A 52,707-nucleotide genomic window follows, 5' to 3' on the forward strand; every position below is an offset into this window, starting at 1 on the left:
CGATCTGTAGGAGCGAGGCTTGCCCGCGAAGAGGCCGGTACAGACAACAGAGATGTTGAGGTGAAACATGTACAACTGGATCGACGCCCTCGCCGACCTGCAAAACCGCGGTGAACCCTGCGTGTTGGTGACCATCATCGAAGAGCTCGGCTCGACCCCGCGCAATGCCGGCTCGAAGATGGTCATCAGTGCCCAGCAGGCCTTCGACACCATCGGCGGCGGGCACCTGGAATACAAGGCCATGCAGATCGCCCGCGAAATGCTCGCCAGCGGCAAACAGGACACCCACCTGGAGCGTTTCAGCCTCGGCGCCAGCCTGGGTCAGTGCTGCGGTGGCGCCACGGTGCTGCTGTTCGAACCGATGGGCCAGGTCCAGGCGCAGATCGCCGTGTTTGGCGCAGGTCACGTCGGCCGCGCGCTGGTGCCGCTGCTGGCGAGCCTGCCCTGCCGGGTGCGCTGGATCGATTCGCGTGAAGATGAGTTCCCCGAACAGATCCCCCATGGCGTGCGCAAGATCGTCAGCGAAGAACCGGTGGACGAAATCGACGACCTGCCCGCCGGCAGCTACTGCATCGTCATGACCCACAACCACCAGCTCGATCTGGAGCTGACCGCCGCGATCCTCAAGCGCAACGACTTCGCCTACTTCGGCCTGATCGGTTCGAAGACCAAGCGGGTGAAGTTCGAACACCGCCTGCGCGACCGCGGTTTCGACAGCGGCGTGGTGCAACGCATGCGCTGCCCGATGGGCATCGGCGAAGTCAAAGGCAAATTGCCTGTGGAAATCGCCATCTCCATCGCCGGCGAAATCATCGCCACCTACAACGCGAATTTCGGCCAGCAAACCTCCAGCGCCGAGCCGATTGCCAAGCTGCTGCCGGTATCGCGCCGCAGCCAGGCCACACAATTGAAAGCCTCAAATTGATAAGCCTCATAAATAGAGAACGATCATGCCCTTGACTCGCAAAGCCTACCGCGCCGCCATTTTGCACAGCATCGCCGACCCCGCCGAAGTGGGCATCGAAGCCTCCTATGAGTATTTCGAGGACGGCCTGCTGGTGGTCGATAACGGCAAAATCAGCGCCCTCGGCCACGCCAGCGAACTGCTGCCGACTCTGCCGGCGGACATCGAGATCACTCACTATCAGGACTCGCTGATCACCCCGGGCTTCATCGACACCCACATCCACCTGCCGCAGACCGGCATGGTCGGCGCCTACGGCGAGCAGTTGCTGGACTGGCTCAACACCTACACCTTCCCGTGCGAAAGCCAGTTCGCCGACAAAGCCCACGCCGATGACGTCGCGGACATTTTCATCAAGGAACTGCTGCGCAACGGCACCACCACCGCGCTGGTATTCGGCAGCGTGCACCCGCAATCGGTGAACTCGTTCTTCGAGGCCGCCGAGCAGCTGGATCTGCGCATGATCGCCGGCAAGGTGATGATGGACCGCAACGCCCCGGACTACCTGACCGACACCGCCGAATCCAGTTACCTGGAAAGCAAGGCGCTGATCGAGCGCTGGCACGGCAAGGGCCGCTTGCACTACGCGGTCACCCCGCGCTTCGCCCCGACCAGCACCCCGGAACAACTGACCCTCGCCGGCCAGTTGCTCACCGAATATCCGGATCTGTACATGCAGACCCACATCAGCGAGAACCTCAAGGAAATCGAGTGGGTCAAGGAGCTGTTCCCGGAGCGCAAGGGCTACCTGGATGTCTACGATCACTACCAACTGCTGGGCGAGCGCTCGGTGTTCGCTCACGGCGTGCACCTGTGCGACGACGAGTGCGCGCGTTTGGCGGAAACCGGCTCGGCGATCTCGTTCTGCCCGACTTCGAACTTCTTCCTCGGCAGCGGCCTGTTCAACCTGCCGATGGCCGAGAAGCACAAGCTGAATGTCGGCCTGGGCACGGACGTCGGCGGCGGCACCAGCTTCTCGCTGCTGCAGACCCTCAACGAGGCGTACAAGGTCATGCAGCTGCAAGGCGCGCGCCTGAGCCCGTTCAAGTCGCTGTACCTGGCCACCCTCGGCGGCGCCCGCGCGCTGCGCCTGGAAGACAAGATCGGCAACCTGCAACCGGGCACCGACGCCGACTTCCTGGTGCTGGACTACAACGCCACGCCTCTGCTCGGCTATCGCCTGAAGCAGGCGAACAATATTGCCGAGACCTTGTTCGTGTTGATGACCCTGGGGGATGACCGGACGGTGCTGCAGACCTATGCGGCGGGGAATCTGGTGCATCAGCGATAGGCTTTTTCGCGCCTTGATCGTTCCCATGCTCTGCGTGGGAACGATCTGAAAACAAAAATCCCCCGGTACTTTTCAGTCCGGGGGATTTTTTGTGTCTCTCAGGCCGTCATCGCGGGCAAGCCCGCTCCCACAAATATAGAGGTGCTCACACTTTTGGTTTACAACACAAATCCTTGTGGGAGCGGGCTTGCCCGCGATTGGCGCGACTCGGTTTCCGATCAGATCTTGGCCGGCGACCGCCCAGGCTTCTTGGTCTGCAACAAATGCGAGAACACCGCATGCAAATCATCCGACGCACTTTCCTCGTCGAGGTTGAGCTTGCTGTCGATGTGATCCATGTGATGCATCATCAGGTCCACCGCCAGCTCACCGTTGCGCGCTTCGATCGCGTCGATCAGCTGGGTGTGCTCGTCGTAGGAGCAGTGGGAACGGTTGCCGCTTTCATACTGGGCAATAATCAGCGAAGTCTGGGACACCAGGCTGCGCTGGAAGCTGATCAACGGCGCGTTTTTCGCCGCTTCCGCCAGTTTCAGGTGGAATTCACCCGACAGACGGATGCCGGCGCCGCGATCGCCACGGGAGAAGCTGTCGCGTTCGTCGTTGACCATCTGCCGTAATTCAGCGATCTGCTCGGCAGTTGCATGCAGAACCGCAAGCTCAGTGATCGCCCGCTCCACCAGACGCCGGGCCATGAACACCTGGCGCGCCTCTTCCACACTCGGGCTTGCCACCACGGCGCCACGGTTGGGCCGCAGCAACACCACACTTTCATGGGCCAGACGCGACAGCGCGCGGCGAATGATAGTGCGACTGACCCCGAAAATCTCCCCCAGCGCTTCTTCGCTCAACTTTGTGCCGGGCGCCAGACGCTGTTCGAGGATGGCCTCGAAGATATGCGCGTAGACAATATCGTCCTGGGTACCGCTGCGCCCGGCTTTGCCTGCGCGCGGTTGTTTCTTGAGGGGCTGCAACTGTTCGTTCATGGGCACTCGAGTCGGGAGAACTGCGGCGAATTGACGGTGACTGTAATACGGCACAGTGGGTCGCTGGCAAGTATCGCGTAAAAAGTACCGCGATTGTACACAATGGTTAGTGGCGACACGACTGTATGGCTGTTTGTAGCCTTCGCTGTATGGCAACACCTTCTTACGTTTGAGTTTAGGCTTAAACCCACAAAACCGTTGCGTCACCCCGCTCCCTGTAGGAGCCAGCTTGCTCGCGATGGTCGTCAACGATAACGCTGGATGCCTGATGCCCAGCGGTGCCTGGGCGTCCATCGCGAGCAAGCTGGCTCCTACAGGAGAAAATTGCGGAGCCACGGATATCTTCAGCAGAAACAGGACCACCGCCGTCATGAACGACGCCACGCACACGCAATTGCGCCCCCTGGCCGATACCTCTCCATCGGCCATCGTCGCCGGTTTCATCGCGATGATGACCGGCTACACCAGCTCCCTGGTCCTGATGTTCCAGGCCGGACAGGCGGCGGGGCTGACCAGCGGGCAGATTTCGTCGTGGATCTGGGCGATTTCCATCGGCATGGCGGTGTGTTCGATCGGTCTGTCGTTGCGCTATCGCACGCCGATCACCATCGCCTGGTCGACCCCCGGCGCGGCGCTGCTGATCACCAGCCTGGGTGGCGTCAGTTATGGCGAAGCGATTGGCGCCTATATAACGTGCGCGATCCTGGTGACCATCTGCGGCCTGACCGGCAGCTTCGAACGCCTGGTGAAAAAGATCCCCGCCTCCCTGGCCGCCGCGCTGCTGGCCGGGATTCTGTTCAAGATCGGCAGCGAAATCTTCGTCGCCGCGCAACATCGCACCGCGCTGGTGCTGGGCATGTTCTTCACCTATCTGGTGGTCAAGCGCCTGTCGCCGCGCTATGCGGTGCTGGCCGCGCTATTGATCGGCACCGCGCTGTCGGGGCTCATGGGACTGCTGGACTTCAGCGCCTTCCGCCTGGAAGTGGCGACACCGGTCTGGACCACCCCGCACTTCTCCCTCGCCGCGACCATCAGCATCGGCATTCCGCTGTTCGTGGTGGCGATGACCTCGCAAAACATGCCCGGCATCGCCGTGCTGCGCGCCGACGGCTATCACGTGCCTGCCTCGCCGCTGATCACCACCACCGGCATCGCCTCGCTGCTGCTGGCGCCCTTTGGCTCCCACGGCATCAACCTGGCCGCCATCAGCGCGGCGATCTGCACCGGCCCGCACGCCCATGAAGATCGCAACAAGCGCTACACGGCGGCGGTCTGGTGTGGGATTTTCTACGGCATCGCCGGGGTATTCGGCGCGACCCTGGCGGCGCTGTTCGCCGCCCTGCCCAAGGAACTGGTGCTGTCGATCGCCGCCCTGGCGTTGTTCGGCTCGATCATCAACGGCCTGAGCATCGCCATGAGCGAGGTGAAAGAGCGTGAAGCGGCGCTGATCACCTTCATGGTCACGGCGTCGGGGCTGACGCTGTTCTCCATCGGCTCGGCGTTCTGGGGGATTGTCGCGGGCGTCGTGACCTTGATGATCCTGAACTGGTGCAACGCTTAGGCCCTCTCACCGTCCCTGTGTGATCTCAAACCAGACGCAACCCGGTCATGCCCAGCATGATCGCCAGCGACACCAACGACCCCACGCCCGCGCCCACCCACCAGAGGGTGTTGGCAACCGTTGGTTTGACGCCATGCGCCAGCAACACCACCCGCAACCCCGAGAACAGGTGCGCCAGTACGAACAACACCCCCAGCGCATAGTGCGGCAGCAGCCGGATGTTCCACGGATCAGCAATCAGGCCGGTCGGCAACCCGGCGGCGAATGCCCAGTCCGTGGGGATGCCTAGGTAGGTTCGGGCAAAGATGAACACCGAGTTCATGTGACCGAGAATAAACACGGACATGAACACCCCCGACGCCAGCTGGAAAACCCGATAGCGATCCAGGGTGGTCTCGCTTCCGGTCCAGACCAGGCGCAAGCCGCTGACAATCTGGAACAGCATCACCATCACCAGGATTGGCTCGATGAAAGACGCCCGATAAACCGTGCGCCCGATGTCCATGACCGCCCCGTGCGCCTGCGGGCTGACGAGGCCGAACAGGTGATTGGTGATGTGAAACAGCACGTACAGCGCAGCGATCGCACCACACACCCCATGCGCCACCCGCAGCGGCGCTGACAGACTCGCCCGTAACGGCGCCTGCGATACCCCCTTTCGAATCGCCACGTACCCCAACAGCAGCCACACCGGTGTCCAGATCCAGGTATCGGGAATCGGGCTGCCCGCCATGTAGGAAACCACGCCGAAAAACACGTAAGTCGTCGGCGCCGTCATGGCGATGAAGGCAAACCGTCGCGCCCGCGACGCATCTGCAGCGCCCGCCCGAAGCGGATGGCCCGCTTGCAGCAGACAGATCAACGGCACTGCAAAGGCCACCACCAGCATCAAGGTCGCCATGGCCGTCGAGCCTGCAAACACCGGCTGATCGGCCGCGCCCGGAGTCACCGCCCAGTGGAAGGCATCCAGCACCCAGGGGTACAGCGCTGCACAAACCGCCGTCAGCCAGATGACGCGCCGGGCCTCCGTTGATTGCACGCCAGCGCCGACAGGCACCGACTCGTCCTGCGTGAGTGTGTTGAGCATTCGGGCTCTCCAGTCGGGATGGTAAACAGTGTCAAAGCGCAGACACGTTATCCTCTTCATGCCCTATGCTATAGATCCAAAAATGCTTGAATTGATTGGGACATAGGAATGCGAAAAATCGAATCCGAAAAAGCGGGCGGTCCTCCGTTGTTCCGGCAAATCTATTGGCGCTTTCGCGATTCGATTGCAGAAGGACGCCTGAAACCCGGTGATCGCGTGCCTTCCATCCGGGCGCTGGCCTCGGACCTGAATCTGGCTCGTGGCACCGTCGAGGCCGCGTATCAGCTATTGATCAACGAGGGTTATTTTGTCTCGCGCGGGCCTGCCGGAACCGTGGTGTCACCGCGGATCAAACCCGCTCCGCTCAAACCCCGGGCGGCCCCCGCCTCACGCCCGCAAGCGCCCTTGATTCATATGGGCGAACCGCCGCTGCCGTTGCAGATGGGACTGCCGGCGCTGGATGCGTTCCCCGGCCCGCTGTGGAATCGCCTGGCTCACCACACGCTGCGCCACTCGCAGCTGGACGGTCTGATTTACCCGGACGCCCGCGGTCATCGCGCACTGCGCGAAGCGGTGGCGGGCTACCTGAGCGTGTCCCGTGGCATCGCCTGCTCACCCGAGCAGATTTTCATTGTCGCCGGCTACCGCGCCTGTCTGGATCTGATCTGCCGCAGCCTGCTGAACCCGGGCGATGGCTGCTGGGTCGAGGACCCCGGGTATTTCGCCGCCAGTCATTTCCTGCGGGAAGCGGGTGCGAACCTCGTGCCAGTGCCCGTCGACGCGGAAGGCATCGATGTGCAAAGCGCCCTCCAACAGGCACCGGACGCCCGCTTTGCCGTGGTGACACCCACTCACCAGAGCCCGCTCTGCGTCCCCATGTCCATGCCGCGCCGCCAGGCCCTGCTGGATTGGGCCAACCGGCAGAACAGCTGGATCATCGAGGATGACTACGACAGCGAATACCGCTATCAGGGCCGTACGCTGCCCGCGCTGAAAAGCCTCGATGGCGGCAATCGGGTGCTGTATTGCGGCACCTTCAGCAAGGTGTTGGTGCCGGCCCTGCGCCTGGCTTATGTGGTGGTATCGGAAGACCTCGTGGCGCGGTTCACCCAAATCGCCGACATGATGCACAGCCACTGCCCTCAACTGTGGCAAGTCACCACCGCCAGGTTCATTGAGCAAGGCCACTTCCCCCGCCATCTGAAAAGAATGCGTGACCTCTATTCGTCCCGCCGGGGCTTGCTGGCCGACGCCCTGCACGCGGTCCTTGGGGATCAATGCTCGGTCGATCGCCAGGTAGGCGGGATGCATCTGATCCTGCGGCTGGCGCCAGGCATGGATGACCGCGCCATCGCACTGCGCGCCCGGGAGGCCGGCCTGAGCATCCAGGCGTTATCGAACTGGTACGCCTCGACACCGGCCGCGCAGGGCCTGCTCCTGGGCTTCACCAACGTGAAAGACCAGGCCCATGCCCTGGAACTGGCGCGACGCCTGGAAAAGGTCATGCAGGGCCTGACTTAAGCGCGCAGATCAGGCGTCCAGCCAAGCATGCGCCGCGCCTTTTCAGTGCTGACCTGCGAGTTGTCTTCGGCGATGTTGAACACGCCATTAGCGTGCAACCGCAGCGCCAGCAACGCGGCCCAGGCCGCCGCCTCGACATGCAAAGGGCTGTTCCCCGACGGCTGATCGGTGCCGGTACCCGGACCATACAGCTGACCGTAGCGAAGCAAGGTGCCTTCCACTGACGGCGTGTTCAACACCCGATGTTCCAGCGCCGCCACGCCACCCACGCTGATCGCGCGCAGGCCCTGCGCCTGCAGATCCAGCGCGGCCTCTTCTTCGTAAGGCATGGGGCCCTCGGCATACGCCCACGCAATACTCTGGGCGACAACGCGCGCACAGCCCGATGCCCGCGCGGCCGCCATCAGATTGGCCGTGCCCTGATCACGCAATCGTGCGTTGCGAGCGATCGCCTCCGCCATCTGCGTGGGGTCGAGCCCCCGTGGCAGATCCGTGAGTTGATGCACGACACAGTCGGGCTTGATCCGCAGCAATTGCGCCTCGAGCGCCTGGGCATCGAAAACATCGACAACCACGGGGCTCACGCCAAGGGAACGCAACCTTTGGGCCTGCTCCTCACGGCGCGTGCTGCCGTACACGCGGTAACCCGCCTGAACCAGCAACTTGACCAGGACACTGCCGATAACCCCGGTAGCGCCTGCAACGAAAATGCTTTCAGCCATGAGCGGTTTCCTCCAACGGGAAAAACACCGGCTCCGCACTCAGTTGCCGACGGGCTTGCAGCAAGGCCGCGCTGACCGCACCCGGCCCCGTCGCCATGCCCTGAAGGTAGACGAAACGCAAATCATGCAAACCGATGGTGTTCAACACGCAGCGCAGAAACGAGCTGATGAATTCGGGCTGATTGGCTTGCGGGCCGCGATGAATTCCACCGGAGCTGATCAACAAGTAAGTCGGTCGATCCGCGAGCAAGCCGATTTTCCCGTTAGGTCCGCGACCGAACGTTCGCCGTGCGCGAACCACATTGTCGACCCACAGCTTGAGGGCGGCCGGCACAGTGAAGTTGTGAATGGGCGTCGCGATAAACAGCACATCACTGCGTTCCAGCTCGACGATCAGGCGCTCGGATTGGGCGAAGGCCGGATCATCGTTTTCCCGACCGCCCAGCAAGGCCTCACAGTAGGCATCGCTGACCGGCAGCAAAGGATCAGCCATCAGGTCGCGTACGGTGAGATTCAGCTCCGGACGTCTGCTGCGCAGGCTTTCGATCATGTCCATGGCCAGGCGGAAGCCAGCAGAGCCCGATCCATTCGGGCTGCTGTTGATCATGAGTAACTCTTTCACTGCCCTGCTCCCGTCATTCCGACAATGGCTGAACGAAATGCATGCCCTTGGCCAGCATTCCCTCGCGGAAATAAAAACGCTGGGCCAGCGGCATGTGCAGACCGGTGTCGAGCACCAGGTGCGCGCAATCGCGACTGATCGCTTCGGCCCGCACGGCATCGAGCAGACTCGCGCCCAAGCCCAGATGACGCGCTGCGGTGTCGACCACCAGGTCGTCAACGTAAATGAAGCGGCCATAAAGCAGGTTCTCGCTCTCACGAAAACCGATCAGCCCTACGTACGTTCCGTCTTGCCGGGCCGCCAGCAACTGGTAGCCCTGCTTGAGTTGCCGTGCAATCTGCTCGGCGAACAACGCAGGAGACACCAATGCCGGGCGCAGCTGTTTCATCAGTTCGAAGCACGCTTCGAGCTCCGACGGAGTGGTTAACGCGTGCAAATCCACTTGGGGGGCCATGATCAACCTCGGGTGAGAAAGTCGAATCAATGTAGAGGCAGGATGACTTAGCGGGTAGATCCAAAAATGCGATAAATCGGTAGGACATTCAGACCCGACAGCCACCGTTTTTTATGCGCTTCGCACATCGAATTAATGCGCAGACATCACTGTAATTTGCGCCACCCGCAGCACATTCTTGGCCCGCAGGCGTTCCCTTAGAACAATAAGAATCAAAGCCCTGAGGCCTCTAATGAAGAAGCGTTCATTGTTGGGACTGTTCGTATTTTCCGTATCCGCAAGCTCTCTGCCCGTTCAGGCAGAAGATGTGCAAGCCAAAGATGAGCCTGAAGGATTTATCGAAGGCTCATCCGCCAAAGTGCTCGCACGCAACATGTACTTCAACCGCAACTCGCTGTCCCACTATCCCGATGCAATAGGATGGGGTCAGGGTTTCCTGATGGACTATCAGTCCGGGTTCACCCAGGGCGTTATTGGCTTCGGCATCGACGCCAGTGCCTACACCGCCTACAAGCTCGATGGTGGACGCGGCACTCAGGGCACGGGCATGTTTCCCGTCGGGGGAGACGGGGAAAGAAGTGAGTCATCGACACTTAACGGTTCTGTAAAAGCCAAATGGTCGAACACTGTTTTGAAGTTTGGCGACTTGCGTCCTTACAACCCGGTATTCGCCACGCCCGACTTGAGATTGATGCCGATGACCACTCGGGGCTTTCAACTCCTGAGCGATGACATCGAAACAGTCAGCCTCGATATCGGCCATTTCTATTCTTCCCGGGGTTACACGACCACCAATCACGACGAGGGCTTCAAGGCCGGTTACGCCGGAGTCGACGCCGGGGACGTGGACTACGCCGGTTTGACCTGGCAGCCGATCGAGGAAGGCAGCCTCGGCTTTTATGCATCCCGCGCGGAAGACCTGTGGCGCCAGTACTATGTAAACGCGAACTACACCTTCCCGTTGGAAGCGGAGCAGACACTGGGTTTCGATTTCAACCTTTACCGCTCGCTCGACACCGGTCAGGCCAATGCCGGCACGATCAATGTCACGGCCTGGTCGCTCGCGACCACTTATGGCAATGGCCCGCACAGCTACACCCTGTCCTATCAGAAAATTCATGGCAGCCAACCGTTCGACTATCTGATGTCGTCCGACGGGACTTACATGGACTCCATCTACCTGGCCAACTCCTCGCAATACGGCGACTTCAACGGCCCCGGCGAACAGTCCATCGGACTGGGTTATGCCTATGACTTCGGCAGCACCGGTTACTTGCACACGACACTCAGCCTTCGCTACGTCTACGGCTTCGATATCGATAACGAGAAAGTTGATCCCGAAGGCTTGTACGCCTACTTCGCCCACGCCGATAAACAGATCGAACGGGATATCGACCTTAAAACAGTGGTGGAAAGTGGCGCCCTGAAGAACCTCTCTGTACGCGTCCGTTATGCCGACCAGTCCTTTACCGGCGACAGCGTGAAGCAACTTCGAATCATCACCGAATACCCCTTCGATCTTTTCTGATCTGTCTCATCACAATAAAAAAAAGAGGTCTCCCATGAAGAACTTGCGGATCAAGTGTATTGCGCTGGCTATCACTTTCTATTCCCTGGCGTTATCTGCGCACGCCGACACTGTTTATGTGCATGCCGGGCATCTGGTGGATGTGGAGAAAGGCAAAGTGCTGAGCGATCAACGCATCAAGATCGACGGTGATCGCATCGTCGCCATCGAGCCCTGGAGCGCACCACCGTCCAACAGCACGGTGATCGACTGGTCGACCAAAACCGTGCTGCCGGGCCTGATCGACATGCACACGCACATTTCCGACTGGGACATGACCAACAATGTCGCCGAACCGCTGCTGCACTCCCCTCAGGATGTCGCGCTGATGGGCGCCAAACACGCCTATCAGACCCTGCGCGCAGGCTTCACCACCGTGCATGACCTGGGCACCTATCGCGCCTTCACCGACGTCGCCCTGCGCGATGCGATCAACGCCAACCGGGTTTTGGGGCCGCGGATGAACGTGGTCGGCGCCTACATCACCGTGGCCGGCGGCGGTGGCGAGGTCACCGGATTTGCCCCCGGCGTGGAGATCCCGGCGGACATGCGCGTGGGGGTTTACCGCGACGCCAACGACGCCAAGTTGAAGACCCGTTACCTGTTCCAGCACGGCGTGGACACCATCAAGATGATGGGCACCGGCTCGGTACTGGCCGAAGGCACCGAGCCCGGCCAGATGGAGATGACCGAGGACGAAATGCGCGCCGTGGTGCAGGAAGCCAAGGTCCACAAAAGCTACGCCACGGTGCATGCCCATGGCGCCGAAGGGATCAAGGCGGCGATCCGCGCGGGTGTGAAATCGGTCGAGCATGCGTCGTTGCTGGATGATGAAGGCATCAAGATGGCCAAGGACAACGGCACCTATCTGGTGATGGACATCTATAACGGCGACTACATCGATGAAGTCGGTCGCGAGGAAAAATGGCCGGAGAGTTACCTGCGCAAGAATGCCGAAACCACCGATGTGCAGCGCCAGGCCTTTCGCAAGGCGGTCAAGGCCGGGGTGAAGATCGCTTATGGCACCGACGCCGGCGTTTATCCCATCGGTACCAACGCCAAACAGTTCGCCTACATGGTCAAATTCGGCATGACGCCGATGCAGGCGATCCAGTCCGCCACGGTGGTTGCCGCCGACCTGCTCAACTGGCAGCAGGATGTCGGTGCCGTCAGCGTCGGGCGCTATGCCGACATGATAGCGGTGGACGGCGATCCGCTTGCCGACATCAGCGTTCTGGAGAAATTGCCCGTGGTCATGAAAGGCGGAAGCATTGTGCCGGCCGATATCCTGCCCGGCCTCTGAAAGGCGCAATGAAACCGGCGGTCCGCACGTAGTATTAATTGAACAACTCGACCGGCAAGGAACTTGCTTAGCTGGTAAGATGCGCGGCGTTATTACTCACGAGGATTGTTTCATGGCCACTAACCGTTCCCAGCGTCTGCGCAAAAAGCTTTGTGTAGACGAGTTCCAGGAATTGGGTTTCGAATTGAACCTGGACTTCAAGGAAGATCTGGCTGACGAGGCAATCGACGCATTCCTCGACGCGTTCCTGAAAGAAGCCATGGAAGCCAACGGTCTGGGCTATGTTGGCGGCGACGACTTCGGTCTGGTTTGCCTGCAGAAGCGCGGTTCGGTCTCCGAAGAGCAGCGCGCTGCCGTTGAAGCCTGGCTCAAGGGCCGCAGCGAACTGACCGAAGTCACCGTCAGCCCGCTGATCGACGTCTGGTACCCGGAAAAGCCGATCAATCCGGTAGCTTGATGTTCAAAAGGGCCATCCATTGTGATGGCCCTTTTTCTTTATGGCCCGCAACACGATTTGAAAAAATAGCGGATTAGCAGACCAAGGCCGCAACACCTTGGGGCATAATGCCGACACTTTTGTCACCGCTGAGGGCTTTCATTTTCACGCCCTCGTCAATTTCCCCTCGACTGCAGGGTCTTATTTCACATGATCAAATCGTTGCGTCCATTGCTGCTGGCCAGCTTCCTTTTGCCGCTGGCCCTCCCCGCTTCCGCTGAAACGATCAACACCTCCCTGACGCCCAACGTCGAAAAAGCCCTGAAGGCCAGCAAGTTGCAGGACAACGCCCTGTCGCTGGTGATGATCCCGCTCAACGGCCCCGGCACCCCGACCATCTTCAATGCCGACGTGTCGGTCAACCCCGCCTCGACCATGAAGCTGGTGACCACTTACGCGGCGCTGGAAATGCTCGGCCCCAACCACCAGTGGAAAACCGAGTTCTACACTGACGGCACACTGAGCGGCGGCATTCTCAACGGCAACCTCTACCTCAAGGGTGGCGGCGATCCGAAGCTGAACATGGAAAAGCTCTGGCTGTTGATGCGCGACCTGCGCGCCAATGGCGTGACCCAGGTCACCGGTGATCTGGTGCTGGACAAGAACTTCTTCGTGCAGCCGCAACTGCCCGAGTTCAATGACGACGGCAATGACGAGAACAAGCCGTTCCTGGTCAAGCCTGACGCCCTGCTGGTCAATCTCAAGGCCCTGCGCTTCGTGGCCCGCAACGACGGCGGGCGCGTGCTGATTTCGGTGGAACCGCCGATTGCCAGCATTCGTATCGAGAATCAGGTCAAGGCGCTTCCTTCCAAGCAATGCACCGGCGGCGTGCGCTACAACCCGGTGCCTCAGGCCGACGGCAGCGTGACGGTCACCGTCGGCGGCCAGTTGGGCGACGGCTGCAGCTCGCAGACGTACCTGTCGCTGCTCGACCACGCGACCTACACCGCCGGCGCCGTGCGGGCGATCTGGAAAGAACTGGGTGGCAGCATCCAGGGCCGTGACGTGCTGGCGCCAACGCCAAAAGACGCCAAGGTACTGGCCCGGGCGTTCTCGCCGGATCTGGCGGAAATCATTCGCGACATCAACAAATACAGTAACAACACCATGGCCCAGCAGCTGTTCCTGAGCCTGGGACAACGCTTCCGCACCGATGCCGACGGCGACGACGCCAAGGCCGCCCAGCGCGTGGTTCGTCAGTGGCTGGCGAAAAAAGGCATCACCGCACCGCACCTGGTCATGGAGAACGGCTCCGGCCTGTCCCGCTCCGAACGCGTCAGCGCCCGGGAAATGGCCTCGATGCTGCAGGCCGCCTGGCGCAGCCCGTATGCGGCCGAGTACATCAGCTCGATGCCCATCGCCGGCACCGACGGCACCATGCGCAAACGCCTGAAAACCACCGCGATGCGCGGCGAAGCCCACGTCAAGACCGGCACCCTGAACACCGTACGCGCCATCGCCGGCTACAGCCGCGACGTCAACGGCAACACCTGGGCCGTGGTCGCCATCCTCAACGACAAAGCCCCCTTCGGCGCCTCGTCGGTACTCGATCAGGTACTGCTTGACCTGTACCGCCAGCCGAAAGTGGCGCAGACGGCTTCGGTGCTGTAACCGCTTTAAAGGTCAACTCCCGATCCAATGTGGGAGCGGGCTTGCTCGCGAAGGCATAGTGTCAGCCGACATCAATATCGACTGACCCACCGCTTTCGCGAGCAAGCCCGCTCCCACAGGTTCATCTGGTGTACACAAACCCCACAAACAACCACAAACCCTGTAGGAGCAGGGCTTGCCCGCGAAGAGGCCGGCACATTCAATAGAGATGTTGGCTGACCGAATGCCATCGCGAGCAGGCTCGCTCCCACAGATTGATTGAAGTTATGTGCAGACCCTCGGGATCAGTTCATCTCCCCCTGCACCCGATCCCTGCCCTCCTGCTTGGCCACATACACCCCCGAGTCCGCCCGCAGCAACAGTGCATCCGCGCCTTCGCCGAGGCGCCAGCTGGCGATGCCGAAACTGGCGGTGACGACGCCGACCTCATCGATCGGCGCGCTGCGCAGGCTTTGCCACAGTTCCAGGGCCAGGGTGTGGGCCTGTTCGCCGCCGATGTCCGGGCAGAGCACCATGAACTCCTCACCACCGAGGCGGCAGAACACATCGGTGCGGCGCAGCCGGTGGCCGATGCGTTCGCAGACGGCCTGCAACACCCGGTCGCCCACGGCATGACCGTACTGATCGTTGATGCGCTTGAAGTGGTCGATGTCGAGCATGATCACCGACAACTCGCCGCCCCCGCGCTCCACCCGGGCCATCTCGGTGGTCAGACGTTCCTGGAAATAGCGGCGGTTATGAATACCGGTCAGCGAATCGGTGACCGACAACGCGCGCAATTCTTCCTCCACCCGCTTCATGTCGGAAATGTCCGAAATATAGCCGTGCCACAACACCCCGCCGCCCGGCAGCTCTTCCGGCGTCGCCTCGCCACGTACCCAGCGCAACCCTCGCTGCGGCAGCTGCACGCGGTACTCCTCGCGCCACGGGCTCAGGTTGTCCGCCGAGGCGCGGATCGAGGCGCGCACCCGCGTCGTGTCCTGTGGATGAATACGGGTGAAGATCGCCTCGGCGTTGAGCAGCAGCACATCCGGCTCCAGCTCGTAGATTTCGCGGATGCCATCGCTGGCGTAGATCACACTGAAGCGCCCGTCGAACTCCATCTTGAACTGGTAGATCCCGCCGGGCACATGGGCGCTGAGCTTTTTCAACAACACATCCCGCGCCGCCAGCGCCTCATGTACCCGCTTGCGCTCGGTGATGTCGATGCACACCGCCAGATGCCCGACCCACAAACCCTGCTCGTCGAGCACCGGCGTGGCCAGCATGTTGACGATCAAATGACTGCCGTCACTGCGCACCAGCGTCCACTCACGGGTCTCGTGCCGGCCTTCGACGCTGGACTCGACCAGCATCGCCTGACAGGTCGGCACCGGCTTGCCGAAACGCGCGCTCAACTCCGCGGAACGAGCCGTCAGCTCCCGGGGCAGATGCAGGTTTTCCAGGGTCATGCGGCCCACCACCTCGGCAGCGGTATAGCCGAGCATCTGTTCGGCACCGGCATTGAAGGTGCTGATCACTCCACGCAGGTCCGTGGCGATGATCGCCACCTGGGTCGCGGCATTCAGCACCCCGCGCAGCTGACCGTGGGTGCCGCGCAGCTCCTGTTCCCGGGCGCGCAATTCTTCGGTCCGCTGGTCGACCATCTTCAACGCACGCTGACGCTGGCTCACCAGCACGTAGAGCAAGGCGCTGAGCAATACACTGATCAAGCCGCCGAGCACCACGATCGCGGTCACCGACGAATGGTTGGCCTGGAGAAAGGCTTCGCTGGGCTGAATGTCGACCTGATATTCGTGATCGGCCAGGCGCAACAGGCGGCTCGCGGCCAAGTCGCTGACGGCGGGAGGGTTCGCTGATTCGAACAGGACTTCGTGCTGGTCGTCGATGGACAGGTCGAGGATGCGCACCGACAGATAATCGCGCCCCGCTTCCGGCAAACCGTCGGACAGCAACTGACGCATGCTGATCACCGCCATCACATAACCGAAGGGCTTGTCGGTTGCGGCTTTCGGCTCATCGCGCTGCGTGACCGGTGCCACCAGCAGCACACCCCGCGCATAGGCCGGTTCGATACTGACCAGATGCATCGGCTGCGACACCGCCATACGCCCATGCGCATCGGCACGCTCCAGCGTCGCCCGGCGCAAAGGCTGCGCCAGCAAGTCGTAACCCAGGGGCGCGCCGAGTTTGCTCAGGGTCTGGCTGTACAGCACCACCACGTATTCATCCCGCCCGCCAGCCAATTGCAGCTGACCCTCGGTATTGAGTTCACGCAAGTTAAAGTCCGTCAGCCCCTCGTCCCGCGCCCGTTGCTCGAACGCAGCCCGCTGCTCGCCACTGACCCGTTCGGCGAACGAATAGGCCTGGGTGCGGTGCAATAGAGGTTGGGTGTAGCCGTTGAATTCGGCTCGGGAAACCGTATCGGAATTGGCGAAGAAGCGGCGCAGGCCGTCGAGGCGCTGCTCCTGATCTTCGAAACGTTCTTCGATACGGCTGTAACGCTCGCTGGCCAGCAGCTGGAAACGTTGGCGCAATTGAGACTTGAACAGGTCAAGCGTCGACCACGCCAGAATACCGGTAAGCACACCGCCGAGCAGCAATACCAGCAGCGCGACCAGCCAGGCCGAGACATCTTCGCTGATAAAACCCAGGATCTTTGGGCGCACGGCGTGCAACGACATAAACACAACTCAGAACGCCAGGTGCGGGAAAGCCCTTTGGCCCTGAATTGAGTTATAGCTATTAGCCACTAATTTGACCAGTACCCGAAGAATCCAAGAGCCTATAAAAATCAAGGCTCTGTGGATCCAATCACAACAAGCGTCAACGGGCCGTGATTTTCCAGGCGCGGTGGATCTTCGAATTGCGGGCAAAATCCGGATCAATGGTCTGTGCGGTGATCTCTTCGACCGCATAGCGCTCGGCGAGATTGGCCTCCAGTTCGAACTTGCGGAAGTTGTTGGAGAAGTACAGAACACCGCCGGCCGCCAGGCGCGCCATGGCCAGATCGATCAGTTGCACCTGATCGCGCTGCACGTCGAACACGCCTTCCATGCGCTTGGAGTTGGAGAAGGTCGGCGGGTCGATGAAGATCATGTCGTACTCGTCCCGGGCGTTTTCCAGCCAGGCCATCACATCGCCCTGCTCCAGACGGTTCTTGTCCGAGAAACCGTTGAGCGACAGATTGCGCCGCGCCCAGTCCAGATAGGTTTTCGACAGATCGACGCTGGTGGTGCTGCGCGCACCGCCCTTGGCCGCGTGCACACTGGCGGTGGCGGTGTAGCAGAACAGATTGAGGAAGCGCTTGCCGGCGGCCTCTTTCTGAATCCGCATGCGCATCGGACGGTGGTCGAGGAACAGGCCGGTGTCGAGGTAGTCGGTGAGGTTGACCAGCAGCTTCACGCCGCCTTCATTGACCTCCACGAACTTGCCCTGGGCCGCCTGACGCTCGTACTGCTTGATGCCGCTCTGGCGCTCGCGACGCTTGACCACCACGCGGCTCTTGTCGATGTTCAGCGCCTGGGGAATCGCCGCCAGGGCATCGAACATGCGCGCCGAGGCTTTTTCCGGGTCGATGGATTTCGGCGCGGCGTACTCCTGGACATGGACCCAATCGTGATACAGGTCGATGGCCATGGAGTATTCCGGCATATCGGCATCGTAGACACGGTAGCAATCGACGCCATCACGCTTGGCCCACTTGCCCAGGGCCTTGAGGTTCTTCAACAGGCGGTTGGCGAACATCTGCCCGCCTTCGCTCAGGCGCGGCTGCTCGACCACAGGCGCTGGGGCCGGTTTGATCGGGTTGCCATTCTTGTTGAACTTGCGCTCTTGCGGCTCGTTCGGCAGTTGGTCGTACTCGGCCTGTTCACGCTCGGCCTGACGCTGCTCCGGGGTTTTGCGTTCACCGGTGACGAACTGGCTCGGCTGCACCTTGATCAGCAACAGCTTGCACGGCAAGGCGCCGTTCCAGAACGAATACTGTTTGTGGCTGCGGATGCCCATGCGCTTGCCCAAGTCCGGGGCGCCGGTGAACACCGCCGCTTCCCAGTTCAGGCAGGCCTGACGCAGACGTTCGCCGAGGTTCTGATAGAGGTAGAGCAGGCTCGCCTCTTCACCCAGGCGCTCGCCGTAAGGCGGGTTGCAGATCACCAGGCCTTTCTGGTTCTGGTCCGGACGCGGCTCGAAGGTCGCGACTTCGCCTTGGTAGATCTTGATCCACTCGCTCAGACCGGCACGCTCGACGTTATTGCGGCCCGGCTGAATCAGCCGCGGGTCGGCTTCATAACCACGAATCCACAGCGGCGGCTTGGCCAGACCGGCCGCCGCGCGTTCGACCGCCTCTTCATGCAGCTTTTTCCACAGCGCCGGCACATGACCCAGCCAGGCGGTGAAGCCCCACTGTTCACGACGCAGGTTCGGCGCAATATCGGCGGCGATCATTGCCGCTTCGACGAGGAAGGTACCCACACCGCACATCGGGTCCGCCAGCGCGCCGCCTTCGGCCGCGATACGTGGCCAGCCGGAACGGATCAGGATCGCCGCCGCGAGGTTTTCCTTCAGCGGCGCGGCGCCTTGCTGCAGGCGATAACCGCGCTGGTGCAGGCTGTGGCCGGAAAGATCGAGGGAAAGAATGGCTTCGCCGCGGTCCAGGCGCAGGTGCACGCGCAGGTCCGGATTGAGTTTGTCGATGGACGGACGATCGCCCTGCGGGGTGCGCAGTTTGTCGACGATGGCATCCTTGACCTTCAGCGCGCCGAAGTGGGTGTTGTCGATGCCCGAGCCGTGGCCGCTGAATTCGACGGCCAGGGTGCCGTCATTGAGCATGTGATCCTGCCAGTCGATGTCGTGCACGCCGTGATAGAGGTCCTCGGCGTTTTTCATCGGGAACCGCTTGAGCACCAGCAGCACCCGGTTGGCCAGACGCGACCACAGGCACAGGCGATAGGCGGCTTCCATGGTGGCCATGCCGCGCACGGCAGAGGTGTGCTCACGTGCATCCTCAAGGCCAAGCCCGGCGGCTTCCTCGATGAGCAGGCCTTCAAGGCCTTTTGGACAGGTGAGGAAGAGTTCGAAACGATCGGACATGAGGATACAGAGCCTTTGGCTAGTGAACCGGCAACGCATTGCCGGCCCGGTTTTCAATCAGGCGCTTTTCTCGAAGAGCGCCCGCGTGGCACGAAGGTGTGCCTCTCCACCCTGACTGCTCGGATTCAGAAGAGCTTAGATGCCAGAACAGATAAAAAAGTTGATGCAATAAAATGTCATAAGTCGACCCTTCGTCGAAAAATGTCGCGTTACAACGCGAGACATTCTCAGCAAAGGATTAACCCCTTCATCCTGCGGGGCGCCGATCATACAGGGCTTTGATCAATAAATACGCTACGAATATCGTGTTACTTATGGCCTTACCATCTTTATGGTTACGTTCTTATGACAAAACGATCATTCCCTCGATGTGACGCATTGGTTAGAAATCAATACAGGTTGGCGCCGCCATGACGCCAACACTTTGGCTCGCCACGCCGGCAGCGGGCCCCAAATGGCAGAGTCTTTCTGCCTGACCTCGATAGAGGTCGACGCGATGAAAACAGTCAACAAGTGAGGGCAACACCCTATGAGAAGACTTAAGCGTGATCCTTTGGAACGAGCATTTTTGCGCGGCTATCAATATGGGGTTGGTGGTAAATCCCGTGAGCTTTGCCCATTTACTCTACCGTCGGTACGCCAAGCCTGGATCAACGGCTGGCGAGAAGGACGCGGCGACAACTGGGACGGTATGACCGGCACTGCGGGAATCCACAGACTCAACGAACTTCACGCTGTCGGCTAACACAGGGTATTCATTCCGACACGACAATCTGAGCAATTGACGAATTAACCACGCACGTCCCATCCGGACGGCGGGCTGCGGCCCAGGGGCTCCTTTTGAGGGGCCCTTTTTTATGCCTGCAATTTGGTAATCATTCCACCCTCTGTAGGAGCGAGCTTGCTCGCGATGGTCGTCAACGATCACGCTGGATACCTGACACCCAGCGGTGATTTTGAGTCCATCGCGAGCAAGCTCGCTCCTACAGGGGGAGACGTGGGTTAGCGCAGCGCAGCAATCGCATCCACGGACTCGCGAATCAACGCCGGGCCCTTGTAGATGAACCCGGAATAGATCTGCACCAGGCTCGCACCCGCGGTGATTTTCTCCGCTGCGTGCTTGCCTTCGGTGATACCACCCGCAGCGATGATCGGCAGGCGACCGCCCAGCTCCGAGGCCAGCACTTTCACGGTGTGGGTGCTCTTCTCGCGCACCGGAGCGCCCGACAGGCCGCCCGCCTCGTCACCGTGCTCCATGCCTTCGACACCCACGCGGCTCAGAGTGGTGTTGGTGGCGATGACCGCGTCCATACCGGTTTCGATCAGGGCTTGCGCGACCTGCACGGTTTCTTCGTCGGTCATGTCCGGGGCGATCTTGATCGCCAGGGGCACGTGCTTGCCGTGACGCAGCGCCAGTTCGGCGCGGCGGGTGGCCAGGTCCGCGAGCAATTGCTTGAGCGAGTCACCGAATTGCAGGCTGCGCAGGCCCGGAGTGTTCGGCGAGCTGACGTTGACGGTCACATAGCTGGCATGGGCGTAGACCTTGTCCAGGCAGATCAGGTAATCATCCACCGCACGCTCGACCGGGGTGTCGAAGTTCTTGCCGATGTTGATGCCCAGCACGCCCTTGTACTTGGCCGCCGCGACGCGGGCCAGCAGGTGATCCACGCCAAGGTTGTTGAAGCCCATGCGGTTGATGATCCCTTCGGCTTCCGGCAGGCGGAACAGCCGTGGCTTGGGGTTTCCCGGCTGCGGACGCGGGGTGATGGTGCCGATTTCGACAAAACCGAAACCCAGCTGGGCAAAGCCGTCGATGGCCGCGCCGTTCTTGTCCAGACCGGCCGCCAGCCCCACCGGGTTGGGGAAATCCAGGCCCATGACCGTCACCGGGCTCTTCGCCGGTGCCTTGCACAGCAAACCGTTGAGCCCCAGACGCCCGCCCGCGCCGATCAGGTCCAGGGACAGATCGTGGGAGGTTTCCGGGGAAAGTTTGAACAACAGCTGACGGGCTAGGGTGTACATGGGCGGCTTGGACTCAGGGCGGCAAAAAGTGCCGGCGATTATAGCCGGCACGGGGCGCACAGGCGACTGCTTTGCCTGGGTTCATTCAGGCAGTGCAGGAGCGGGCTGGGGTCGACTGAGGGTTCCGAGGACCAGCGGCAGGTAAACCATCACCGCCAGCACCAGAATGGCGAAGCTCAGGTAAAACCTTTTATCTTCCACGCCGGCCTCATCAAGGGACGTCATCAATGCCCCCAGTGACAATGTGAACACATGACCCGCCGAGAGCCGGAGACCCGCAATGCCGAAGAACGAATTCAACAAATGTGTGAGCGTTGGTCGCCGTGCACCGGCACGCACCTCTAACGCGACACGCTCCTGCATGGATTCAGGGTCGGGAAAAGACGACGGATTAAACAAACGGCATTCCCTGCAAAGCATGAAAACAATGTCATCCAGTACCAGACCAGAAGTATCCAGTCCCGCTCGCATCAGATCCGGAAGCAAACGGTAGCCTTCGTCATGGCTCGGTGGAATAAACTGCCCTGCCAACGGCAGCAGGGACTGCACTACTCCATACATGATCGCCGTAGCCCCGGTACCCGAAGCTGTGACCGGCCCTGCGTTGTCCCGCATGGGAAAACAGGTGTTCAGAAAGTCTCTGATGAGGGTGTAAAGCGTTACACCGGCCATCGCCGGAAACAACCCGGGCGCTTTGCAGGACCGCGCCGTCATGTACGCAGCCAAAAGAAGAGCCAGCATGCAGCCCCGCCCAAAACGCGATGCAAAGGTCCCCGCCTCGTTGCACTCATCTCGAATAGCCCCTATCAAGATTGATGCGGCCCCGATCGTTGCCGTGGCCGCCACGGACCAGGCTTCGGGTGAGTCGGCGTCCATGGCTTCCTTGATGCGCAAAGTCGCGAAATGTTGCGCCAGTTTGCTGATCATAATAATCAGTCCCCCGCGCCCTACGATATTGGCCAGGTTGATCGCAGGTCCTTTGGCTGCATCGAACCACTCCAGCCCCACTTGAAGTAAGGCGCTCATGCGGCTTGTCGGAGTTTGCTCGGCATTTGCACAGCGCTGCATCGCCAATCTAAAGAGCTCTGAATGAACCGCCCCTTCAGGCAGTCTCCCTTCAATCACAAAAATTTCGCCGGCCCGCAGCACATCTGTATCGGTTTGTCCCAGGCTCTGCGAGATCGTCGTCAATTCATGGCTAATGGCACGATCCATGAGCTCAAAGCCCGCTGCGACTTCCCTCGGCGTACCCAGATCACTCGCCTGAAAACCAGACAAAGTCAGCGCAGAAAGATCAACACGATTGACCTCTGCCGCCGAGGAGACATCGGTCAGCTCGATGTCCTGCCCAGCGGACCTGGCGGCCGATGATCCTGTCCCTACCGTCACCATTCACTCTTCTCCCAAGCATCATCACCCATTGGCTGAAACACCTCGCGCATGAACCCCTTCACAAAAAGATCCACGCTGAATGCCAGCGCGTTCGCGGCGCTGACTTCCATGTAAATCGGCGAGTCCTGCAGTTTTTCGTCCTTCAAGCGCACCAGTACCTGCAACGTCACCGCCAGCAATGCCTTGGCCGATGGGTACGCCCGGGACTCTCCATCGGCGCCGCGCAGCGTTCGCAGATACTCATGAATCGCCTTCCCGCCCTGCCCTTCCATGGCCAGCAACTGTTGATACAAACGCTCGAACTCAGGGTCCGGTCGCAGGTTTGCTGACAACCGTGACTCCAAGGATTCGACCGTCGAGGTCTCGCTCTTGAACGCGTTGCTACCGCTCACCGATTCAATCTTCATCAGGCACCCCCGCAAAACTTGCACACAGGTCCGTCAGAGCCCGTTTCGACTTGCGATCCAGCGAGCGCGCCGAGGCCGGCAGGTTGTTCGACGCACGCCAGCAACCGCGGCTCCAGCCTCTGTCGAGCCGCCGCGATATCGAACTCCAGCAACTGATCACCAAGGCGCAGCAGATAACGCTCCTGGGCTTGAAAATCGAACACCAACTCGCCGGGCCAGAGCCTGTGCAACCGCTCGCGCAATTCATGGCTGCGTGAGCGCCAGTGCGCCGGCAGCAACAGGTACAGCACCGCGCTCGCGTCATGGGCTTGTTCTGCCAGCCAGCGTTCGAGCATGTCGTCCAGCCATTCGGGGCGACTCAAGGTTTGCGCGAGCAAATCCCCGGCAGCCTGCGCCACGTCTTTGCGCAACTGCGCTGCCAACGTCCGTGATGCCAGCAGGCTTTCGGCCAAGTGTTCGGTCACGCGCAAGACACCCTCGGCATAGCCTTCCTGAAAGGCCTGGGCATGAATCGCTTCGGCGTCGCATCGGGCCTGGTCGACGCATTCTCGGGCCCAACCCTGCGCCTGCAGCTGCAAGGCGCGACGGCGGCGTGCGGCGGCGATGTCTTCGCGGCACAGATGCACTTCGCCCGGGTCCGGGAGGTCAGTCAGGGTTCGGATAGAGTCGAGCATGCTGCACCGCCATATGGAAAAGAGCCGGGTCGGGTTTCGCCATGGGCCACTGTTCATGCAGGCGAACTACCGGTGGGGAAAATTGCAGGAGCAGACGTTCGATCAACAGTGCAGGCACCTGCTCGTACCAGCCGCATAAAGCATTGAGACCCGCAGCCTCGACCACTTGCATTGAAATCACCGGACAGTCGATCGGCAGCGCGCCTCGCACACCCAGGCTGCAACTGGCGAAGCGGCGCATCGACAACGGCAAGCGCAGCAGCGCCCCACCTCGGGTCAGTTCCGGCATCAGGCGCCAGGCGCCCATCAGCCCGGCGATGTAGGGCAATTGCCACCAATGAAGGACCCATTGCCGGGCCGTGGCGCTCAGCTCAGTCGCCGGCCACGGACTCTGTAACTGCAGTCCTTCAAACACGATCCGATTGAGCACCTGACGCGCCTCGGATCCGCGAAACTGTGCCGGCACGCACAGGCGTTGCGGGTGCAGATAATCCAGAGGCTCGGCAAGAATCGCCTGCATACCTTCAGCGCACGCCATCACGCCGCCCCGCACTCAGGCGCAGATAAGCGAAAGTCACTGCCCCCGCCAACACCACCACGCCCACCAGACCCAGCAACCAGATGCCCCGCGAAGGCTCCTGCCTGGCCGCCACGGTGGGCGCGACATGCTGGGTCGGCGAGCGCTTGGACAGCACCACGGAGATATTTTCGTAGTCGACGCCGGCAAAGCTGTTCTTGAGAAATCGCTTGATGTCGGTGATCAGCAATTGCGGCTCGACGTCGCGCTCATGGATCGCCACCGCCGACAGGTGAATGGGCGGCGATTTGCGCCCACCCTCGCCGGCATCCAGGTCATAACTGACATGGACCCGCGCCGAGACCACGCCTTCGAGCACATTCAGTGACTGTTCCAGGCGCTGCTCCAGCGCCGAATACAGCCGGGCCTTTTCCGCCCGGGGCGAGGCCACCAACGTATCGGCGGGAAACATTTCGGCCACTTGCAGGCGTGGCCGCGAAGGCAGCGAATAGAGGTTGAGCAGATCCACCGCGGCGGAAAAATCCACCTGATCGATCTTCACCGTGTAGCCGGTCTTGCCGGCATCGACTTTCACCGCCGCAATGTTGTTGCGTTGCAGCACCGACAGCACTTCGTTGGCCTGCTGCTGGTCCAGCCCTTCGAGCAGATTCGGCTGGCGACAGCCCGCCAGCGCCAGGCACAAAAGCACCAGCCACACACCCGGCTTCATGAAGCGCGCAACAAGGTTTCTGCTGTGCCCACCGCCTTGCGCACCAGCACGTTGAGCAGGTTGATCTCGACGTTGTACTGCCCGCTCAGGTCCTGCAACTGGCTGAGCACTTCGGGGTCGGTGATATCCGGGCGCTGCAGCAATTGATTGATCGCCGAGACCTGCTTTTCGCTGTCGACCGCGGAGCCGGCAAAGGCCTCGATCATGCGCGATTCGAGGGAGACGATCGGGCCGTCCTGCGGGCCGCGCAGTTCGCTGAAAGCCGTGGGCTGGATGTCAAAAAGGGAAATGTCCGCAACAGGCATGGCATGTACTCAGGTCAGTGGCCACGGACGGCAATCCATGGCCGATGGAAAAACGAACGTCAGCGAGCGGCCTGGATGATCGCCATGTCGATGTCCTTGAAGCCCTTGATCGTGTTGGTCTGGGCGTTGCGGAACACGGTGTAGGAGGAGAAGGCGGTTTGATAGGCCGCCAACAACGCAGGGTCCGACGCATCGTCCTTGAGCTTTTCCAGCGCTTCGTCCAGCGCTTCCTTGAGTTTTTCCGCGCCCTTTTCGAACGCATCGGCCTGGCGACCGAGAAAGTCATCGGGAAATTCGATGGGGATACCAATGTCAGCCATGAGTCACCTTTATCGTGGAGTTGGAAAATGCCAGGACGACGCGGTCGTCTTGATGTAGCCCTGGGGGCCGGTTTGAAAGGATTTGTCCTTGAGCCCGTCGTCCTTGAGCTCCACCGTGAAATGCACGTAGCGATCTCCCCACTGGCGATGGAAACCGTCGACGTAGTCACGGGCGGCGGCGAGTTCGACGTCCTGCAGATTGCCGGTCAGCGCGAAGGTGACGCTGTCGCCGTGCTCGACGCGGTCGAAGCTCAGCGACAGGCGTTGCAGGCCTTCCTCGGCGAGATCCGCGAGCAGGTGGTCATCCTGGAAATGCACGGCGATGTCCCGGGTATAGGGCGCGGCGGCCAGCAGTGCATCGGTCAATTCCTGCTGTTTGTGCGGCGTCAGCAGATTGCGCTGGGCGCTGAGCAGCAGGCGTGGCGCGGACGGGTTCTTAAAGTCGAGGGAGTGCCAGACCAGCTGCGGATCATGCTCGAACAGCAGCTGCTCCAGCCGTCGTCGTTCCTGATCCGTCACCAGCACTTTGGCCGACGGGGAGTTGCTGCGCATCAGCACCTGTCGGCTCCAGCCGGCATCGCGTTCGGATGAGACGAAGACATACACCGTCTCATCTCGGCCCCGCAGCACTTCGACCTCGGCGCTGGCGCCAGTGATCAAGGCGCGGATATCGGTTTCAGGGGTGGGCTGCGGTATCGACCAGAGGGTGGCAGCGACGGCCAACGCCACCGCGACAAAGCCGCCGGCCAGCCATCGAGTCCAGGGCTTGCCTTGAGACTCGAATTTCTCGGTGTCGAGCGAGGGGCTGGGTTGTTTGAGCAGAAGTTCGGGTGACCAGGCCTGATCGCCAGGACGCAGGGCGATTTGCAGGCCGCCGACCTGCACCCGCGTGTGAAACCTGCCGTGGAGCAATTCCTCGGAATCGCCGAGCAACCGCAGCATCAGGCCATCGTTGGAAAGGTGATCGGCGAGCACTTCGAAATTGCATCCGCCCTCGGCCAACGGCACGAAGATGGCCTCGGCGGGAACGCTGGCAGCAAGCTTCCCGTCTCCCAGCAACTCCACCGCGCCCACCACGAACAGGGTGATGGATTGCACAAGGGGAAATTCGCAGCCCTGCAGCGGACCGTTGAGTATCCGCAGTACACAGGGCTGAGGGACGGCTGTCGGGTCTGTCACCGTTCACACTCCAGAGCGATGAAATGAGCCGGCATGTTAGGAAGGTGGAATTGGGAGTTCCTGATCGAATTCTGCTGAACCCGATCAGAATCCCCGCTGTTTTTGCGTCAGCGTGAGTCGTTGATAGCGCTGCCAGACCTTGCGCGCATAGCGCAGGCGCGCCGCTTGTCGATCCGGCGAATTGCCGGCGTTGTAGGCCCCCACTGCCGTCCAGTTGTAGCCATATCGCGCGACAAAACCGGCCAGCACCGAGGCGCCGACTTCCACCGACAGGCAGGGTTCGTCCAGCAGGCGTTGCTCGGTGATGCCCTGGGCACTCAAGCGCGGCAGATGGATGCTGTTGATCTGCATCAGGCCGATATCCCGTGAGCCATCCTTGTTGTGGTTGATTGCACCGGGTTTGTGGCCGGACTCGACTTCGGCGATCGCCTGCAGCAGTTCGGGTTCGATCCGGTGGAGCTGGCCCGCCCGATCCCAGCAAAACGCCTGTGCCTGAGCCGCGCCAAAACAAGCGAGCATGAGCAGCGACTTGATCCTGTGCACGCTCATGCCAGACGCCGCTCACTGGGCAACGTTTCGCAATGGCGAAAATCCGGGGCACGCTGCAGCGAGCCCCAGAGCGGCGCCACCATCAGCCCGTCCGGCGTGCCCGTCCTTGCCAGGCACAGCCAGTTTGCGTATTGGTTGCGGGCATTGAGCGGGTTGACCCCGAACAGCACGTTCCACGCCGCCAGCCCCTGCTCGCCGATTGCGCTTTGCGCCAGCCCGACCTGTTCCAGTTCATGCCAGGCCGCCGCATGCTGGCCGAAATACGCCAGCACCACGGCATTCAGAATCACCAGCAACGAATTGGCCACAGCACCTTGCTGCAGGGTTCGACGGGCCATGAGCACCGTCGATTCCGCCCCTTGCGCCAGCGCGATACGCAAACGCAAGACCTGAGCCCGCACGCTGTCGGGGTCATGCTGCAGGCTGCGTTCAATGCTTTGCGCCGCCTGCTCATTGCGCCGCCAGTACCAGTGATGCCAGGCGTGAAAGTAATGCGCGTCAGCCTGATCGGCGTTCAGCAGGCAACGTTGGAACAGCACCTGGGCCGCCTGCTCGCAGCCACGCAGACTGGTGAGCAAGGCCAGGCGCGTCAGTGCCGACAGATTGCCCGGGTCGCGAGTCAAGGCACTGGAAATCGCCGATTGCGCCTGCTCCATCGCCCGCCCCTGATAACACAGGCCGATCATCGCCTGTCCCAGCCATGCATCCGCCAGACCGCACCAGGCCGGCGCGTATCCGGCATCCAGCTTCAGGCACTGGCGAAACTGCACCAAGGCATCACGCAGGCTTTGCGGCGTGTGTTGTTGCAGGCTGCACAGGCCGTTGAGCCAGGCCACCGCCGCGGGATACGACGCGCAAGCCTCACCGGCCGGACGCAAGCCTGTCATCCGCTGCGCCACCATGGACGTCAGGGCGCCGAGTGCCTCGCTGAGATCGCAGGCGTCCAGCGTCTGCCCATGCAGCAGCACGTGGTCGCTGCCGCGGATCAGTTCGATCGACCAGTGTTGATGGTCGCCCTGACGGATACAGCGCCCGCTCAGGCAATAATCCGCCGCCAGACGCTGCACCTGCGACCGCGCATCCAGAGATGTCGTGTGATCCATCAATCCAGAGGGAATGACCCGCAGCGACTCGCCGAACGCCGTGCTCAACTGGCGGATGATCACATCCTGCAGATCCAGCGCTGCCGCTTCGTCCGCATGCCGAAACGGCAGGACAGCCAGTGAGGGTGATGCGGTGCGCGTCGGGTGCGGTGCATCGAGTTCCACCGCCGGACAGGTGAATCGATAACCTTGGCCATACACCGTCGCAATGAAGTCCTTGTCTTCGCGCAGCAGTTTGCGCAGTGAGTAAATGCAGCGGGTCAGGGACTCTTCGGCGGCATAGGTTTCAGGCCAGACGTCGTCGAGCAGCTGGTGTTTGCTGATGACCGTGCCGGATGACTTGAGCAACAGGCGCAGCACACTCGACTCCTTGGGTGGGACGTGCACGCCTTCGCCATCCCGTATCAGCGTTCCATCGCCTTGCAAAAGCCACTGGCCAAACACGAAAGAATTGACCGGCGTTCGATCGGATGCCCTGTCCATACTCTGAGACTTCTCTATAGAAAGGTACGAAACGCACGGAGCCTGCACGGTGGCAGGCTCCAGATGAAAAGCGGCGTGACTATAGGAAGTTGTGTGGGATGTTTCCGTAGGGTCGGTGACTCAGAAGGCGTAGGAATCTACGACATGATGTGTGGGCAACTGACTATCGAGGTGCAGATATCTCGCACGGTTTTCCAATGCGCGACTTCGTCTTCGGGCAGTTCGATCGCGAAGAATTCATTCAGGGCCATGACCAGTTCCACCAGGCTCATGGAGTCGATGTAGAGGTCTTCGATCAGTCGGGAATCTGGTGTGATGTTGCGTCGGGTGGATTTGAAGTAATCCGACAATACTCGGATGACTTGATTCTCGATTTCCAGCATTGAATGTTTTCCTTGATTTCACCGGCCCCTGTAGGAGCGAGCATGCTCGCGATGGACGCAAGAACACCGCGGGGTGTCAGGCAGCCAACGTCATCGTTGACCACCATCGCGAGCGTGCTCGCTCCTACAGGTTTTGTGTTCACCGCAAATCCACTGTAGGAGCGAGCATGCTCGCGATGGACTCAAGAACACCGCGGGGTGTCAGACAGCCAGCGTCATCGTTGACCACCATCGCGAGCGTGCTCGCTCCTACAGGTAAGGCGGGGTCAGAAATTCAACATGGCTTTGAGCATGTCGGCGTATTGGTTGAGGTGCGAGGACAGGGTTTTGTTGAAGTTGTCGTGGTAGGAATTGGCGTTCGAATACTTCTGGGTCAAGGACTGCAGCAGGTTTTTCATGCGTTCTTCCTGGGCGTTGAAGCCGGTTTGCCAGGCCTGGAATTTCGCTGTGTCCCAGGTGATCCAGAACACATTGGGCGGCAGGCTGTCGCGCATGATCGTCAACGGGCTGAGGTCCATGACCACGCTGTAGGTGCCGTCGGCATTCTGCTTCAGACAACTGGCAGGCAGGCCCAGGGCCTGGCGCCACTTTTCCGCTTCCTCACGGGTCGCGCCGCCCATGCCGGGGGCCGGGAACAGCACTGACGCGGGATTGGGGTGGGAGTATTTGTTGATCAGCGCCTGCAGGGCCAGGCGGATTTCGCCGGCGTTTATCTTGACCTCCTTGCCGTCGTTCGCCCCCTGAATCCACTCCTTGAGCTTCGCGGTGATGTCCTTGTTGAAGTCGGCGAAGAAGTCCGAATACGCGGCGATGATGTGCTCGTAGCCGGCGAGGTAGCCGTTCTTGATCAGGTCGATCAGCTCCAGCAGTTTTTCAAAGAAGTCGTCGGAGGAACTGATGGCCTGATCGAAGGCTTCGGCGATCTCCGCGGGTGGTGGATGCCGTTCTTTCAGATCGCGCAAGATCTGCGTTTGCGCGGCTTCAACGTACTGACGCGACTGTTCGGGCAGGCACTGTTGGCTATGCACCAACACGACACCCGACTTACGCAGTTGCTGTTCCCATATTTGCCAGCGCACCCGCCTGGTTTCGACCTGTGAGACAAACTCCTCCACGGCAGAATGCGCCAGGGAGAAATGTTTCCAACCGTCGACCTCCGGCTCCTGAATCAGTGGTGGAACCTTCGGACAGCACCCGAGCAGCATGTTGAAGGAGCGGTTCAGCGCGTTCATTGAACGATCAATCATCTGCTCGTGAGTGAACGCCACACCTTCAACCAGCATCTCGGGAAGCAGTGAAACCTCATCGACCCGATTAACGTCGACTACGGGTTTCTGCAAAGGCGCAATGACCTGCGCAATGCCAATTGCATTAGCCATTTACACCTCTCTAATCAGCGCGGCACGCGACTGAAACAGCTGCAAGACCATTTCCATTATTTTCTGCAGCAACGCGGCATCCGCCGAATCCTTCTGCCCGTATTCATCACTCAGACTCTTCTGCGTGGTCTGCGCGCTTTGCTGCAGCACTTCCTTTTCCCGGGCGGCGTGCTCGGTCATCCGCACGATGTTGGACACCACCTGGCTCATGCTCATCGACATGGCATTGAACGCGCGGCCGAGCTCCAGTTTCTTTTCGATGCTCTTGCCGCCCATCTGGCTCAGCCAATCCGAGTTCTGTCCGACCTTTTGCGCCTTGAGGATCTCCCCTTCAAACCACTTCTGTTCGTCAGGCGTCAGCGAGGTGCCCTTGGGCTTGAAGTCGACGGTCGTGATGCGACCGAAATCGTCGAAGGTCTTGATCGGGTAAGTGGTTTGCGGATCCCAGTCATCGCGGCCGAGATCTGCCTTGAGATCGCGCTCGATGTTGTTCGCATCAACGACATTGCGGCGGTTCTGGCTGATATCCGCGTGCTTGAGCCCTTGCCCTTGGAACGTCTTGACCATGGCGAAACCGGCGATCGCACCGGAGACCGCCGCGGCGGTGATTGCGCTGTGCAGTGACGCCTTGCCCGACTCGATGATCGCCGCGCCCTGGGCCTTGGCGGCGTCGGCGGCCATGATGCCGAAGTGTCCGCGCAACTGGGCGTTGGCCACCCGGGCGATGTTCAGCGCGATGATCGCGGCCACCAGGACGTTGGCGTGTTTCTCCCAGGCGCCGGGATCGAACACCAGGTCGTTGCGCACCTCATCGTTGAGCAGCGCGGGAGCGGCCTCCATGTCGACCAGATCCGCTTCAGTGGGCTGGTAGGTGTTGATTGCCTGAGCAAACTCTGCGGCAGTCGGTGTACGTAATTCGGGCGTGCTCAAAATTTGCTTGTCAGCCATTGCGGAGACCATATCAGGGCGCCGAAATTCATCGGCTTTCTTCGCCGCGACAACTTCCACTGCCTCCAATTCGATCGGTCTGCGCGCGATCACGCCATAGCCATTAATATCGGTCATTTCGAATTCCTTTTATCCACGGGATCAAACCTGCCGAGCCATTTGCAGGCTGATGGAATGGCTGCGTTGCAGATCGGCGAAGATCTGCTCAACCTGCCGGGTGCGGTCCTGCATCGCCTTGCCGTAGTCCTCCACCAACTGGGCCACGTAGCCACTGATTTGCTCGCCAATCAGAGTTCGCTCCCGAACGCCGGCCAGGTGCTCGGCCGCCTGCTCCTGATGCGCTCCGCTAAGGATTTGCAGGCCGCCCTGCACCGTGACATTGCTGAACTCGGTAACGGCCTGAGCGATTTCCAGATTGGCGGCCATGCGCGCCAGGGTCGCCGGATCGGCTCCATGGGTGACGAAGCTGCGCAACTGCGTGAGCAGCAGGGTGAACATGTTGCCGAACGATGAGGCCATCTGCTTGAGCGCCTGCATCGCCACCGGCGCCGCCTGCGCGACCATTGCCGCCAGTTTCGAGGACACTGCGCCGATCACCGGCCCGATCACATGCGCCCCGACCACCGCCACGAGGGCAATGGCGGCCATTGTCGAAGCAATGCCCTGAATCATGCCGACGATCTGCGCGATCTCTTTCGCGGTTTCCTCATCGACGCCCACCGCTATCAGCAATTTCGTGTAGAGATCGGTGAACAGTTTGATCGCTTCCTGCATCACCGTGGTCAAGGGCTTCATGGCCTCGGCCATGAACGAGGTGCCCGTCGCCTCCTTGACCACCGCATCGGAAATCATCACCGCCGCGCCGATCACCCCCACTGCAATCAGCACCGGGTTGGCGGTCAGCACCCCGGCCGCAATGGTCGCCACGGTCAGCACCGCGCCGACGATGGCGCCGATGCAGCCCATGGTCTTTTGCAGCGCCTCGGCCTTGCGCACTTCCTCCAGGTATTTTTCCGATTCGGCCTTCATGTGTTCCTGAAGCCGGGCCTGCAATTCCTGGAACAGTTCCTGGCTGAGCTCTTCCTTGTTCTGCGCGGACTCACCGAGCATTTCGATGATCTTCAGGCGATTGAGCAAGGCCAGGGCGCTACTGCTCAGGGCCTTCTCATTGGACTGCTTGATAGCGGAACCACCGAGACCGGCCTCCTGCACCTTCACCGACACGGCGGCCAGAACCCTGGCGCTGGCATTGGCGGTTTCGATGAGTTTCAGATGGGCATCGGTGGCTTTTTCCAGGGTTTGCGTATGGCCCGCCAGGTCACTCTTGAGCTGATCGCGCAGGGCCAGTTCGCTGGCGTATTCGGGTGATTGCGGGTCGAGTTGCGCCAGCCGCGCTTCGCAGGCTTGCAACAACGCCAGACTCTGTTTAACGCGCTCCTGCAATTGATCGAGCTGTTCCTGACTGCTGCCGATGGCGCCTTCGGCTGCCTCCAATGCTTCGATGGCAGCGGCGTAATCGGCGGCCAGCTTTTCATGGCCCTGCTGTTTCGCGCCGGCCATGCTTTGCAGCATCGCCAGGCGGTTCTTCAGTTTGTTGGTATCCACTTCACCGATCAGCTCGCTGATCATCGCCATCAGCAGCGTGAACAGGTCGCCGTTGGTTTCCGGCTTGTTGCCGTCAGCGCGAGGAGGCGGCGCATGCAGCATCGGTCTGCCTGCGGCGGCTGCGCTACGTGGGCCTTCGTAGTTCACCGACATCAGGTCCGCCAGCGCTTGCTGGCCGGCTTTCTGGTAGTCCGCGGTCCTGGCCGCCTCAGTGGCAGCCTTGCCGTATTTTTCGAAGGCTTGCGAACGGCTCAAAACGTCGTGAAAGACGGGCGGGAAGCTGTTTCTGATTTCACTCATGCTTATTCCTCTGATCCTTTTTCCACTGAAGCCTGCATCTCCATATGGCTCAGGCTCTCGAGATAGACCCGGGCCTGCTCTCGCAGATCGTCCTGGGTGGCGTGCTCCAGCGCGTACTCGAAACACAATCGGGCCTTGCCGATCCGACCCAGGGCGAGCTGGCACTGCCCGCTGTAGAACATCGGCCGGTAGTCGTTCTTGCCCTGGGCGAAGGCGATCGCGTAGAGGTCGATCGCCTTCTGGTGGTTGTGTTTGAGTTGATGCACCGCCGCCAGGCCCATCCAGTACTGGCTGTTGTAGAAGTCGTAGATGCACAGGAAGTGGAAGAACTTCTCGGCATCGTCCAGCCGTCCCTGCTCGTAGAACTGGTAGGCGAAGGCATACAGGTGGTTCATCTGCTCATCGCTGATACCCCGCACATCCTTCAACGGCGCCCCGGCCAGAACCGCATCCACGACCTCGAGGGCGACCTGTTCGTTTTGTTGGTTGTTGCGACTCATCAGCACACTCCTGAAAGACGTCAGCGTGGCTGACGGGGGCATTGAGCCAAAGGCGCCCGGTGGCTCGCTGCCAAATTGCGCTCATACCCCCGAATCCCCCCACCCCCTGTAGGAGCTAGCTTGCTCGCGATGGTCGTCAACGATAACGCTGGCTGTCTGATACCCCGCGGTATCTGTACCTCCATCGCGAGCATGCTCGCTCCTACAGGGGGTCGGTGGAACCTGTGGGAGCGAGCCTGCTCGCGATGGTCGTCAACGATGACGCTGGCTGTCTGATACCCCGCGGTGTCTCTGCCTCCATCGCGAGCGTGCTCGCTCCTACAGGGTTCGTGTCGGGTCTGTCAGGCTTGCTCGACCTGTTCGAGCCAGATGAGCAACCGCAGAACTTCCTCGACTTCCTGCACCTGAAGAAAGCTATAGCGCTGGTGGGTCTTGAAGATGCGTCGGGCCAGGGCGATGTCGTTGATGACCGGCACACCGACCTGTCTGGCGTAGGCACGAACAGCCAGGGCGCGCTGGTTGGTTTCCATCAGGGAGATGAACGGCAGTACGGTGATTTCCGGGCGGAAGTACACGCCGATGGCGATGTGGGTCGGGTTGGCGATGATCATTCGCGAGTTGCGCACATCGGACTTGACCTGCTCCGACAGCAACTCGCGATGCAGGTCCTGGCGGCGGCGCTTGATGTCCGGGTTGCCGTCCTGCTCCTTGTGTTCGCGCTTGACCGAGTCCTTGTCCATCATCTGGTCCTTCATGAACAGGAAGTACTCGCTCAGCGCATCGAGCACCACGATCAGCAGCACGCAAAGCAGAAACGCCAGCACCAGCACCAGCAACAGGCGCCCCCAGATGGCGAACAGATCAGGCGCCTCGGCGAACAGTTGGGCGAACAGCAATTGCCGCTGGGTGATCCAGACAATCCACAGTGCCAGGGCAAAACTACCCAGGTACAGCAGCGCTTTGACGGTGTCCTTGACGGTGCGCAGGCTGAACAGTTTCTTGAAGCCGTTGATCGGGTTCAGCGCGCCGAAATTCAGCTTCAGGGCTTCGCTGGCCAGGGCGAAACCGCTTTGCAGCAGTGCAGGCAACGCGCTGGTCAGGACGCACACCAGCAGCAACGGCAACAGCGCCTTGAGCCCCACGACCACCAGCATCGCCGAGTACTTCTGCAAGTCAGCATCGAAATCGCTGGCGATGATCCGTCGATAGACCTCCATGACTTCGATCAGCGAGCTGTTGAACACCATGTAGCTGATGCCGCACAGCGTCAGGCAGGTGATCACCAGATCCTTGGCCTTGAAGGTCTGGCCCTTGCGCGCCGCATCGCGCAGGCGCTTGGGCGTGGGTTTCTCGGTTTTAGAGGCGCTGGATGACATCGCCCTGCTCCCCTTGCAGATACGGTTCCAGAGCCTGGGATTTCATCCCCATGCGCAGCACCTCGTCCGGCAGGTGCACGCCGAAATACAACATCAGCACCACCAGCGCCACCAGGCTCTTGATCGTCAGCGACACCGAGAACGCATTCATCTGCGGCGCGTAACGCGAGAGCAGACCGAGCAACGCTTCGCTGATCAGCAGCGTTGCCACCACCGGTGCGCTGATCACCAAGGTCTTGCTCACCAGGGCATCGAGCAGTTGCAGAATCGGTTGCAGCTGCACCTCGCAGCCGTTCGCCGGCGTGCAGAGGCGATAACTGTGGCCCACGGTTTCAAGCATCAGCAGCATGCCGCCGCCTTCGAGATACACCGCTGCGGCGAACAACTGCAGGAAGTTCGCCAGCTCCGAAGTATCGACGCCGTTGGCCGGGTCCACGGTGCTGCTGAGCATTGCCCCGCGCTGGTTGTCGATCAGGTTGCCCATGGCATGCAACACCCAGAACGGCCAGCACAAGAGACAGCCCAGCAAGACGCCGATGCCCGCCTCGCGCAGCAACAGACCGAAAAACGCCAACCCATCCAGAGCCGGCAGCGGTACCCCGACATAGGGCCAGAACCCCAGCGCCACCAGCACGATCACCGCCTGACGCGGCGCGCCGGTGAGCACGCCGCTGTTGAGAAACGGCAGCATGAAGAAGATCGGCGCCAGCCGGGCAACCCCGAGCAGCGCCGCCGCGAACCAGGCATACAGGTCGAAAAACAGCATCACCGACATCGAGCTAACCCAGGGCCAGACGCATGACTTCGCGACTGAAATCCAGCAGGGTTTCGCCATACCAGCCCGAGAGCAAAAACAGGCACGCAGCGACCGCCAGCAACTTGAAACCGAAGGGCAAGGTCTGCTCCTGCAACTGGGTCACGGTCTGGATCAGGCCGACCACCAGCCCCACCACCGTGGCGACGATGATCGGCCAGGCCACCATCAGCAGAATCAGGTACAGGGTCTTGTTGCCGGCATACACCAGATCGTTCATGGCCGCCCCCTACACCAGCAACGTCAGGTACTGCTTGACCAGCCCGGTCGAGAGCAGCGCCCAGCCATCGAGGGCAACGAACAGCACCAGCTTGATCGGCACGGAAATGATCACCGGGCTCATCATCATCATGCCCAGCGCCAGCAGGATGCTGGAGATCACCAGATCAACGATCACGAACGGCAGGTACAGGTAGAAGCCGATCTTGAAGGCGCTTTTGATTTCACTCAGGGCGTAGGCCGGCAGCAGTGCAAACAGTGAAGGCGTCAGTTCTTCATCGGCAGGCACTGCGTCTTCGCTTTCGCTCTGAACCGCCTGCGCCCGCTCGAAGAACAGCGCCAGTTCCGGGTCGGTGTATTTGCGCAGGTAATCCTTGTAGCCACCCAGACCGTTCTCGGCGAAATCCACCACTGCCGCGAGATCGGTGAAGGCCACCGCCTCGCTCTTGTAGTAGCTGTAGCCCTGCTTCATCACCGGGGTCATGACGAAGATCGCCAGCATCAGGGCGATGGCATTGAGCGTCATGTTCGACGGCACCTGCTGCAAGCCCAGGGCATTGCGCACGATGACGAAGACGATGGAAAACTTGATGTAGCAGGTGCCCGCCGCCACCAGGAACGGCAGCAGCGAGGCGAACGCCAACAGGGCGATCAGCGAGACGTCATTCATCGCGCGGGTTCCGGTAGACCTCGAGCAATTCCACACCCAACTGCTCGTCGAGTTGCACCAGTTCGCCACGGGCCACGGGCTTGCCGTTGGCGCGCACTTCGATGTGTTGCGCCGCATCGTCCGCCAGCGGGATCAGTTGCCCGGAGGCGATCAGCGACAGCCTTGCCAGGTCGATGTCATGGGTCGCCAGGACGAACTCCAGCTTCACTGGCAGCACGCCCGGATCAAGGTCGGACTCAGGTGCGTCCTGTGGATCGGTATCGCTCGACTGCATGTGTATTCCCTGTTCGGTAAAGGTGAAGAAGCCCAGGCATCGTTCACCCAGGCAACAGCGTTGGGCGCGCTGAACGATCCGCAGGACATCGCCGGCTTTCAGGCGGATTGCGTGGGTGTGATGCAGGTGGCTGAAGCCCAGTTTCAGGTCCAGGCGAAACGGCAGATCGCTTAGCCAGGAATTGTCTTCATGGGCTGGGCCGGTAGCGCTTGCGGGTGGTAATCGAGTGATCCACACGCGGCCCTGGGCGGTGTCGAGCCAAGGCATTTCCCGCGTGGGCAATTGATGGGGGGCGATAAACTCGGCGTCGTAAATTTCTCGGTACTGCAAGTCATCCACGTCCATCAGCAGCGGTTGCGGCACAGCGCGGAACAGTTCGGCGATGGTCGTCAGTGAACACTCGACGGTCAGTAGCGACTGCAATCCCGGCAGCGATTCATGCAGCCAGTCGCGGGCATCGATCAGCCCCTGCCACTCCCCTTCTTCGCCCAAGGCGGTGAACTGCAGGTAGCCGGAGTGGGTTGGAAGAAAGCCGGAGCCTGCGTCGACACCAGCGCAGCGCCAGCGCTGAACAGCCTGCGCGACGGCATGGGCTTGCGGATTGATCCGGCGTAATTTCAGCGAGCTCATGCGTCGTCGTTCTGCTCGTCATCCGGCGCTTGCCGGGAGCCCTGGCGCTGTTGCTCGTCGCGGTTGTCGGTCAGGCGCCAGGTGGGTTCGCGAACCTGCTCCAGGGACACTTTGAGGTGTTCGAAAACCTGGGTATTGCTCGGACTGAGTTGCAGATTGCGGACAGGTTCATCGGACACTCGGCTGATCGTCACCTGGCCGCTGACAAGGCCCTTGTTGAATGGAACCTGCAATAGATTCCGCGCCGAATCCGGCCGCGTTTCGGGGATAGCTTCGATTATGGTCTCGATGACTGTGTGGGGAATCTGTGGCGACGACGGAGGGGCTTTCACCGGTGCAGCAAAGGGTGCATTCGTCGGTGCTGGGCGTTCATACAGAGCCTCGGATCTTTGGCCTTCGAAGCGGACTGTCGGCACATCCGGCAGGACCTCGACCGGGCTGGATACAGGCTCGATCAACAACGGCTGCGCAACGACTTTATCGATGACTGAAGCCACAGGCACCACAGCTTGCGGCAAACGAAGATCGGCAGGTCTGTTCTGCGTTGGCTGCCCGGCACTGTCATGCTCAACCACCGCCACAACAGGTCGCAGAACCAGCGCCGCCATCAGCTCCAGCACGCCCTGCGGCAACTCATCCTCCTGCACGGGAATCAACCGGTCCTGCAGCTCATCCATCGGACCTTCGCCGACCAGATCCACAGGTAGAACCGGCAGCAATGTAATGACCGCCAAATCCTTCATCGCCAAACTCCGCTCATCTCTTCGATTTCCCGTTCTTCCCGACGCACCTGTTCCAGCCGTTGTCCACGCACCAGCTGCCGAACAGACAGTTCGTACTTGTCGTGCTTGCGTCGCACCAGCCGCAATTGCTCGCGCTGCTCCTGCAACCGTTGTTCAACTTCTCGGCACTGCTGACTGATCCGCTCACGCTCCACGCGCAACAGATCGATCTGCCGCCGGATCACCGCCTGCCTGCGCAGCAGCGCCAGCAGTTGTCCGTGATCAAGCACGCAATCCTCGGCGCGATGGCTGGCCAACAGGTTGTGCAGCGCCGCCTCCTGCCCGGCGAAGCTGTCCCGCTCCTGCAACAGCGGCTGCAATTGCTGGCGGCTACGCGCTATCGCCAGTTCTGCGCGCTGCTGTCGGAACCCGCTGAGCGCCAACAGCCGGCGACGATCGGTCAATGGATTCATGCCATCAGCTCCCGTAATCGGCGCAGGGCTTCTTCCGGTTCACAGCATTCACCCGTGGGCTGACGCAGCCACTGTTCAAGGGCGTCGCGGCGTTGCAGCGCCCGGTCGTTGGCCACGTCCGCACCCTGGGTGTATTCACCCATGTCGAGGAAGATCTGCAACTGCTCGAGCCGTGTCAGGGTGTCCCGGGTCGCTGCCGCCAGTTGATGCACTTGAAGCTCTGTGACCTGCGTCGCCACGCGGCTGACGCTGCGCAACACGTCGATGGCCGGATAATGACCTTTGGCCGCCAGCGCCCGGCTGAGATAGACATGGCCGTCGAGAATCGAGCGGATCTCCTCTGCAATCGGGTCCGGCTCGTCGTCGCTTTCCAGCAGCACCGTGTAGAAGGCGGTGATGCTGCCCGCAGCGGTCACGCCGGGGCGTTCCAGCAAACGCGGCAAGGCATCAAAAACGGAAGCCGGATAACCCCGACGCGCCGGTGCTTCCCCGGCGGCCAGGGCCAGGTCACGCCTCGCTCTGGCATAGCGCGTCAGCGAATCCAGCAACAACACCACCCGACGGCCCTGGTCGCGAAAATATTCGGCGATGGCGGTGGCCTGGAGCGCCGAATTGCAGCGATCCACCGAAGAAAAATCCGAAGTGGCGAACACCACCACGCAGCGTTCGCGTTTGTCCGACTGGCGCAAATGCTCGATGAATTCGGTCACCTCCCGCCCACGCTCGCCGATCAGGCCGATGACAAATACATCGGCGTCGGTGTGCTCGATCAGCATGTTGATCAGGGTGGTCTTGCCGGAACCGGCGGCGGCGAAAACCCCGACGCGCTGGCCGACGCCGCAGGTCAGCAAGCCATCGATGGCCCGGATGCCCGTGCGCAACGGCGTCCGCACCCCACGCCGTTGCTGGTACGACGGCGGATCGGCATCCACCGGATAATCCTGTTGCGCCATTGCCGTGGACGGCGCCAGACGCTCGACGATGTTGCCTTGTGGATCGACCACGCTGCCAAGCAACGCTTCGCTGCAGGCCAGTTGCAGGGTCGCGCCGGTGGGCACGATCATCGACGCCCGGGACAAGCCCCGGGCATCACCGAGCAAACTGAGCAGCACCGCATCGGGCTTGAAGCCGATGACCTGCGCCCTGGCCGCCACCTCGGGCGAACGCCAGTGTCTGCGCACCTCGCAGATCTCACCGATCACTACCTGGCCCAGCGCCGCTTCGATCATCGGACCGCTGAGCCGCAACGGGTGGGCCGCCGCACGGGTCATCACAGGCGCAGGATGCCGTGGATTTCTTCGAGCACTTCGACGAAATGGTCCAGCGCCCGGGCAAAACTGCGCCCGTCGTCGAGGGCCTTGTCATTGCACATCAGACGCAGTTCGAGCTGGCCCTGCACCTCGCACAGGTGCAATTGCCCGCTGCGCGACCAGGGGCAACCCTGGAGCAGAATCTGCAACAGCGCAAAGGCGCTATGACTCAATGGCGCAGTCCCGACCTCCATCACCGCGGCCCAGACCCACACCTCACCCCCCACTTCTCCGACGTTGATCGCCGGCAAATCCTTCATCTGCATTTCGATGGTGCTGTGGCTGTCGAAGTGGCCGATCTGGCTTTCGGCGCAGCCGCTGTGACGCAGCGCGTCGCGCAACAGGTCGGCAATATCCATGGTTATCACGGGCAGATTTCCTTACAGGGTTTTGATCACATTGACCGAGACGGTCTCGCAGACTTCGCCGAACGACATCACGTCCAGCTCGCGAAAACGCCCTTCGATCAGCTTCTTGATGTAGCGCCGCACATCCACCGAACACAGCAGCACCATGTCCTTGTGGGCAATGTGCACGCTGTCCAGACCGACGCTGAGGCGGTCCATCAGGTCCTCGGATTCGGCAGGTTCCAGGTTGATGAAACTGCCGCCCGAGGTTTGCCGGATACCGCGTCGCACCACCTCTTCGAACTCCGCCGACAACAGCAGCACGCGCAGGTCGTTGCCCTGGGCAAACTTGTTGCTGATGTAGCGGGCCATGGCGCCGCGCACGTGCTCGACCAGTGCCAGCGCGTCCTTTTCCCGGGATGCCCAATGGGCCAGGGTTTCGAGAATCAGCTTCATGTTGCGTACCGAAATGCGTTCGCCGATCAGGCGCTGCAGCACCTCGGCGATCTTCTGCACGGTGATGTGGCGATAGACTTCCTTGAGCAGGTCCGGGCAGCGCGCTTCCATTTCATCCAGCAGCTGCTTTGTCTCCTGGACCCCGAAAAATTCCTGGATGTTGCGCGCCAGCAAGGTGACCAGGCAGCGATAACACTCCTCGTCCGCCGGTCGCAGGTGATACCCCAGTTGCTGCACGCGCTCGCGCTCGGTGGCGTTGACCCAGACCCCGCCCAGGCGATTGCTGTCGTTGCCGCGCACCAGCGCCAGCCCCAGGGATTCCAACTCCGGCGAATAGTCGAGCAGGCGCCAGTGATCGAAATGGACATCGAATTGCTCGGCGCGCACCTCGTTGATCAGCACCGCCACCTGATGCGCCGGCAACGCCTCGCTGGCGCGCAGTTGCGGCTCGGGAATGCGCAGGCCGTAATCGACGAAGAACTGGCTGCGAAAGCGCGCCGCCCAGCGTGCCTTGGTCAGTTCCTCCAGACGCGCGGCGGGCACCAGCAGCATCAGCGCGATGGTCTCTGTGGCGATGTTGTCGATGTCTTCGATGAGGCCTGAAGCGCCCGCTGTGTCGCCCTGATTCGACGGCGGAACGTTGTCAGGGCCTTCACCTTTGGCGGCCTTGCGCTGGCGGAAGAACACCAGCAGCGCCAGGGCCACGGCAATCGGCAGAAAGGTCAGGAGGGGAAAACCCGGCAACAGGCCAACGCCCACCGCCAGCAACGCCGTCACCCCGAGCACGAACGGGTGGCCGAGCATTTGCGCGAGCATGTTGCGCCCCAGGTTGGCGTCATCGCCGTTGACCCGGGTGACGATGAAGCCGGCGCCGATGGCGATCAGCAGCGCCGGAATCTGTGCGACCAGACCATCGCCGATGGTCAACAGGGTGTAGGTCGACAGCGCCGTGGACATATCCATGCCCATCTGCCCCATGCCGATGGCCATGCCGCCGATGAAGTTGACGAAAATAATGATGATGCCGGCGATGGCATCGCCCTTGATGAACTTCATGGCGCCGTCGAACGAGCCGTACAGCTGGCTTTCGCGCTCCAGCACGCTGCGTTTTTCCTTGGCTTCCTCGGCGGTGATGGCGCCGGCCTTGAGGTCGCCGTCGATGCTCATTTGCTTGCCAGGCATGCCGTCCAGCGAGAAGCGCGCGGCGACTTCGGCCACCCGCTCCGAGCCCTTGGTGATCACGATAAATTGCACGATGGTGACGATGGAAAAGATCACGAAACCCACCACCAGGCTCTCGCCGATCACGAACTCGCCGAACGAGGCGATGATCTCCCCCGCATCGGCCTGGCTGAGGATCAGGCGGCTGGTGCTGATCGACAGCGCCAGGCGAAACAGCGTGGTCAACAGCAGCAACGCCGGAAAGGTGGAGAAGCTGAGGATGCGTTCGATGTAGAACGAGCCCATGAACACCAGCAGGGAAATGACGATGTTCAGGCCGATCAGAAAGTCCACCAGCGCCGTGGGCAACGGAATGATCAGCATGGCGATGATCATCACCATCAGCGTCAGGATCAGCAGCTCCGGACGAGCGCCGACATTGCGCAGGAACACATTGAGCATGGCGGGTCAGTTCCGGATGAAGGTCATGGGCAACCGCCGAGGCGTCGGCGTTCGATGCATTCGTGGGTGTAGGCGACATCCGCCAGCCGGGTGAATTGTTCTGCCAGACGCAGTGGCGCCTGTTCATCGGCGAACAGCGGCACCGGCAATTGCAGGCAGAGGCGGCGCAGGGTCTGCAGCAAGGCCGATCGTTCGTGGTGAGTGCTGAGCAACACGCGCTCGCCCAGGGCGCCGAGCAGTAGTTGGTCGAGGTCGTCGGGATAGGCCAACACGCCGAACAGGAACACCAGCCAATCCGCCTCATGGGGGTTGTGGCGGCAGACGAGCATGTCGGCGAGCAGGCGGCCGACAAACAGTTCGTCAGCCGAACGCAGGCGTTTGAGGTGGTTGACCTTGGTGAGCAGATCGCCGAATTCGGCGCGGGAACAACTGGGGTCCTGGGCGCTGATGTCGGTGAGCAGCGCGGCCTCGATGAAGGTCAGAACGTTCAGGCGCTGATCGGGTCCGTAGAGGGCGATCCAGTCCTGATAGCAGTCGAGGGGGCCTTCGTCGGACTCGAGAAAATCGCGGTAGGTTTCACGCAACAGTGCTGCGCGCACGGCCATGCAGGAGCCGAACATTCGGGCTTTGAGCGCGGTGTTGATCCCGGCGTTCAGGCGCTTGGGGGACGCCTGGGCGACCACGGTCTGCAACAGGGTTTCGAGGCGCTGGCGGGTGCGCGCTTCGAGCTTTTTCCGGCGCAGCAACTCGCGCAGCACCAGAGCCAGATCGCTGTCATCGGGAAACAGGCTGCGCGCCATTTCCAGCAGCCAGGCGACGGGTTTGTCCGCCAGTCGTGCAAGGCTGAGTATCTGCTTCGCCTTGGGCACGGTGTCGTCGTCCAGCACCCGCTCGAAGTTGTCGGTCAGGGTGTCGGATTTCAGCTCGAAATGGCGTCGTCCGCGGAACTGCGCCAACGCAGCGGACATCTCGTCGCTGATTTGCACGAAACGTTGCACCGCGGCGATGGTGTCGCCGTCATCGAGATCGACATCCGCCTGAGGCTGCGGATTTTCCGCCGCTTTCTCAGTATTGAGCCGTGCCTGGGCTGAACGGCCGCCTGTGGAAATCGACGGCAGGATCATGGTTGTGCCATTCGAAAATAGCTGCGACGCACCCGCTCGTGCTGCTCCGGGGTCAGCAGCCGGGAGCCGGGCTCAAAACCGTCGACTGGCAATGCGTCGCGAATCTCCCGGGGTTGAATCAGAAACACCCGCACCGTGTTCGCCGAACGGCTCTGGCGATAGCTGAACAGTCGCCCGACCCACGGAATGGCACCCAGCACCGGGATGCGCCCGACCTGCTCGGTGTTGTCGTCTCGGGTGAATCCGCCCACCAGCAGACTCTTGCCCTGGGGCACACGCGCTACGGTGCTGATGCGAGTGCGTCCGACCGTGGGCAAGGTGCCCGGTTGCGCGTTTTGATCAGGCCGTTCGACTTCGTTGCCGTCCTCGATATTCAGCGACATTTCCACTTCATTGGCCTGAGCGAAACGCGGCAGTACGTTGACCAGGGTGCCGTAGGTCACGTGTTGCAGATCGACACTGCGCTCGCCGACCAGAGGCGCATAAAAGGTGCGGTTGTTGTCGAAGATCGCCGGTACGTTTTCCTGGGTGAGAATCACCGGCCGCGACACCACGTTCGCCCGGTTGCTGCGCTCCAGCGCCATGACCTGGGTGACGAACGACGCGCCGTCCAGGGTGGTCGCGGAGCCGGCATTGAGCGAGGCGGAAAACTTGCCGCCGGCGTTCAGCGTGCCCTGCCAATTGATGCCCAGCTGATTGAGCTCGTCCTTGTGCAGATCGATGATCCACAGCGACAGCTCGACGTGGCGTTTGGGCGTGTCCAGCGCGCTCACCAGGTTCTCGATGAAACGCACCTGCTCCGGCAGGCCCTTGACCAGCAGGCTGTTGGTGTCGGGATAGGCGACCACCCGGATATTGCCGGCGGCAACGTCACGGGCGATGACTCGCGGTGCGGCGGGGTCTTTTTCCGATGCAGTGGTTGCCAGGCCTTCAAGCGGGAATGCCGGCATCAGCCCCTGAGGGCGCTGTGGCTGTGGCTGCGCGATGGCCGGCTCGACCTCGCGCTTCTCGCCGCGCAGCAATTGTTCGATCACCGTGGCCAGCCCGGGGATGGTCACCTTGTCGTCGCGCAGCTCGTATTTGCGGTCGCTGACGAAGGTGTTGCGCACCTGGATCACGCCGATCTGCTGCTTGCCCAGCAAGAGCTCCGAGCGCTGGTTGTCCATCATTCCGGCCGCCTGCACCACCAGATCGACGTACATCGGCGGGCCCGCCACATGGAAGGTGCGCAGGCCGTCGTGGCGCAACGGATAACGAGGGTCATACAGCCCGGAGCGCTCGAGAAAGCCTTGCAGCCTGGCCACGGTCAGGGTCTGCAGCGAGATCATCGAGCTTTTGATTTCCGGGGCGTCGTACAGGTAAATCGCCTGGCCGTCGCTGTACCAGATCAGGCCCATCTGCAAGGCGATGCGCTCGAAGGTGCGTTGCGGCGTACGCAGGTCGAAGGTGCCGGAAACCCGCTTGACCGCTGCCGCCTTGCTGACGATCACCGGCTTGCCGAGTGCGCCGTAAAATTCGCTGAAAAACGTCCGCGCGCTTTGCTCCCGTGCCTCGAACTCATAGACAGCCGCCTGGGAGGCAATCGGTGCGACCAGGAATGCAGCGCTTAGACAGAGGGGCAAGACAGACAGAGAATACATGCGATTCACTTGCCCGGCAGGTAGGTAATGTCGGCGAGGCTGCTGGGGGTGAAACCCACCAGTTCGCGGATTTCCCTGGAGAAATGCGAAGAGGACGCGAAGCCGAACTCCAGCGCCACGTCCGTCAACGAGCCTTCGCGCAAGCTCATGTTCAACAGCGCCTGGGCCGTGCGCCAGCCACGCAGGGCCGGCTTGGCCGCGGTGCCCAGTGCTTGCCGGCACAGGCGCCGGAAATGCGACACCGACACCCCGTAGCGCTGCGCCAGGGTGCCGAGTTTTTCGCTGTGGGTGCCCTGCTCCAGCAGGAAGCGCACCAGGCCGTAGCTTTCGCTGTGGCGCAGCACGCTGGCGAAGGCCTGATAAGCCTCGCCGCGGGCCATCGCCTGTTCGAGATACCAGCGCTCGAGCGCCTGCTCGGTTTGCACCTTGAGGAAAGCTACCGGCAACAGCGCCCATGGGGCCGGGCCGGAGCGTTGATCGAACGGCGCGCTGGCCAGATCGATGAACACCTGCAACTTCACCAGCGGCGCCTGTGGGATCGGCTGGGTCTGCAGGCCCTCGGGGGCTTCACAGCCATGGCTCATGGCAATCAGGCCTTCCCAGCCGGGTGGCAGGCATTGCGTCGGAGACAGGCAAACGGCGGCCTGATCGACACGCACATGCAGCACCCGCTCATTGAGACGGATGTCCGGAGTACGTGTTGCGGGGGGCGATTCGAGGGGCACGCCAGCCTCCTTTGCGACCTGACGAGGAAGGCCGGCAGGATGCAGGACGGGACTGCGTCCAATCCTGATGCAAAGCTGATGAAATCCGCGCTGGCATATGCCTTGCACCCGTTCAGGCATCAGCACGCAGGCCAACGACGGAAAGCGTGTCGGGACAATGGCGTCGTCAAAGGCATTGCGCGTGCCCCGGACGGCGTTTTTTTTGCAAGGTGAACACACGATGAACGAACCATCAGTCGGCCCTCTGGCTTGGGTCCATGGCAGCGATGCCCCGGAAAAGAGCGCCATTAATCTTGGTTTCATGGCCCTGAGCGACTGCGCTTCGGTGGTGGTTGCCGCCACCCAGGGCTTTGCCCAGCCCTACGGCCTGACCCTGAACCTCAAGCGCCAGGCTTCCTGGGCCAATCTGCGGGACAAGCTGGTCAGCGGCGAACTGGATGCCGCCCACGGTCTGTACGGCCTGATCTACGCGGTGCACCTGGGCATTGGCGGCGTGGCCGCGACCGACATGGCGGTGCTCATGGGCCTGAACCAGAACGGCCAGAGCATCAATCTTTCCCGTGGCTTGCAGGGGCTGGGCGTGACCGGTCCTGAAGCACTGCACCGGCACGTGCACCAAACTCGCACAAAACTGACCTTCGCCCAGACCTTCCCCACCGGCACCCACGCCATGTGGCTGTATTACTGGCTCGCAAGCCAAGGCATTCATCCGCTGCTGGATGTCGACAGCGTGGTGGTGCCGCCGCCGCAAATGGTTGCGCACCTGCAGGCCGGGCGGATCGATGGTTTCTGCGTCGGTGAGCCATGGTCGGCGAGCGCGGTGCAGCAGGATCTGGGTTTCACTCTGGCGACGACTCAGGCCATCTGGCCCGATCACCCGGAAAAAGTCCTCGGCTGCACCCGCGCCTTCGTCGAGCAATATCCCAATACGGCTCGCGTGCTGGTGATGGCGATTCTCGAGGCCAGCCGCTTCATCGAGGACAGCCACGAAAATCGTCGCAGTACCGCGCAGCTGCTCAGCGCGCCGCAGTACCTGGATGCCCCCGTGGAATGCATCGAACCGCGCCTGTTGGGCGATTACGCCGACGGCCTTGGCAATCGCTGGCAGGACCCGCACGCCTTGCGCTTCCATGGCGATGGCGAGGTGAATCTGCCATACCTGTCCGACGGCATGTGGTTCATGACCCAGTTCCGCCGCTGGGGGCTGTTGCGTGACGACCCGGATTACCTGGCCGTGGCCCGTCAGGTCCAGCAACTGGAGCTGTACCGCGAGGCTGCCAGCGCCGTGGGCGTCGCGAACCTGGGCAAGGAAATGCGCAGCAGCCAGCTGATCGACGGCAAGGTCTGGGACGGCTCCGATCCGGCGGGTTACGCCCGTGGCTTCAAATTGCATGCGATGAGCGACAGCGCCCATCGTTTCGCCAGCCGCTGACAGGAGACCACGAACATGTTGCGTATCCTGCTGATCAACGACACTGCAAAAAAGGTCGGGCGCCTGAAGGCGGCCCTCACCGAAGCCGGCTTCGAGGTGATCGATGAATCCGGGTTGACCATCGACCTGCCCGAACGCGTCGAAACGGTGCGTCCGGACGTGATTCTGATCGATACCGAGTCACCGGGCCGTGATGTGATGGAGCAAGTGGTGCTGGTCAGCCGTGACCAGCCGCGGCCGATCGTGATGTTCACCGACGAACACGACCCCGATGTGATGCGCCAGGCGATCAAGTCCGGCGTCAGCGCCTACATCGTCGAAGGCATCCACGCCCAGCGCCTGCAGCCGATCCTCGACGTGGCCATGGCGCGCTTTGAAAGCGACCAGGCCCTGCGCGCCCAACTGCACGCCCGCGACCAGCAACTGGCCGAGCGCAAGCGCATCGAGCTGGCCAAGGGGCTGCTGATGAAGATGAAGGACTGCAACGAGGAAGAGGCCTACACCCTGATGCGCCGCCAGGCGATGAGCCGCCAGCAGAAGCTGATACAGGTGGCGGAGCAGATTATTGCGATGAGTGAATTGCTCGGCTGAGGCCCGTTATCAAGACAAAACACAACCCCTTTAGCAGCTGGCGAAGCCTGCGTCCGGCTGCGAAGCAGTCGTAAAATCAGCCATCGCGGTCTTTCAGGTAGACCCCGCATTCAGGTTTTGCGACTGCTGCGCAGCCGGACGCAGGCTTCGCCAGCTGCTACAGGTCTGTGCGTTGGCACAAATCTCGCTAAGCAATCAATACAGGTAACCAACGGCGGTTGCCCCACCTACGACAAAGACGTCGCTCACCCCCTTCGCCCATGGCGAATCGGGTAGCGGCGTTTTTTGTTTTGGCCCCATAGCCCGGGGCCGGTGGTGCCGCCCGGCGGCGCCCCGACTGACTCCCGTTCGAGACTCCTTTCAGCTGAGGTGCGCGATGAATTCAAGCTTCTGGAAATCCGGCCATACCCCGACCCTGTTCTCGGCCTTCCTCTATTTCGACCTGAGCTTCATGGTCTGGTACCTGCTCGGCCCTCTGGCGGTGCAGATCGCCGCCGACCTGCACCTGACCACCCAGCAACGCGGAATGGTCGTAGCAACGCCGATTCTGGCGGGAGCGATCCTGCGTTTCGTGATGGGCATGCTGGCCGATCGTCTGTCGCCGAAAACCGCCGGCCTGATCGGCCAGGTGATCGTCATCTGCGCGCTGTTCGGCGCCTGGAAACTCGGCATCCACAGCTACGAGCAGGCATTGCTGCTGGGGCTGTTCCTCGGCATGGCCGGCGCATCCTTCGCCGTGGCCCTGCCGCTGGCGTCGCAATGGTATCCGCCGCAGCATCAGGGCAAGGCCATGGGCATCGCCGGGGCCGGCAACTCGGGCACCGTGCTGGCGGCGCTGATCGCACCGGTACTGGCGGCGGCGTTCGGCTGGAGCAACGTCTTCGGCTTCGCCCTGATCCCGCTGATCCTGACCCTGATCGTCTTCGCATGGCTGGCGAAAAACGCTCCAGAGCGGCCAAAAGCCAAGTCGATGGCCGACTACTTCAAGGCCCTGGGCGACCGTGACAGCTGGTGGTTCATGTTCTTCTACAGCGTGACCTTCGGCGGCTTCATCGGCCTGGCCAGCGCCCTGCCCGGCTACTTCAACGACCAATACGGCCTGAGCCCGGTCACCGCCGGCTACTACACCGCTGCCTGCGTGTTCGGTGGCAGCCTGATGCGCCCTCTGGGCGGTGCCCTGGCGGATCGCTTCGGCGGCATCCGCACTTTGCTGGGGATGTACACCGTGGCGGCGATCTGCATCGCGGCCGTGGGTTTCAACCTGCCAAGCTCCTACGCGGCGCTGGCACTGTTTGTGTGCACCATGCTCGGTCTGGGTGCCGGCAATGGCGCGGTGTTTCAGCTGGTACCGCAGCGCTTCCGTCGGGAAATCGGTGTGATGACCGGGCTGATCGGCATGGCCGGCGGCATCGGCGGTTTCGCACTGGCCGCCGGTATGGGCGCGATCAAGCAAAGCACCGGCAGCTACCAGATGGCGCTGTGGTTGTTCGCGAGCCTCGCGGTACTGGCCTGGTTCGGCCTGCACGGCGTGAAACGTCGCTGGAGAACCACCTGGGGTTCGGCCGCCGTGACGGCTGCGCGGGTCTGAGATCGCCATGAGCCTGCAACTGAGTTTTGCCGAAGCCAGCGCCACTGGGCCGCGCGAGGAAAACCAGGACGCCCTGCGCCTGGTCACGCCGGCCCCGGCACTGGCCGCGAGCAAGGGTTACCTATTCGCCATCGCCGACGGCGTCAGCCAGTGCGCCGATGGTGGCCTGGCCGCCCGCTCGACCTTGCAGGCTCTGGCACTGGATTACTACGCCACACCGGAAACCTGGGGCGTCGCCCAGGCGCTGGATCGCCTGCTGCTGGCACAGAACCGCTGGTTGCAGGCCAATGGCGGCGGGCAACCGCTGCTGACCACGGTCAGTGCGCTGGTCATGCGTGGCCGACGCTTTACTCTGGCCCATGTCGGCGATTGCCGGGTCTATCGCTGGCATGCCGATCAGTTGCAGCGGGTCAGCGAAGACCATGTGTGGGATCAACCTGGCATGCAGCACGTCCTCAAGCGTGCGCTGGGGCTCGATCAGCATCTGGTGCTGGATTTTCTCGACGGTGAACTGCGGGTCGATGAGAGCTTCGTGCTGCTCAGCGACGGCGTCTGGGCGGTGCTCGGGGATACGGCGATTGCGGCGATCCTGCGCGACCAACCCGATCTCGACAGTGCTGCGCAGACTTTGGTGAATGCGGCGCATCTGGCCGGCAGCCAGGACAACGCCAGCGCCATGCTGGTGCGGGTCGATGCCCTGGGGGAAACCAGCATCGGCGATGCGCTGATTCATTTGCAGCAATGGCCGCTGCCGCCGGCGCTGAAACCGGGTCAGGACTTCGAGGGCTGGAAGATCGAAAGCATTGTCGCCCAGAGCCAGCAGTCACTGCTGTATCGGGTGCGTGATGCCCAACAACAGCCCTGGCTGCTGAAAACCCTGCCCGGCGCGCTGCGCGATGATCATCTGGCCGGGCAAGCGTTGCTGTCGGAGGAATGGTTTCTCAAGCGGGTTGCGGGCCGGCATTTTCCTGAAGTCCATGCGGCCGGTCAGCGTCAGCATTTGTACTACGTGATGCGGGAATATTCCGGCGTCACCCTGGCGCAGCTGTTTGCGCAGAGCGGGCCGTTGCCGCTGGCCCAGTGGCAGGAGTTGGCCGAACGCCTGCTCAAGGCGGTCGGTCTGCTGCATCGCCGGCAGATCCTGCATCGGGACATCAAGCCGGAGAACCTGTTGCTGGGGGACGACGGCGAGTTGCGCCTGCTGGACTTCGGTCTGGCCTGGTGCCCCGGTCTGTCCGAAGACCAGCCCTTCACCCTGCCCGGCACCCCGAGCTATATCGCACCGGAAGGGTTTCGCGGTGACAAGCCGGCGCCGCAGCAGGACCTGTATGCGGTGGGTGTGACGCTGTATTACCTGCTCACCGGGCACTACCCCTATGGCGAAATCGAGGCTTTCCAGCGTCCGCGCTTCGGCGTGCCGGTCAACCCCAGTCGCTATCGCCCGGATCTGCCGGAATGGCTGACGCAGAGCCTGGAGCGCGCGGTGGCGGCGGATCCGGCCCAGCGCTTTGAAACGGCGGAGGAATGGTTGCTGCTGATGGAACAGGGGGAACGCCGCAGTCTGAACGTACGCCCCCGGCCCCTGCTGGAACGGGAGCCGCTGAAGGTCTGGCGTGCGCTGGCGCTGGGCTCGTTGTTGATCAATCTGGCGCTGTTGTTTGCGCTGTTTCATGGCTGACGGTTGGCCATGACGAATACTCCAAATGAGGACAACACGATGAACGCAAAAGTCTGGCTGGTCGGTGCAGGGCCTGGTGATCCGGAACTGCTGACGCTCAAAGCCGTGCGGGCGATGAGAGAAGCGGATGTCGTGCTGATAGATGATCTGGTGAATGACGCAGTTCTTGAGCACTGTGGCGACGCGCGGATCATTCCCGTGGGCAAACGTGGCGGTTGCCGCTCGACGCCGCAGGAATTCATCCATCGCTTGATGCTGCGTTACGCGCGCCAGGGCAAATGCGTGGTGCGGCTCAAGGGTGGTGATCCGTGCATTTTCGGGCGTGGTGGCGAGGAAGCTGATTGGCTGCGTGAACGTGGGGTCGAGGTGGAGCTGGTCAATGGCATCACCGCCGGGCTTGCGGGCGCCACGCAATGCGATATTCCGCTGACACTGCGCGGGGTAGCACGGGGCGTGACGCTGGTGACGGCCCATACCCAGGACGGCAGCAGCCTGAACTGGCGGGCGCTGGCACAGGGTGGGACGACCCTGGTGATCTACATGGGCGTGGCCAAACTCGGGGAAATCCGTGAGCAGTTGCTGGCTGGCGGGATGGTGGCGGATACGCCGGTGGCGATGATCGAAAACGCTTCGCTGCCCCATCAGCGGGAGTGTCGCAGCGATCTGACAGCCATGGAGGAAGACGCCCTCGCCTTCGAACTCAAAAGCCCGGCGATCCTTGTAATCGGCGAAGTCGCCGCAGAAAAGATCAAAGGATCGCAGCAGCCGGGATGTATGCAAAACCTGTGGGAGCGTGGCTTGCCCGCGAATGGTGGTCAACGATGACGCTGGGTATCTGATGCCCCGCGGTGGCTGGGCCTCCATCGCGAGCAAGCTCGGCTCCTACAAAGACGATGCAGTAGCCGGGATGGATGCAATACCTGTAGGAGCGAGCTTGCTCGCGATG

50 protein-coding genes are annotated in these 52,707 nt (G+C 61.6%); 14 read left to right on the forward strand and 36 right to left on the reverse strand.

The genetic code is table 11. The annotated features are described in order from the left end of the window. Positions 1 to 67: 67 nt before the first annotated feature. Together xdhC and guaD are read left to right on the forward strand one after the other, a co-directional pair. Positions 68 to 925 (forward strand): xanthine dehydrogenase accessory protein XdhC, encoded by an 858-nt coding sequence (gene xdhC / locus K9857_RS10090; protein WP_224535383.1) that lies wholly within the window; start codon positions 68 to 70, stop codon positions 923 to 925. Positions 926 to 950: 25 nt separating this feature from the next. Then, positions 951 to 2,255, forward strand: coding sequence for a guanine deaminase (gene guaD, locus K9857_RS10095; protein WP_224535384.1), 1,305 nt, complete (start codon positions 951 to 953; stop codon positions 2,253 to 2,255). A 218-nt stretch (positions 2,256 to 2,473) separates the two neighbouring features. Here guaD and K9857_RS10100 read toward each other — a convergent pair whose 3' ends face one another. Continuing rightward, on the reverse strand, positions 2,474 to 3,238 hold the full coding sequence (locus K9857_RS10100; protein ID WP_224535386.1) for a GntR family transcriptional regulator: 765 nt from the start codon (positions 3,236 to 3,238) through the stop codon (positions 2,474 to 2,476). A 370-nt stretch (positions 3,239 to 3,608) separates the two neighbouring features. Between K9857_RS10100 and K9857_RS10105 the strand changes: the two genes are divergently transcribed. Then, a complete protein-coding gene (locus tag K9857_RS10105; RefSeq protein WP_224535388.1) occupies positions 3,609 to 4,799 on the forward strand; it encodes a benzoate/H(+) symporter BenE family transporter in 1,191 nt (396 codons plus the stop codon). A gap of 25 nt (positions 4,800 to 4,824) precedes the next feature. Here the strand turns inward: K9857_RS10105 and K9857_RS10110 are convergent, their stop codons facing one another. Next, positions 4,825 to 5,886: a hypothetical protein gene (locus K9857_RS10110; RefSeq protein ID WP_224535389.1), complete on the reverse strand. Its 1,062-nt coding sequence runs from the start codon at positions 5,884 to 5,886 to the stop codon at positions 4,825 to 4,827. Positions 5,887 to 5,994: 108 nt separating this feature from the next. Here K9857_RS10110 and K9857_RS10115 point away from each other — a divergent pair, with 108 nt between their 5' ends. Beyond that, positions 5,995 to 7,407, forward strand: coding sequence for a PLP-dependent aminotransferase family protein (locus K9857_RS10115; RefSeq protein ID WP_224535391.1), 1,413 nt, complete (start codon positions 5,995 to 5,997; stop codon positions 7,405 to 7,407). Here the strand turns inward: K9857_RS10115 and K9857_RS10120 are convergent. From K9857_RS10120 to K9857_RS10130, 3 genes are read right to left on the reverse strand one after another with little or no spacing between them, the layout of a single operon-like run. Beyond that, complete coding sequence (locus tag K9857_RS10120; RefSeq protein ID WP_224535393.1) at positions 7,404 to 8,129, reverse strand: NAD-dependent epimerase/dehydratase family protein; 726 nt, start codon at positions 8,127 to 8,129, stop codon at positions 7,404 to 7,406. The genes K9857_RS10115 and K9857_RS10120 overlap by 4 nt on opposite strands. Then, positions 8,122 to 8,751 (reverse strand): FMN-dependent NADH-azoreductase, encoded by a 630-nt coding sequence (locus tag K9857_RS10125; RefSeq protein WP_224535395.1) that lies wholly within the window; start codon positions 8,749 to 8,751, stop codon positions 8,122 to 8,124. Before K9857_RS10125 ends, K9857_RS10120 begins: the two co-directional genes overlap by 8 nt. 13 nt (positions 8,752 to 8,764) lie before the next feature. Further along, positions 8,765 to 9,205, reverse strand: coding sequence for a GNAT family N-acetyltransferase (locus K9857_RS10130; protein ID WP_224535396.1), 441 nt, complete (start codon positions 9,203 to 9,205; stop codon positions 8,765 to 8,767). Between the two features lie 307 nt (positions 9,206 to 9,512). Between K9857_RS10130 and K9857_RS10135 the strand changes: the two genes are divergently transcribed. The 4 genes from K9857_RS10135 (at position 9,513) to dacB (ending at position 14,182) form a co-directional block, all read left to right on the forward strand. Further along, positions 9,513 to 10,733, forward strand: a complete 1,221-nt coding sequence (locus K9857_RS10135; protein WP_224535398.1) for an OprD family outer membrane porin — start codon at positions 9,513 to 9,515, stop codon at positions 10,731 to 10,733. A 34-nt stretch (positions 10,734 to 10,767) separates the two neighbouring features. Further along, positions 10,768 to 12,075 (forward strand): metal-dependent hydrolase family protein, encoded by a 1,308-nt coding sequence (locus tag K9857_RS10140; protein WP_224535400.1) that lies wholly within the window; start codon positions 10,768 to 10,770, stop codon positions 12,073 to 12,075. A gap of 112 nt (positions 12,076 to 12,187) precedes the next feature. Further along, positions 12,188 to 12,532 (forward strand): YggL family protein, encoded by a 345-nt coding sequence (locus K9857_RS10145; protein ID WP_008027379.1) that lies wholly within the window; start codon positions 12,188 to 12,190, stop codon positions 12,530 to 12,532. A gap of 189 nt (positions 12,533 to 12,721) precedes the next feature. Continuing rightward, entirely contained in the window at positions 12,722 to 14,182 is a 1,461-nt protein-coding gene (gene dacB / locus K9857_RS10150) for a D-alanyl-D-alanine carboxypeptidase/D-alanyl-D-alanine-endopeptidase (protein WP_224535402.1), read from the forward strand. A 284-nt stretch (positions 14,183 to 14,466) separates the two neighbouring features. On the opposite strand, the gene K9857_RS10155 is transcribed toward dacB, so the two are convergent. Next, positions 14,467 to 16,866 (reverse strand): GGDEF domain-containing protein, encoded by a 2,400-nt coding sequence (locus K9857_RS10155; RefSeq protein WP_224535404.1) that lies wholly within the window; start codon positions 16,864 to 16,866, stop codon positions 14,467 to 14,469. Positions 16,867 to 17,008: 142 nt separating this feature from the next. Continuing rightward, entirely contained in the window at positions 17,009 to 19,273 is a 2,265-nt protein-coding gene (gene rlmKL / locus K9857_RS10160) for a bifunctional 23S rRNA (guanine(2069)-N(7))-methyltransferase RlmK/23S rRNA (guanine(2445)-N(2))-methyltransferase RlmL (RefSeq protein WP_224535406.1), read from the reverse strand. Between the two features lie 529 nt (positions 19,274 to 19,802). On the opposite strand from rlmKL, the gene rmf reads away from it, so the two are divergent. Further along, on the forward strand, positions 19,803 to 20,018 hold the full coding sequence (rmf, locus tag K9857_RS10165) for a ribosome modulation factor (protein WP_003223300.1): 216 nt from the start codon (positions 19,803 to 19,805) through the stop codon (positions 20,016 to 20,018). A 257-nt stretch (positions 20,019 to 20,275) separates the two neighbouring features. Here rmf and K9857_RS10170 read toward each other — a convergent pair whose 3' ends face one another. The 29 genes from K9857_RS10170 to K9857_RS10310 form a co-directional block, all read right to left on the reverse strand. Further along, positions 20,276 to 21,295 (reverse strand): quinone-dependent dihydroorotate dehydrogenase, encoded by a 1,020-nt coding sequence (locus tag K9857_RS10170; RefSeq protein WP_224535408.1) that lies wholly within the window; start codon positions 21,293 to 21,295, stop codon positions 20,276 to 20,278. Between the two features lie 81 nt (positions 21,296 to 21,376). After that, complete coding sequence (locus tag K9857_RS10175; RefSeq protein WP_224535409.1) at positions 21,377 to 22,687, reverse strand: hypothetical protein; 1,311 nt, start codon at positions 22,685 to 22,687, stop codon at positions 21,377 to 21,379. After that, entirely contained in the window at positions 22,681 to 23,094 is a 414-nt protein-coding gene (locus K9857_RS10180; protein WP_224535411.1) for a hypothetical protein, read from the reverse strand. Before K9857_RS10180 ends, K9857_RS10175 begins: the two co-directional genes overlap by 7 nt. Beyond that, a complete protein-coding gene (locus K9857_RS10185; RefSeq protein ID WP_224535413.1) occupies positions 23,094 to 23,768 on the reverse strand; it encodes an oxygen-regulated invasion protein OrgB in 675 nt (224 codons plus the stop codon). The genes K9857_RS10180 and K9857_RS10185 overlap by 1 nt, the downstream gene beginning before the upstream one ends. Beyond that, entirely contained in the window at positions 23,740 to 24,306 is a 567-nt protein-coding gene (locus K9857_RS10190) for a secretion system protein (RefSeq protein WP_224535415.1), read from the reverse strand. The genes K9857_RS10185 and K9857_RS10190 overlap by 29 nt, the downstream gene beginning before the upstream one ends. Next, on the reverse strand, positions 24,293 to 25,015 hold the full coding sequence (locus tag K9857_RS10195) for an EscJ/YscJ/HrcJ family type III secretion inner membrane ring protein (RefSeq protein WP_224535417.1): 723 nt from the start codon (positions 25,013 to 25,015) through the stop codon (positions 24,293 to 24,295). Before K9857_RS10195 ends, K9857_RS10190 begins: the two co-directional genes overlap by 14 nt. Continuing rightward, positions 25,012 to 25,320 (reverse strand): type III secretion system inner rod subunit SctI, encoded by a 309-nt coding sequence (sctI, locus tag K9857_RS10200; RefSeq protein WP_224535419.1) that lies wholly within the window; start codon positions 25,318 to 25,320, stop codon positions 25,012 to 25,014. The genes K9857_RS10195 and sctI overlap by 4 nt, the downstream gene beginning before the upstream one ends. 59 nt (positions 25,321 to 25,379) lie before the next feature. Then, entirely contained in the window at positions 25,380 to 25,640 is a 261-nt protein-coding gene (gene sctF, locus K9857_RS10205) for a type III secretion system needle filament subunit SctF (RefSeq protein ID WP_175378607.1), read from the reverse strand. Between the two features lie 9 nt (positions 25,641 to 25,649). Continuing rightward, positions 25,650 to 26,819 (reverse strand): PrgH/EprH family type III secretion apparatus protein, encoded by a 1,170-nt coding sequence (locus K9857_RS10210; protein WP_224535421.1) that lies wholly within the window; start codon positions 26,817 to 26,819, stop codon positions 25,650 to 25,652. An 84-nt stretch (positions 26,820 to 26,903) separates the two neighbouring features. Then, positions 26,904 to 27,368, reverse strand: a complete 465-nt coding sequence (locus K9857_RS10215) for a transglycosylase SLT domain-containing protein (RefSeq protein WP_224535423.1) — start codon at positions 27,366 to 27,368, stop codon at positions 26,904 to 26,906. Then, positions 27,365 to 28,858, reverse strand: a complete 1,494-nt coding sequence (locus K9857_RS10220; RefSeq protein WP_318011752.1) for a winged helix-turn-helix domain-containing protein — start codon at positions 28,856 to 28,858, stop codon at positions 27,365 to 27,367. Before K9857_RS10220 ends, K9857_RS10215 begins: the two co-directional genes overlap by 4 nt. A gap of 233 nt (positions 28,859 to 29,091) precedes the next feature. Next, positions 29,092 to 29,337 (reverse strand): acyl carrier protein, encoded by a 246-nt coding sequence (locus K9857_RS10225; protein ID WP_224535427.1) that lies wholly within the window; start codon positions 29,335 to 29,337, stop codon positions 29,092 to 29,094. A 266-nt stretch (positions 29,338 to 29,603) separates the two neighbouring features. Beyond that, complete coding sequence (locus K9857_RS10230; RefSeq protein WP_224535429.1) at positions 29,604 to 30,716, reverse strand: IpaD/SipD/SspD family type III secretion system needle tip protein; 1,113 nt, start codon at positions 30,714 to 30,716, stop codon at positions 29,604 to 29,606. After that, positions 30,717 to 31,781, reverse strand: coding sequence for an IpaC/SipC family type III secretion system effector (locus K9857_RS10235; protein WP_224535431.1), 1,065 nt, complete (start codon positions 31,779 to 31,781; stop codon positions 30,717 to 30,719). A gap of 24 nt (positions 31,782 to 31,805) precedes the next feature. Beyond that, a complete protein-coding gene (gene sctE, locus K9857_RS10240; RefSeq protein ID WP_224535433.1) occupies positions 31,806 to 33,569 on the reverse strand; it encodes a type III secretion system translocon subunit SctE in 1,764 nt (587 codons plus the stop codon). A 2-nt stretch (positions 33,570 to 33,571) separates the two neighbouring features. Further along, a complete protein-coding gene (gene sicA, locus K9857_RS10245) occupies positions 33,572 to 34,069 on the reverse strand; it encodes a type III secretion system translocator chaperone SicA (RefSeq protein ID WP_318011753.1) in 498 nt (165 codons plus the stop codon). Between the two features lie 341 nt (positions 34,070 to 34,410). Beyond that, positions 34,411 to 35,445 (reverse strand): EscU/YscU/HrcU family type III secretion system export apparatus switch protein, encoded by a 1,035-nt coding sequence (locus K9857_RS10250; protein ID WP_224535435.1) that lies wholly within the window; start codon positions 35,443 to 35,445, stop codon positions 34,411 to 34,413. Then, complete coding sequence (sctT, locus tag K9857_RS10255; RefSeq protein WP_224535436.1) at positions 35,426 to 36,220, reverse strand: type III secretion system export apparatus subunit SctT; 795 nt, start codon at positions 36,218 to 36,220, stop codon at positions 35,426 to 35,428. Before sctT ends, K9857_RS10250 begins: the two co-directional genes overlap by 20 nt. Positions 36,221 to 36,224: 4 nt before the next feature. Then, positions 36,225 to 36,479, reverse strand: a complete 255-nt coding sequence (locus K9857_RS10260) for an EscS/YscS/HrcS family type III secretion system export apparatus protein (RefSeq protein ID WP_128607088.1) — start codon at positions 36,477 to 36,479, stop codon at positions 36,225 to 36,227. 9 nt (positions 36,480 to 36,488) lie between these two features. Continuing rightward, positions 36,489 to 37,148, reverse strand: a complete 660-nt coding sequence (locus tag K9857_RS10265; protein WP_224535439.1) for an EscR/YscR/HrcR family type III secretion system export apparatus protein — start codon at positions 37,146 to 37,148, stop codon at positions 36,489 to 36,491. Further along, on the reverse strand, positions 37,141 to 38,052 hold the full coding sequence (locus K9857_RS10270; RefSeq protein WP_224535440.1) for a FliM/FliN family flagellar motor switch protein: 912 nt from the start codon (positions 38,050 to 38,052) through the stop codon (positions 37,141 to 37,143). Before K9857_RS10270 ends, K9857_RS10265 begins: the two co-directional genes overlap by 8 nt. Next, positions 38,049 to 38,795 carry an invasion protein gene (locus tag K9857_RS10275; protein WP_224535442.1) on the reverse strand — a complete coding sequence of 249 codons (747 nt, stop codon included), beginning with the start codon at positions 38,793 to 38,795 and terminating at the stop codon, positions 38,049 to 38,051. The genes K9857_RS10270 and K9857_RS10275 overlap by 4 nt, the downstream gene beginning before the upstream one ends. Further along, a complete protein-coding gene (locus tag K9857_RS10280; protein WP_224535443.1) occupies positions 38,792 to 39,247 on the reverse strand; it encodes a type III secretion protein in 456 nt (151 codons plus the stop codon). The genes K9857_RS10275 and K9857_RS10280 overlap by 4 nt, the downstream gene beginning before the upstream one ends. Continuing rightward, on the reverse strand, positions 39,244 to 40,518 hold the full coding sequence (sctN, locus tag K9857_RS10285; RefSeq protein WP_224535444.1) for a type III secretion system ATPase SctN: 1,275 nt from the start codon (positions 40,516 to 40,518) through the stop codon (positions 39,244 to 39,246). Before sctN ends, K9857_RS10280 begins: the two co-directional genes overlap by 4 nt. Further along, complete coding sequence (locus K9857_RS10290; RefSeq protein ID WP_224535455.1) at positions 40,518 to 40,916, reverse strand: Invasion protein B family; 399 nt, start codon at positions 40,914 to 40,916, stop codon at positions 40,518 to 40,520. Before K9857_RS10290 ends, sctN begins: the two co-directional genes overlap by 1 nt. A 21-nt stretch (positions 40,917 to 40,937) precedes the next feature. Then, complete coding sequence (locus K9857_RS10295) at positions 40,938 to 42,983, reverse strand: EscV/YscV/HrcV family type III secretion system export apparatus protein (protein WP_224535445.1); 2,046 nt, start codon at positions 42,981 to 42,983, stop codon at positions 40,938 to 40,940. 23 nt (positions 42,984 to 43,006) lie between these two features. After that, positions 43,007 to 44,107, reverse strand: coding sequence for a type III secretion system gatekeeper subunit SctW (sctW, locus tag K9857_RS10300; RefSeq protein ID WP_224535446.1), 1,101 nt, complete (start codon positions 44,105 to 44,107; stop codon positions 43,007 to 43,009). Further along, on the reverse strand, positions 44,104 to 45,747 hold the full coding sequence (gene sctC / locus K9857_RS10305; protein WP_224535447.1) for a type III secretion system outer membrane ring subunit SctC: 1,644 nt from the start codon (positions 45,745 to 45,747) through the stop codon (positions 44,104 to 44,106). Before sctC ends, sctW begins: the two co-directional genes overlap by 4 nt. A gap of 5 nt (positions 45,748 to 45,752) precedes the next feature. After that, entirely contained in the window at positions 45,753 to 46,472 is a 720-nt protein-coding gene (locus K9857_RS10310; RefSeq protein WP_224535448.1) for a helix-turn-helix domain-containing protein, read from the reverse strand. 220 nt (positions 46,473 to 46,692) lie between these two features. Between K9857_RS10310 and K9857_RS10315 the strand changes: the two genes are divergently transcribed. From K9857_RS10315 to cobA, 5 genes are all read left to right on the forward strand, one after another. Next, positions 46,693 to 47,904 carry a CmpA/NrtA family ABC transporter substrate-binding protein gene (locus K9857_RS10315; RefSeq protein ID WP_224535449.1) on the forward strand — a complete coding sequence of 404 codons (1,212 nt, stop codon included), beginning with the start codon at positions 46,693 to 46,695 and terminating at the stop codon, positions 47,902 to 47,904. 15 nt (positions 47,905 to 47,919) lie between these two features. Further along, positions 47,920 to 48,495 carry an ANTAR domain-containing response regulator gene (locus tag K9857_RS10320; RefSeq protein ID WP_090323954.1) on the forward strand — a complete coding sequence of 192 codons (576 nt, stop codon included), beginning with the start codon at positions 47,920 to 47,922 and terminating at the stop codon, positions 48,493 to 48,495. A gap of 376 nt (positions 48,496 to 48,871) precedes the next feature. Beyond that, entirely contained in the window at positions 48,872 to 50,083 is a 1,212-nt protein-coding gene (locus tag K9857_RS10325; RefSeq protein WP_224535450.1) for a nitrate/nitrite transporter, read from the forward strand. A gap of 7 nt (positions 50,084 to 50,090) precedes the next feature. Next, on the forward strand, positions 50,091 to 51,761 hold the full coding sequence (locus K9857_RS10330; protein WP_224535451.1) for a bifunctional protein-serine/threonine kinase/phosphatase: 1,671 nt from the start codon (positions 50,091 to 50,093) through the stop codon (positions 51,759 to 51,761). A gap of 39 nt (positions 51,762 to 51,800) precedes the next feature. Next, on the forward strand, positions 51,801 to 52,586 hold the full coding sequence (gene cobA, locus K9857_RS10335; RefSeq protein WP_224535452.1) for a uroporphyrinogen-III C-methyltransferase: 786 nt from the start codon (positions 51,801 to 51,803) through the stop codon (positions 52,584 to 52,586). Positions 52,587 to 52,707 lie beyond the last annotated feature (121 nt).

It is taken from the genome of Pseudomonas sp. REP124 (assembly GCF_020164475.1).
GTDB lineage: Bacteria > Pseudomonadota > Gammaproteobacteria > Pseudomonadales > Pseudomonadaceae > Aquipseudomonas.

What these genes read in the sequence shown, in the direction of transcription:
- K9857_RS10105 (WP_224535388.1), top strand. Translation starts at nt 3,609, where the DNA reads ATGAACGACGCCACGCACACGCAATTGCGCCCCCTGGCCGATACCTCT.
- rmf (WP_003223300.1), top strand. Translation starts at nt 19,803, where the DNA reads ATGAGAAGACTTAAGCGTGATCCTTTGGAACGAGCATTTTTGCGCGGC.
- K9857_RS10195 (WP_224535417.1), bottom strand. Translation starts at nt 25,015, where the DNA reads ATGAAGCCGGGTGTGTGGCTGGTGCTTTTGTGCCTGGCGCTGGCGGGC.
- K9857_RS10225 (WP_224535427.1), bottom strand. Translation starts at nt 29,337, where the DNA reads ATGCTGGAAATCGAGAATCAAGTCATCCGAGTATTGTCGGATTACTTC.
- sctE (WP_224535433.1), bottom strand. Translation starts at nt 33,569, where the DNA reads ATGAGTGAAATCAGAAACAGCTTCCCGCCCGTCTTTCACGACGTTTTG.
- sctN (WP_224535444.1), bottom strand. Translation starts at nt 40,518, where the DNA reads ATGACCCGTGCGGCGGCCCACCCGTTGCGGCTCAGCGGTCCGATGATC.
- sicA (WP_318011753.1), bottom strand. Translation starts at nt 34,069, where the DNA reads ATGAGTCGCAACAACCAACAAAACGAACAGGTCGCCCTCGAGGTCGTG.
- K9857_RS10100 (WP_224535386.1), bottom strand. Translation starts at nt 3,238, where the DNA reads ATGAACGAACAGTTGCAGCCCCTCAAGAAACAACCGCGCGCAGGCAAA.
- dacB (WP_224535402.1), top strand. Translation starts at nt 12,722, where the DNA reads ATGATCAAATCGTTGCGTCCATTGCTGCTGGCCAGCTTCCTTTTGCCG.
- K9857_RS10155 (WP_224535404.1), bottom strand. Translation starts at nt 16,866, where the DNA reads ATGTCGTTGCACGCCGTGCGCCCAAAGATCCTGGGTTTTATCAGCGAA.
- K9857_RS10250 (WP_224535435.1), bottom strand. Translation starts at nt 35,445, where the DNA reads ATGTCATCCAGCGCCTCTAAAACCGAGAAACCCACGCCCAAGCGCCTG.
- K9857_RS10295 (WP_224535445.1), bottom strand. Translation starts at nt 42,983, where the DNA reads ATGCTCAATGTGTTCCTGCGCAATGTCGGCGCTCGTCCGGAGCTGCTG.
- K9857_RS10190 (WP_224535415.1), bottom strand. Translation starts at nt 24,306, where the DNA reads ATGGCGTGCGCTGAAGGTATGCAGGCGATTCTTGCCGAGCCTCTGGAT.
- K9857_RS10170 (WP_224535408.1), bottom strand. Translation starts at nt 21,295, where the DNA reads ATGTACACCCTAGCCCGTCAGCTGTTGTTCAAACTTTCCCCGGAAACC.
- sctI (WP_224535419.1), bottom strand. Translation starts at nt 25,320, where the DNA reads ATGCCTGTTGCGGACATTTCCCTTTTTGACATCCAGCCCACGGCTTTC.
- K9857_RS10185 (WP_224535413.1), bottom strand. Translation starts at nt 23,768, where the DNA reads ATGCTCGACTCTATCCGAACCCTGACTGACCTCCCGGACCCGGGCGAA.
- K9857_RS10275 (WP_224535442.1), bottom strand. Translation starts at nt 38,795, where the DNA reads ATGAAGGATTTGGCGGTCATTACATTGCTGCCGGTTCTACCTGTGGAT.
- K9857_RS10145 (WP_008027379.1), top strand. Translation starts at nt 12,188, where the DNA reads ATGGCCACTAACCGTTCCCAGCGTCTGCGCAAAAAGCTTTGTGTAGAC.
- K9857_RS10215 (WP_224535423.1), bottom strand. Translation starts at nt 27,368, where the DNA reads ATGAGCGTGCACAGGATCAAGTCGCTGCTCATGCTCGCTTGTTTTGGC.
- K9857_RS10315 (WP_224535449.1), top strand. Translation starts at nt 46,693, where the DNA reads ATGAACGAACCATCAGTCGGCCCTCTGGCTTGGGTCCATGGCAGCGAT.
- sctT (WP_224535436.1), bottom strand. Translation starts at nt 36,220, where the DNA reads ATGTCGGTGATGCTGTTTTTCGACCTGTATGCCTGGTTCGCGGCGGCG.
- sctF (WP_175378607.1), bottom strand. Translation starts at nt 25,640, where the DNA reads ATGGCTGACATTGGTATCCCCATCGAATTTCCCGATGACTTTCTCGGT.
- K9857_RS10140 (WP_224535400.1), top strand. Translation starts at nt 10,768, where the DNA reads ATGAAGAACTTGCGGATCAAGTGTATTGCGCTGGCTATCACTTTCTAT.
- K9857_RS10130 (WP_224535396.1), bottom strand. Translation starts at nt 9,205, where the DNA reads ATGGCCCCCCAAGTGGATTTGCACGCGTTAACCACTCCGTCGGAGCTC.
- K9857_RS10115 (WP_224535391.1), top strand. Translation starts at nt 5,995, where the DNA reads ATGCGAAAAATCGAATCCGAAAAAGCGGGCGGTCCTCCGTTGTTCCGG.
- K9857_RS10230 (WP_224535429.1), bottom strand. Translation starts at nt 30,716, where the DNA reads ATGGCTAATGCAATTGGCATTGCGCAGGTCATTGCGCCTTTGCAGAAA.
- sctC (WP_224535447.1), bottom strand. Translation starts at nt 45,747, where the DNA reads ATGTATTCTCTGTCTGTCTTGCCCCTCTGTCTAAGCGCTGCATTCCTG.
- cobA (WP_224535452.1), top strand. Translation starts at nt 51,801, where the DNA reads ATGAACGCAAAAGTCTGGCTGGTCGGTGCAGGGCCTGGTGATCCGGAA.
- K9857_RS10290 (WP_224535455.1), bottom strand. Translation starts at nt 40,916, where the DNA reads ATGGATATTGCCGACCTGTTGCGCGACGCGCTGCGTCACAGCGGCTGC.
- K9857_RS10110 (WP_224535389.1), bottom strand. Translation starts at nt 5,886, where the DNA reads ATGCTCAACACACTCACGCAGGACGAGTCGGTGCCTGTCGGCGCTGGC.
- K9857_RS10270 (WP_224535440.1), bottom strand. Translation starts at nt 38,052, where the DNA reads ATGAGCTCGCTGAAATTACGCCGGATCAATCCGCAAGCCCATGCCGTC.
- K9857_RS10320 (WP_090323954.1), top strand. Translation starts at nt 47,920, where the DNA reads ATGTTGCGTATCCTGCTGATCAACGACACTGCAAAAAAGGTCGGGCGC.
- sctW (WP_224535446.1), bottom strand. Translation starts at nt 44,107, where the DNA reads ATGATCCTGCCGTCGATTTCCACAGGCGGCCGTTCAGCCCAGGCACGG.
- K9857_RS10180 (WP_224535411.1), bottom strand. Translation starts at nt 23,094, where the DNA reads ATGAAGATTGAATCGGTGAGCGGTAGCAACGCGTTCAAGAGCGAGACC.
- K9857_RS10325 (WP_224535450.1), top strand. Translation starts at nt 48,872, where the DNA reads ATGAATTCAAGCTTCTGGAAATCCGGCCATACCCCGACCCTGTTCTCG.
- guaD (WP_224535384.1), top strand. Translation starts at nt 951, where the DNA reads ATGCCCTTGACTCGCAAAGCCTACCGCGCCGCCATTTTGCACAGCATC.
- K9857_RS10235 (WP_224535431.1), bottom strand. Translation starts at nt 31,781, where the DNA reads ATGACCGATATTAATGGCTATGGCGTGATCGCGCGCAGACCGATCGAA.
- xdhC (WP_224535383.1), top strand. Translation starts at nt 68, where the DNA reads ATGTACAACTGGATCGACGCCCTCGCCGACCTGCAAAACCGCGGTGAA.
- K9857_RS10260 (WP_128607088.1), bottom strand. Translation starts at nt 36,479, where the DNA reads ATGAACGATCTGGTGTATGCCGGCAACAAGACCCTGTACCTGATTCTG.
- K9857_RS10120 (WP_224535393.1), bottom strand. Translation starts at nt 8,129, where the DNA reads ATGGCTGAAAGCATTTTCGTTGCAGGCGCTACCGGGGTTATCGGCAGT.
- K9857_RS10175 (WP_224535409.1), bottom strand. Translation starts at nt 22,687, where the DNA reads ATGGTGACGGTAGGGACAGGATCATCGGCCGCCAGGTCCGCTGGGCAG.
- rlmKL (WP_224535406.1), bottom strand. Translation starts at nt 19,273, where the DNA reads ATGTCCGATCGTTTCGAACTCTTCCTCACCTGTCCAAAAGGCCTTGAA.
- K9857_RS10280 (WP_224535443.1), bottom strand. Translation starts at nt 39,247, where the DNA reads ATGAATCCATTGACCGATCGTCGCCGGCTGTTGGCGCTCAGCGGGTTC.
- K9857_RS10265 (WP_224535439.1), bottom strand. Translation starts at nt 37,148, where the DNA reads ATGAATGACGTCTCGCTGATCGCCCTGTTGGCGTTCGCCTCGCTGCTG.
- K9857_RS10330 (WP_224535451.1), top strand. Translation starts at nt 50,091, where the DNA reads ATGAGCCTGCAACTGAGTTTTGCCGAAGCCAGCGCCACTGGGCCGCGC.